We start from the raw sequence: 53,581 nt of genomic DNA, 5'->3' as shown, positions 1-53,581 counted from the left end.
GAACTGTAAGTTCGACAATGCCTAAGCTTTTCACTTAGGAACGTGTCGCACCACCTTGTGGATCAATAATAACTGCTGTATTATATGGCTCTCCACCATCAGGGTTTTTTTCCATTATTGAAAAAACACCATATACTTTAGATTCCTTACATGCCTCAGCAAATAAGTCTGTTTCTGGCCCAGGCACTGTACATAAAAATTCTTCTGTAGTCCATTTTTTTGTATTGAGCCCTTGTGTACTATATTCAGGAAATACTATCAATTCTAATCCTGGGTAACCTGATTTGGTCGAATGAATTGTTTTTATGATTTGTTGAATTTGTTTATCAATGTCTGCACGTGACTCTACTACTGGTACTGGATATTGAATTAGCGCTGTCAAAAAACCACTAATCGGCTTTACCATACTTCCACTACTACCCATTTAAATTCCCCCTTAAAATAGTTCGTATTTATTAAAGATAACAATATATATTTGTAACTCTCTAAAAAACTTGCACTACATATGGAATTATTACGTATGAAAGCTAGTAGTAAATTTTATATCCACTTTTAGTACACGCCTACACTAACTTAACATAAATAATTAGAAAATTCAATCTTTTATAAAAAGCTAAAACTAAAAAAGAAAAAGCGTATGGAATCCCATACACTTTTTTTACTTAGTTTGTAAATACGGCGGCAATTGTTGTAACTGCTCCTTATCCTTTTCACGTTCTCTACGTGCCCATCTAAAGAATACATAGCCTATAATTGTACCGTACACTATTTCCTGGACAATTTTCATTATGATACCACCAGTTTGCTGGTCTTGTACTACTGGCATCCAGTGCAAAAATTCCGGTCCCGTTATATTTAAATCTGATAAAGTGCCCGCTGGTACACATAGTTCCATCGCTTTCATCCAAGCAGCCGGATCCGTATACGTTGCAAATAACGGGGCTGTCGCAAAAATTATTAACGCACAAGCTGGCGTTAATAATATACCATTAGCAAACATGTAACCAAGTTTCTTTATATCACTTAACGTTTGATATTCTGGTAATGGATTTAACATCGGCCACCACATCATGATTGCTGTAAAAAACAATATAGTGAGACAAATAGGATGAGCAATTTGACTTTGTTTTACCGTATCAAAAACAACTGGTAAATGATAAAAAGAAAACAGGCCGTTAAATACAAACAACGCAATAAGTGGTTTAGCAAATACCTTTAATATAATTTGAACGAACTTAAAAGAAGTAATGTAACGATATAACCAAGTTGGTATACCAAGCAACAGTAACGGTGGAACTGCAATATACATGACTGCCATTTCAAACATATGAGCACTAAATATAATATGGCCAATTAAATCAATAGGCCCTCCCTTTACAAAATACAAAAGAACAATACCAGTCGTAAAATAAAAAATTTGCTTCTTACTTACCTTCGTCGCATTTTCAAATCGCATTCTATAAGGTCCAATAATTAAGAAGTACCCAATAAGAATCGAAAGCATAAATAATAAAAAAATTGGACTCCATAAAGCCTGAAAACCAAATATCCACAAGTTACTCATTTTCACACCTACCTTCGTAAGGTTATCCCATAATATGAAGAGGGAGCTGTGACAACACAAGCTCCCTTATATTTCACTTTTCAAATCCACACAATTGTCATAAAAGCTAAAATTGTAATTAACCCTATTAGCAGGCCAGAGTAAAGAAAGAAACTTGCTGCTTCATGTCCTTTATGGCTCATATGCATAAAATAATACAATTGAAAAATTACTTGTACCACTGCTAATAGTAAAATAAATGGCACAGAGAAAGTCGGACTAAAAGTTTTTGGATACGCCACTGCTACAAATGCAACTAATGTTAAAAAAATCATTAATGCAAACGTAATAACTTGATGCTTCATTTCCTCCGCACTTTTTCTCTTCCGATAAACAAGATCAACTTTAGGATTATTCGTTTGCTTTATCGCCATTGTTTATCCCACCATTCCCATTAAATATACTACAGTGAAAATAAACACCCAAACTACGTCAATAAAGTGCCAATAAATCGATGCAACATAAAACTTCGGTGCATTGTATAAATTTAGACCTCTCTTCGCATTTCTAAAGATTAATGTTAAAATCCAACACAACCCAAACAATACGTGGAGTCCATGTGTACCAACAAGAGCATAAAATGCAGAGCCAAACGCACTACTTCTCATAGTATGCTTAAATTCATGTGTATAATGGTAAAACTCATATATCTCAAACCCTAAAAATCCTAAACCTAGCAATACAGTTACTAGTAACCAAAGTTGCATTTTCTTAAAGTTAAAGTTTTTCATGTGATACATCGCATATACACTTGTTAAGCTACTCGTTAATAAAAGCATCGTCATAATGAAAACGAGTGGCATTTGGAACATTTCTTGAGATGTTGGTCCACCATTTGTAGAATTCTTTAATGCTAAATATGTTCCGAATAAGGAAGCGAACAACACTGTTTCGCCTCCAAGAAATAACCAAAAACCGACAAACTTATTTTTCCCTTCAAGGGTTGCTTTTTCAGGCTCTGCTGGAAATGTTTCATTCGTTAATTTTTCATCTACATGCATTATGCCTTGCCCCCCTTATCATCTAAATCTTCCTTATGAATATGGTATCCATGATCATCGATTACTGAACGTAGGAACATTGCGCCAAATGTAATGATTAAACCAATAATTGCTACTAATAACCAGAACTTATCTTTTCCGCCCTGCATATACATTGCACCAAATGCCGCTATAAACAATCCGAAAGAAATGACAAATGGTGAAAACGAAGGATTTGGCATATGAATATCACCAACTGGTTCCGCTGCTGTCATCTCTTTATTACCTTCACGTTTTTCAATCCAAAACGGATCTAATCCGCGAACAAATGGTAGTTGTTTAAAGTTATATTCTGGTGTCGGTGCTGGCATCGTCCATTCTAATGTACGTGCATCCCACGGATCACGACCAGCTTTTTCTTTTGATACTGTCGTTTTAATTACATTGAATAGAAGAACAATCGTCCCAAGAGCCATAAACACCGCTCCGATAGAACTAATCATATTCCCCATTTCCAACCCTTGCCCTTCAAGATATGTGTAGTAACGGCGTGGCATACCAATCAAGCCAAGGAAATGCTGAATAAAGAACGTTAAATGGAAACCGATAAAGAATAGCCAAAACGTTATCTTTCCTAATGTTTCATTTAATACTTTATTAAACATCAGTGGCCAATAATAATGAGCTCCTGCAAGTAAACCAAATACAACACCGCCAACGATTACATAATGAAAATGTGCTACTACGAAATAATTATCATGAAATTGATAATCAGCTGGTGCAGATGCTAGCATAACCCCTGTAACTCCACCCATGACGAATGATGGAATGAAAGCTACTGCCCACATCATCGGTGTCGTAAAACGAATATTTCCGCCCCACATTGTAAAGAGCCAGTTGAATATTTTGATACCAGTCGGAACCGCAATCGCCATTGTTGCAACTGAGAAAATAGCATTAGCAACTGGACCAAGTCCAACAGTAAACATATGATGCGCCCATACCATAAATCCTAAAAATCCAATTAATACAGTCGCAAACACCATCGATGAATAACCAAACAATCGTTTTTTCGAAAATGTTGCGAAGATTTCTGAGAATATTCCGAAAGCTGGGAGTATAAGAATGTATACTTCTGGATGACCGAAAATCCAGAATAAATGCTCCCATATAATTGTATTCCCACCCAATGCTGGATTAAAGAAACTTGTTCCAAATAAACGATCTAACATTAAAAGTCCTAATCCTACAGTTAACGGTGGAAAAGCGAATAATATAAGCGAAGATGTTACAAATGTCGTCCATGTAAACATCGGCATACGCATATACGTCATTCCTGGCGCACGCATATTAATAATGGTGACAAGGAAGTTAATCCCTCCAATTAATGTACCAATACCTGAGATTTGCAAACCGAGTACATAGAAATCAACACCATGACCTTTAGAGGCTAAAGCTAAAGATGCATAAGATGTCCATCCTGCATCAGGTGCTCCACCTAAAAACCAACTTAAATTTAAAAATACTCCACCAAAGAAAAATAACCAAAATCCGAGTGAATTCAAAAACGGGAACGCTACATCACGTGCACCAATTTGAAGTGGTACAGCGGCGTTCATAAATGCAAACACGAGTGGCATAGCTGCGAGGAAAATCATTGTTGTACCGTGCATCGTTAATACTTGATTATAAGCATCCCCAACAAGAAAAGCGTTGTTAGGAATCGCTAATTGAAGGCGAATAAATAGAGCTTCTATTCCGCCTATTACAAAAAACAATCCACCTGCAATTAAATAGAGAATGGCAATCTTTTTATGGTCTACTGTCGTTAAATAATCCCATATGACAGCACCCATCCCCTGTTTTTTTGCTACAGAACTCACGTTTTCAACCTCCCCTTCGCGAATAATCCCTCTTTACTTTTCAACTTTTAACGTTTGTAAGTATGCATTTAATGCATCAATTTGATCATCCGTTAAGTTGCCATATTTGCCAGTCATTTTGTTTCCTGGCTTCATATTTTCAGGATCTTTCAGCCATTTTTTTAAGTTTTCTTCATTGTTTTCGGCAATACCGGCAACCATATCGCGATCCGCAAAGTTTGCTAAGTTTGGTGCGATACGAGCGGAAGGTGGTCTACTATCATTAGATCCAACTGCGTGACAACCAATACAGCTTTTATTAAATATTTCTTGGCCCTCTTGCGCCTTTGTTGAAGCTACTTCTTTCTTCCCATCAATCTTCTTCATATCAGCAAGCCAATTTTTGTACTCGCTTTCATCTAAAGCTTTCACTTTAAATTGCATTAAAGAATGTGATGGGCCGCAAAATTCTGTACAAAAACCATTATAAGTGCCCGATTTATCTGCCTTTAACCACATTTTGTTCACATTGTCTGTATTTGTATCCATTTTCCCAGCTAAAGATGGAACCCAAAATGAGTGTTTAATATCGGCACCCTTCAAATTTAAATACACTTTCTTACCTGTGGGGATGACTAAATCTTGCGAAGTTACTATCTTTTCTGATTTATAAGAAAATTCCCACCAATAAAGATTCGCTGTTACATCAACAACGATAGTATCTTTATCAATATTCTTTTTCTCCATCGCACTTACATCAGCAAGTTTGAATGTATATGTAACCGTTGGAACAGCTAAGATTAGTAAAAGAATAATCGGAATAACTGTCCATATAATTTCTAGCTTGTGATTTCCTTCAACTTGCTCTGGAATATAATCTTCCTGACCTTTCTTTTGTCGGAAACGCACAATTACATACAAGAAAATAATAGTAACTACTAGTACTACTCCTACCATGATTGCACTCGCCAGTAGAAGTAAATCATATTGCATTTTTGCTACTTCTCCTTGCGGAATTAAAGTAGATTGAAAGGCTTTACCGCATCCCCCTAACAGTAAAGCCAGCAGTGAAACGAACGAAAGCAGTCGCCACTGTTTCTTCATACAAACAACCCCCACTTTCCTTGTGAATTAGATTGTACTTTATAGTTAAGTAAAGTAAATCTCAACGTAAAGAAATCCAATTATGTCGTTGTCTTAGAAGAATGTAACTACAATCATTGATACAAATAAGATTGTTAAATAATTTAGGGAATAAACAAACATTTGCACAGACCATTTTATGTCATCTTTCTTACGGAATCCATAAAATCCTAAAGCGATCCATCCGATGTTAAGCAGTGTTGCAATTACCATAAATGTTATCCCTAGTCCACTCATATAAAATGGTAGTGGTAATAAACATACTGTCCAAATCATAATTTGGCGTTTCGTAATTTCAAATCCATGAACTACAGGAAGCATTGGAATTCCTGCATTTCGATATTCATCAACACGTTTCATCGCTAATGCAAGGAAATGTGGGATTTGCCAAATAAACATAATTAAAAATAACATCCAAGCAATTGGATGACCTAAAGATGGATCAATTGCTGCCCATCCAATTAAAGGTGGAACTGCACCAGATATACTACCTACAACAGTATTTAGTGTATACTTTCTCTTTGTCCATAAACTATATAGAACAACATATGTGAAAGCACCAATAAATCCCATTAAGACTGCCATTGGTGTTGTTAATAATAAAAATACAAAACCAAGAAGTAATATGACTAGTCCAAATGTAAGTGCAAATCCTGGTTTATACTTTCCAGTAACCGTTGGACGGGTCTTTGTTCTTTCCATTAATGGATCGATGTCTCGATCAATGTAGTTGTTTAAACAACATACCCCTGCCATAACTAATCCAGAACCAACGATTGTAAAGAATAACTTATCCAGATTGTCCATTACACTTAATCCATTAAAGTGTAATGCCAACCAAAATCCTGTAAATACAGTAAGTGTATTTGAGTTTACAATCCCCATTTTAACGAGTGCTTTTAAATCTTGTATCCGAGTTGTTTCCGGTACACTTGTAACAGCGGACTCATCATGCAGCTCACTTGTTGCATGGTTCATCACTCTAACCCCCTCTTAAAACTTTCATCTTTCTTTTTGCGCCTATTTCAAATGAAATAATTCGCTTCTATATAGCAATATTATTACAGTAGAAACATTGTTAACCCATTCTACTACTAATCTACGCCCATACTCCAATATATTAAATCATATTTCCCGAACATTTTGTGAAGAAAACATGAACTTTTTGTGTCGAATATAAAAAACTTCATTTTGACTTGTCCTTATCATAACATGATGTTACCTTCTATAATAAACTATTTTATCCTATTTAACACGTATTCTCCCCATTTCTTTTCAAAATAGCCTATTTTTCACCTAATTTTTTCCTTAGGAACCCTGTTTTTACACCTATTTTCTCCCCCTTTCCTTTCCCCTCCATTTCTTTGCTATTTTATTATTTTTTATATATCATAGGAACTAGCGCATTTTATTCTATACATAATGGAATGAAAATATTTCGCAATAACTTCATAGCAGAAAGATGGTGAAAGAGATTGCAACGCTTTATTAAATGGTTAGCAGTCATTACAAGCCTTGATTTATTAATAGTTTTATTAGGAGGCGCTTTAGTTACAAAAACAGGTTCTGGTCAAGGTTGTGGTAAATCATGGCCACTTTGTAACGGTGAATTTGTTCCATCTAATTTATCAATGGAAACTATTATTGAACTTAGCCACCGATTAACATCAGGATCAGCTGGAATTCTTGTCACTCTCCTTTGTATTTTGTCCTGGAAATATTATAAACATGTGCGTGAAACAAAAACGTTAGCAATTTTATCCTTCGTATTTTTAGTTGCACAAGCATTAATGGGAGCAGCAGCAGTTGTTTGGGGACAAATGCCAGCTGTACTTGCTATCCATTTCGGTATTTCCTTAATTTCATTTGCTTCTGTCATTTTATTAACGTGTCTTATCTTTGAAATTGACCAAAAATTTGATGCACGTTCTCTTATTATGGACAAAAAAATGAAATTTCATATTTATGGTGTAACAATTTACAGTTATATCGTCGTCTACACAGGTGCTTTAGTACGTCACGAACGAGCTAGCTTAGCCTGTCCAGACTTTCCTTTATGTAGCAAAAACAGACCTATGCCAACTCAACTACATGAATGGGTTCAAATGGGCCATAGAGTTGCAGCAATGTTAATTTTCGCTTGGATACTTTACGCGATGATTCTCGCTATTCGTCATTACAAACAGCAACCTGTAGTATATTGGGGATGGATCATTTCATTTATCCTTGTTACACTTCAAGCTGTAGTAGGAATTTTAGTTGTATTTACAAACGCTAGTTTAGCAATGGCATTGTTACATTCTCTATTCATTTCTTGCTTGTTTGCCGTACTATGCTATTTAGTTATGTTAGGAACAAGAAGTAAAGTGAATGCAAAAGAAGCCGGATCAACTTCTAAACAAACAAAATAATTTAAAACTAAAATCCCTTGCCAATTCGGCAAGGGATTTTTTGCAATAAAGAAAAGAGCTGTATTTACACAGCTCTTTTCTTTATTTTAGTGATCTAATTCAATAAGTAAATCACCCGTTTGAATTGCATCACCATCGTTAACATATACTTTTTTCACTTTACCATTGAACGGCGCTTGAACTGTCGTTTCCATTTTCATCGCTTCTGTAATTGCCATAGAATCGCCTTTTTTCACTTCATCGCCTTCTTTTACAACTACTTTAATTACCGTTCCTGGCATTGTTGCACTAATGTGATTTGGATTTTCACGGTTTCCTTTCACACGTTGTGCAACTGTTGCTTTCACACTCTCGTCTTTCACGACAATTTCACGTGGTTGACCATTAAATTCCAAGTAAAGGACACGATTTCCATCCGGCTGTGGTTCTCCAATTGATACAAGTTTAACCATCAATGTCTTACCTTGTTCAATTTCCACATCAATTTCTTCACCTAGTCTCATACCATAGAAGAATGTCGGTGTATCAAGTACAGATACATTTCCATAAAGCTCAGCAACTTTTTCATAGTCCATAAATACTTTTGGATATAATGCATATGCAACTACATCAAAAATTGTTACTTCGCGTCCAAGTTTATGGAATAATTCTTCTTTTAACGCGTCGAAATCTACTGGCTCTAGTAGTTCACCTGGTCTTACTGTTAACGGCTCTTTCCCTTTTAAAATAATCTTTTGCAATTCTTTCGGGAAACCACCGTACGGTTGACCTAAATCACCAGAGAACATTTCAACAACAGATCCAGGGAAGTCCAAAGCATGTCCACGCTCTAAAACATCTTGTTCTGTCAGGTGGTTTTGAACCATAAATAACGCCATATCGCCAACAACTTTTGATGACGGTGTTACTTTTACAATATCTCCAAACATGTCATTCACACGACGGTACATTACTTTCACTTCATCAAAGCGATCTCCTAAACCAACCGCCTTCGCTTGTTGCTGAAGATTACTATACTGTCCACCTGGCATTTCATGCATATATACCTCTGTGTGAGGTGCATTCATACCACTTTCAAACGGTGCATAGTATTTGCGTACATCTTCCCAATAATGAGATAGCTTTTCTAAAGAATCGATATTAACATCTGGTTGTCTTTCATTTCCACCTAGTGCATAGAATAATGTGTTCGCACTCGGTTGTGACGTTTGACCAGCCATAGAACTCACTGCTACATCGACAATATCAACACCTGCTTCAATTGCCTTCGTATACGTTAATATACCATTTCCACTCGTATCGTGCGTATGCAGGTGAATCGGAATCGATACCGTCTCTTTTAATGCTGAAACTAAATCATATGCTGCGTTTGGTTTTAGTAGGCCAGCCATATCTTTAATACCTAAAATGTGAGCTCCCGATGCTTCCAACTCTTTTGCTAAGTTTTTATAATAATTCAAATCATATTTACTACGTAATGGATCATGAATATCTCCTGTGTAGCACATTGTTGCTTCTGCAATTTTACCAGTATCTCGTACAGCATCAATTGCAACTCTCATACCTTCTACCCAGTTTAAACTATCAAAAATACGGAACACATCAATGCCTGCTTGAGCAGAACACTCCACAAATTTTTGAATTAAATTATCTGGATAGTTTTTGTAGCCAACTGCGTTTGACGAACGTAGTAACATTTGGAATAAAACGTTCGGCATTTTTTCACGAAGATCTAGTAATCGTTCCCATGGATCTTCTTTTAAGAAACGATACGCGACATCAAACGTTGCACCGCCCCACATTTCAGCTGAGAATAGGTTTGGTAACATTCTCGCTGTTGGCTCTGCAATTTGATGTAAATCTTTTGTACGAATACGAGTTGCAAGTAATGACTGATGTGCATCACGGAATGTTGTATCCGTTAAAAGTACACGGTTTTGATCCTGTACCCATTTTACTAATCCATCTGCTCCACGCTCGTCCAAAATTTGTTTCGTTCCATTTTGGATTGGCTCTGAATGTTTTAAACATGGAATACGAGCATCTGGGAATATTGGCTTTTCTTTTTTCCCTACTCCTGGGAAGCCATTTACTGTTACTGAACCAATATAATTTAACATTTTCGTTCCGCGGTCTTTACGTTTCGGGAATAAGAATAGTTCAGGTGACACATCAATAAACGAAGTATCATATTCTCCTGATAAGAAGTTTTTATGTTTTACTACATTCTCTAGGAATGGAATATTTGTTTTAATACCACGAATACGGAATTCTTTTAAGTTACGTTCCATTTTTGCAGCAGCTTGCTCAAAAGTAAGTGCCCAAGTTGTAACTTTTACAAGTAAAGAATCGTAGTATGGTGTAATAACTGCACCTTGGAAGCTATTTCCTGTATCAAGACGCACACCAAAACCACCGCCTGATCGATACGCCATAATTTTTCCTGTATCCGGCATAAAATTATTTAGTGGGTCTTCAGTTGTTACACGAGATTGGATTGCAAATCCGTGTACAACCACTTCCTCTTGCTTCGGAACACCTACTATTTTACTATGTAATGCATGTCCATCAGCTATTAAAATTTGTGATTGAACGATATCGACTCCTGTGATCATCTCTGTAATCGTATGTTCTACTTGAACACGTGGATTTACTTCAATAAAGTAAAACTCATCATCTTTTACAAGGAATTCTACTGTTCCTGCATTTAAATAGTTTACATTTTTCGTTAACTTCACAGCAGCATCACAAATACGCTGACGCAGATCATCTGAAAGTGATACACTCGGTGCTATTTCTACAACTTTTTGATGACGACGTTGTACAGAACAGTCACGCTCGTATAAATGAACAACATTGCCTTCTTCATCTGCTAAAATTTGTACTTCTATATGTTTAGGTTTTTCAACGAATTTTTCGACGTAAACTTCATCATTACCAAAGGCTGCTTTCGCTTCTGATTTTGCTCGATTATATGATTCTCCTAATTCCTCACTAGTACGCACAATACGCATACCACGACCGCCACCACCAAGGGACGCTTTAATAATAATCGGGTAATCATACTTTTCAGCAAATTTTTCGACTTCTTCTAATGAATCTACTGGACCATCACTACCAGGTATAACTGGAATTTGTGCTAGCTGCGCTTGTGTTCTTGCTTTCACTTTATCTCCAAACATATCTAAATGCTTACTTTTCGGACCGATAAAGATAATTCCTTCTTCTTCGCAACGTTTCGCGAATTGAATATTTTCTGACAAGAAACCATATCCAGGGTGGATTGCATCTACATGATTACTTTTTGCAATCTCAATAATGCCTTCAATATCTAGATAAGCATCAATTGGTTTTTTTCCTTCCCCAACTAAATAGGACTCATCGGCTTTATAGCGATGATAAGAACCACTATCCTCTTTCGAATAGATTGCAACTGTTTTTAATCCAAGTTCCGAACAAGCTCGAAACACACGAATTGCAATCTCTCCACGGTTAGCTACCAATACTTTTTGAATACGTTGCAGCTTTGTCATGATTTTCCCCCTCTACTTTCCTACCACTCTAGAGATAAAATATATACACACCTTAAAAAGCGTGAAGTTCTTCACTTTCCACATTATATTATACTTAGAAAGCTTCACTTTATTTTTATCCATCATACCTTATTTTTTAACAAATGATAAGTTTTCTGTGCAATTTGTTTCACAAAAATAGTATAGCATACCTCTTCCTTTTCTAACAACTTAATTGTATATCACATTTAAACAAATGTGATATATCTTTTAACTGAAAGAGAAATTAATACATCATATTTAAAACTACTTGAAAATAAAAAACACATCCTGCTCTAAAGCACGATGTGTTTTTTATTTTACAACTACAAGATGTGGTCCATTTTGTTCTCTTTCTTTTATTACCTCATTCTGCTGTTTTTCTTCTCGTTTTACATGACTAGCAATATTAAGTAGTATTCCCATCGCAAGTAGATTAGCTATTAAGGAACTCCCGCCATAACTAATAAACGGTAAAGGTACTCCCGTAAGCGGTATTAATCCAGACATACCACCAACATTAACAAAAGTTTGTACTCCCATTAAACTTGCAATTCCGATTGCAATTAAACTTCCAAACGGATCTTTACATTTTTGAGCAATCCTGAATGAACGAATAATAATAAGTAGCAAGCAAATTAAAATAATAGCTACACCAATAAAACCTAACTCTTCAGATATAATGGCCATAATAAAATCTGTTTGCGGTTCTGGTAAATATCCATATTTTTGCACACTATTTCCTAATCCTCGACCGTTTAGCCCTCCTGAAGCAATTCCAATAAAAGAATTTACCAATTGGAATCCATCATTCTGAGGATCATTGAATGGATCAAGAAAAACTGAAAAACGGGCCTTTTGGTACCCACTTAATTTATAATTAGCCAGAAAATATAGCGCTGGAATCCATACTATAGAAGTTAAAACAATTCGTTTAATCCATAAATTAATCCGTACTCCTGAACAAAGAAACATAATTCCTACTGTTCCTGCAATTAACAAATCGGTACCTAAATCATTTTGCTTTAAAATTAAAAACATTGCCATTCCAACAAAACCAAGTGTAAGTCCCGACCCTTTAAAAACAGGTGTATTTGTCTCTTGTCTTCTTGCAAAAAAGCGAGCTAATATAATAATAATCGATAGTTTAACAAATTCAGCGGGCTGTATACCTAATATCCAACCTTTTGCACCATTTATTTCCTTACCAAAAATCAAGGCTGCTGCTAGTAAAGCAATACTCCCTAGCCCCATCGCCGATAAAATTATTCGTTTCCTCCAAAACTTATAAGGTAACGAGGCTACAATTACTAACAATACCGTTCCAATAGCTAAAGTTATTAATTGTTTTTTAAAAAAGTAATTTGCCGGCCAGTTATGCCTCGAAATCGCAACAATGGAACTAGAACTATATACCATTATTACTCCCAGCACACATAAGATAACAAGAGGAAGTAATAATGAATAATCCATTGATTTCCATACTTTTTTCATTTCATTTCCTCTTTCTGTTTCAATTTAATTATTGTTGTATTCCATATGTACATTGATTCTTCCTGCTTTATTATACAAATAAAAAGCTCAAACTAATTTAGTTTGAGCCCCCTTATTTGAACCCGTTATTGTTGTTTGTTTGTAAACGCTTCATGAAGTGCAGATAACTCACGTTCGAGCTCACCTAACATTGCTTTCCCTTGTTCTTCTGCAATAAGACCAAGGCGAACTGCAAAATCGACCTCGCGGGATAGTCCAAACATTTGTGTGTCTAACACTTCTTCATATAATGGACATTGCGGCATTGTAAGATGGTCCATTTGCACCTTAATAAGTCTTAAAATCTTCTCTGCATCCGCTTGTAGAAGGGCTAGTGCCTTTTCCTGATGATTTGCTACTGTCTCAGACGCCAAATTGATTCCCTCCGTTTCCGTCCTACTCTCCTCTATCCTATCTATTAATATTAGCGATAGTTTTAATAAATTGCAATAGAAACATTTTTTGTGACAACAGTGTCTAATGCTATTATACTGAAAAGTGGGAGTATAACACAAATGGGGGAACAACAATGAGCGAAATTTTATTTATTAACGGAAAAGTACGTTTTCCAATCACTATTGATCCAACTGTTTGGATCTTTGATGATCGAAAAGTAGATTTGACAACTTACTTTGATGAAACTAGAGAAAACACGTCTGAACTAGAAACTTATTTAAAAAACACTTCAGAACATTGGGATCGTGAAATTCGTGATGGTGCTGCCTTCCCGCCGATACAACAAAGTGTAAAGAAATATAAAAAAGAACAGCTAATTACTGGAACATTTGGTATACCATTTCATCCATTCCTTGCTAACGCTGAAATTTTAGAGGACGCTACGCAAGTTGAAATTGAAACTGTAGATCATACAATGACACTTCCATTAGAAACTGTCAAAAATGCTATACTAGGTTTTTCAAAAGAAGGAAAGCCATTAAAAGAAGACGGACCTGTTCATCTCTATTTCAATGATGGATCTAATCGACAAAATCCAATCCGGAACATCCGTAAATTTACAATTATTTAAAGAAAAGGAGTGAGCTTAAGCTCACTCCTTTTTACAATAAATCTGCTGCTAGTTGAGCTAAATTAGATCGCTCCCCTTTAACAAACTTCACATGACCACTAATGCGCTGTTCTTTAAACTTCTCTACAACATACGTTAAGCCATTATTATATTCATCTAAATATGGGTGATCAATTTGCTGAGGATCTCCCATCAATACAATCTTACTCTTTTCCCCTACCCTAGTTAGTATCGTTTTCACTTCATGCTTTGTTAAATTTTGTGCTTCGTCAATGATAATGAACTGATCTGGAATACTTCTCCCGCGTATATAAGTAAGGGCTTCTACTTCAATCGAACCCATTCCAGCTAAAATAGCATCTAACTCTCCTGGCTTTTTCGTATTAAATAAATACTCTAGGTTATCAAAAATTGGTTGCATCCATGGTCTTAACTTTTCTTCTTTTTCTCCTGGTAAATAACCGATATCTTTTCCGACTGGGACAATTGGTCTTGCAACGAGTAATTTTTTATATAACCCTAAGTCTTCTGTTTGCATAAGTCCCGAAGCTAACGCAAGTAACGTTTTTCCTGTGCCGGCTTTCCCCGTTAATGTTACGAGCGGAATATCTTCACGAAGCAACAATTCTAATCCCATAATTTGCTGCACGTTTCGTGGTCGTATCCCCCACACTTGTTCATTGTGAAAAATAAGTTTCTTTACCTTCTTACCTAAGTGATCCACAATGCCCAGCGCAGAACTAGAGCCCCCTAATGCATCTTTCATTACTACAAATTGATTTGGGTAAAAAGGGTGATTCGCAATTTCAGATAGAGGCAATTCACCTTTCTCATAAAAATAATCCAATTGTTCTTTTGATATATATCCTTCTAAAAAGCCAGAATATATATTTTCTACTTCAATTACGCGATCACTTAAATAATCTTCAGCCTTCAAACCAATTGCATCAGCTTTTACCCTTACGAGTACATCTTTACTTACTAAAATAACAGACTTCCCGTCCTCTTTTTCCTGTTCTTCTAAAGATAGATTTTTTGCTACAGCTAAAATTCGATTATCATTTGTTTTTTCTACAAAAATATCTTGTAGTTGCACAAATGAACGATGGTTTAATTCAATACGAAATGTTCCGCCATTTTCTAGCGGGATACTTTCATGCAGCTTTCCTATTTCACGAAATTTATCTATTAACTTAGATACATAACGAGCATTTCGTCCTACTTCATCCATATAACGTTTTTTCGAATCAACCTCTTCTAATACAACTGCTGGAATCACTACTTCATTGGTTTCAAATGAAAAAATAGATAAAGGATCCTGCAAAAGTACATTCGTATCTAACACATAAATTTTATCCAACCTGTTACCCCCTGACTCCACTTTTAAATTTGTAGAACAAGGGTTTCATCCATAAAATATGGACGAACCATTGTTATAATTATATGTACCGTGTAAACGAGGTAGAATCGAAAATCATAGTCATTAAACCTTTTATTTATTCTTTATTCATTTCTATTCAATATATTACTTTTTATTATAATTATTAACGTTAAATCACAATAACCGATTACAAAAGTGAATAAACGAATTTCTTATTTAGCACATTTATAATTCTCTTATTCCTACTAGTACTTCGTTATCCAGCTTTTTGGCCGCCCGAAGATCGTATGTTTTTTCATATGTTGGTTCAATTGCAAGTTTCGCTCCATAAAACATAACATCACGTACTTCTTGCACATTAACTTCTATTACAGTTAATTTCAAAGAAATACCTTCCATTCTATCTGTCAAAATTTCACCTGCACCACTTATAGAAAATACGGATTCATTCGCCATTATAGTCAATACTACACCTGTATTATGCCTTATATTTTCCACAATACGTGAACGTTGATCTACTGCAAATCGAATACTAGTTTTGCTCACTGCATACACCCAAGAAATAGCACTTACGTTAGGAACTTGTTTTTCGAAATCTGTCGTTGCTATCATCACAATACACTCTTTACGCAACGTTTGTACTAAACCCTCTGTTAAAGTAGGCTCTACTACATTCGCCATATTTTCACCTCCAAACATACTTGGTATATCCTTATCATAACTTATTTTTTGAATTGCGAAAATATTATTTTTTCCCACTATTATTCAAAAACATTATACTTCCATGATATACTTATACTGATAGAATTCGTATTGAGGTGACGAAATGAGAGTCAAATGTATGATTTGTGATAAAAAAGATATGTTAGATGATGAAAATCCTATGGCAAAAAAACTGCGTAATCGCCCTATTCATACATATATGTGCATGGAATGTTCGGAACGAATTGCAGAGCGTACAATGGAACGTCATGCAAGTGGTAATTTCCGATTATATCGTGATAAAAAAGTCGAAGACGATTGGTAAAATGTAAATAAGTCCTTACTCATATAGATAAGGACTTATTTATATTTTTCAGGCTCACGATTCATTTGATCCAAGAAACAATCAATAGCTTCTAATGGAAACCTTGCAGATTTCCTTTCCCCTTTCATTTCATATGTAATTAAATACATTTCCTCGTTCTTTTTAACTTCCACATTTTTTAATTTATGTTCTTCATATATCATATTTTGAAATAACAAATACGTTTCTTTTGCAGCACTATCATCCGGACGTGCTTCCGCAACTGTTTTAATTGTTAACCAATTATATAGTGCATCTTGTACTGAACGCATAAAACTTCGCCCCCTCACCCTGCTTTTTGTTGTTTCGCTTGACGCAAACGCAATCTATAAATTCCAAGTACAATTGCCGCTACAACAAGTCCTTCTCCAACAGGTAAAAATACAGCAAAAAAGGTTAATACTGTACATCCAATTGCTAATGATATGTATATTACTATATTTTTTAGTACAGACAACTTTCTAGCAAATCCTAAATTATAGACGAGAGCACTTAATATAATAATCGTCCCATAAAGTAACCACATTCCTAACTCTGGATTTTCATCAACTTTACATAATTTCGCAAAAAAAGACATTCTTTCTAACACTATTTATCCCCCCTTCTCATAAAAAACAAAATTTCTTTATGTACTTAATACAAGAGTAACCTGCGAAAAAAATACTGTCCACTAAAAAGAGTAAATATTCTAAAAAATAAACATAAAAAAACAGCTACCTTAAAGGTAGCTGTTTTTTTTTATGCTTCTACAGATTTCTTTTTCTTAGCAGCTCTTTCACGTTCGCTCTTATCAAGAATCTTTTTACGTAAACGAATTGATTCTGGAGTTACTTCACAGAACTCGTCATCGTTTAAGTACTCTAATGACTCTTCTAGAGTCATTAAGCGTGGTTTTTTCATTGTTGAAGTTTGATCTTTCGTTGCAGAACGAATGTTAGTTTGTTGTTTCATTTTCACAACGTTAACTGTTAAGTCGTTCTCACGAGTATGTTCTCCTACGATCATACCAGCATATACTTCTGTACCTGGTTCAACGAAGATTACACCACGGTCTTCAACTTGCATAATACCGTATTGTGATGCTTTTCCTGTTTCAAGTGAAACTAGAACACCTTGGCGACGTCCACCCACTTGTCCAGCATGTACTGGTTGGTAGCAATCGAATGTATGGTTTAAAATACCGTAACCACGAGTTAATGTTAGGAATTCTGTTGTGTAACCAATTAAACCACGTGCCGGAACCATGAAAGTAAGGCGAACTTGACCGTTTCCGTTATTCACCATATCTAACATTTCACCTTTACGTGCACCCATTGATTCCATAATAGAACCAGTGTATTCTTCAGGAACATCGATTTGTACGCGCTCTACAGGTTCACATCTTACGCCATCGATATCTTTAATAATTACTTCAGGCTTAGATACTTGTAGTTCATAACCTTCACGACGCATGTTTTCAATTAAGATAGATAAATGCAATTCCCCGCGTCCAGATACGATCCATGCATCAGGAGAATCTGTATTATCTACACGTAAACTTACATCTGTTTCTAATTGTGAACGAAGACGCTCTTCAATTTTACGAGATGTAATAAATTTACCTTCACGACCTGCAAATGGGCTGTTATTTACAAGGAATGTCATTTGTAGCGTTGGCTCATCAATACGTAATAATGGTAAAGCCTCTTCATGCTCAACCGGACATACCGTTTCACCTACGTTGATGTCTTCCATACCTGAAACAGCTACTAAATCTCCAGCTTTTGCTTCTTCAATTTCTTGACGTTTTAATCCAATGTAACCGAATAATTTCGTTACGCGGAATTGTTTTACACTTCCGTCAACTTTCATTAAAGCAACTTGTTGTCCAACCTTCATTGTACCGCGGAATACGCGTCCAACTCCAATACGTCCAACGTAGTCGTTGTAATCAAGAAGTGCTACTTGGAATTGAAGTGGCTCTTCGCTGTTATCAACTGGTGCTGGAATATGTTCGATAATTGTATCGAATAATGATTTCATATTCTCTTCTTGATTTGCCGGATTTGAATCCAAGCTTGCTGTTCCGTTCATTGCTGATGCAAATACAACTGGGAACTCTAATTGATCTTCGTTTGCACCAAGTTCGATGAATAAGTCAACTACTTCATCAACTACTTCATCAGGGCGAGCGAAGTCACGGTCAATTTTGTTTACAACAACGATTGGAGTTAAGTTTTGCTCAAGAGCTTTCTTTAAAACAAATCGTGTTTGTGGCATACAACCTTCATATGCATCAACAACAAGTAGAACACCATCAACCATTTTCATGATACGTTCTACTTCTCCACCGAAGTCAGCGTGACCTGGTGTATCTAAAATGTTAATTCTTTTATCTTCATAGTGAATCGCTGTATTCTTCGCTAAAATTGTAATACCGCGTTCTCTTTCTAGATCATTTGAATCCATTGCGCGTTCTTCAATATGTTCATTCGCACGGAATGTCCCCGCTTGACGTAATAACTGGTCAACAAGTGTTGTTTTACCATGGTCAACGTGGGCAATAATTGCTATATTACGTAAATCTTGTCGTTTTTTCAACATGTCCAACTCCTAATGTCTTTTTAATCCTTCTCTATTATAAGAGCGAAGGGGATACAATAGCAATTAAAATAAAAGCAAGAATGAAAATATAGTTGTATTCTTACTTTTGTGAAAGTAAAATGAGATTGGAGGGTGAAGAAATGGAACACATTCAATATCGCTTTTTATTAACCGCAATTATCGGTGTTATTTTCTTAATCGGTATCGGCATTATGATTGCTGAAAATAGTCCAATCGGTATTATTATTTGCATTATCGGTACATTTGTTGCAGTTGGATACGGTTTTGTAACAAAAAGAAAAATGCGCAAATCACAATAACGCTAAAAAGTAAGAAGCTTATACATAGCCTCTTACTTTTTTTGTGGCTCTGATATAAAAGATAACACTTCTTCATACACTCCTGGTTTTGCAACTAGCACACTGCTCTTCTCTATGATAGAAAGTGGCGCTCCAGAGAATGTCGTTACCTTTCCTCCAACTTCTTCTACAATTATCTGTCCTCCGCCAAAATCCCATGGTGATAATCTCGGCGTTACATATGCATCTATTCTTCCAGTTGCAACGTACACCATCTCTAACGCTGCACAGCCATACGATCTCGTGCCCCTTGCTTTCTTAACAAGTGCCATCATACTTTCCATATTAAGCAATGGATTATCTGTAAGCCATACCGCATTTAAAGCTACAATACCTTGCTCTACAGTTCCTTTTTCCAATGGAGGAATTGATATATCATTACAAAAAGCTCCAGATCCCTTGACTGCATGATATAGTTCATCATGTACTGGATCATAAATAAGTCCAATCTTTCCGATACCGTTCTTATAAATCCCAATTGAAATTGCAAAATTTCTTTTTTGATGAACAAAGTTCATCGTGCCGTCAATTGGATCAATTAACCAAACAACCCCGTCAGAAGACGTTATCTCGTCTCCATAACCTTCTTCTCCTAAAATATTATGATTCGGGAATGTTTCTTTAATTTTCCCAATTAAAAACTGTTCTATCTCTCGGTCCATATTTGTAACTAAGTCAGCTGCATTGGATTTTGTTTCTATAATAAGTGCTTTTTTCATGGATGCCATTAAATGCTCTCCTGCATCCCGAATCCACCGTTTGGCGTGTGCATCGATGTCTTTCCATACTTCTTGCATGTTTAAACACTCCGATCTTTACTGTTCACAGAAAAAACGAACCCTTTATAAGGTTCGCACCAACTAATTTTTTATACATATACTATTATTACGCTTCTAAACGAATCATTTCAAGTCTTAACACTTCTAACTTTTGTACACACTCTTCTTTTTTCTGTTTATCATCTTCCATCATCGCATCATATAAAGTTGCTAATTCATAATCTAGCTCCAAACGTAGCACCGGTATTCTCTTTTCGGCATCTGTTCTCTTTAACGCATTAATCACCTGTCTCATATTATTTGCCTCCTCCCAATATTCGTCTGCCCTCGGACTAGAATTAATTCAATTTTCTGATTTTTTGTTTTATACTATACTATGTTGGATAAATCATCTATGCAACAAAATTATATTTTTTTATTTAAATTTTTTTGTGCTGTTTTTTTTATGAATAGTACAAGCTATGCTAAAATAAAAGCAAAATAGGAGTTGGAGGAACAATCATGACAATACAAACATTCAAGTCAACTGATTTTGATGTCTTTACAGTTGATGGTCTCGAAGAACGAATGAGTGCAATTAAAACGAACATTCATCCTAAGCTAGAAGCTTTAGGGGAACAATTTGCAGAATACTTATCCCAACACACTGATGAGAACTTTTTTTATCATGTTGCAAAACACGCACGTCGCAAAGTCAATCCACCAAACGATACTTGGGTTGCTTTTTCAACAAATAAACGAGGATATAAAATGCTACCGCATTTCCAAATCGGCTTATGGGGTACTCATGCCTTCATATACTTTGGTTTAATCTATGAGTGTCCACAAAAAGTTGAGACGGCTCATGCCTTCTTAGAACATTTAAATGATTTAAAAACAAATATTCCAAATGACTTCGTTTGGTCCATTGACCATACTAAACCAAGTGTGAAATTACATAAAACACTTGAAACCGAAGACTTACAAAAGATGATTGAACGACTAGCTACTGTAAAAAAAGCAGAATTATTAGTTGGTATTCATATATCACCAGAGGAGTTTTCAGCAATGACCAACGAACAATTCCTTGCTAAGATTGAATCTACGATGCAATCACTCCTTCCTTTATATGCACTTTGTAATCGATAGTAGAAAACGGACAATATATATTGTCCGTTTTTAGTTGTTATCACATTATATCACTTCAGTTTTTATTTTTCAAAATATTTTTTACATTTTTACAAGCTTTTGTTCTTCGACTTCCTTTGCTCTTTGAATAGCACGATATATAGAGTATCCACTTACTTCTTGAAACTCTTTATCAATTTTCTTTTCTTCTGCTTTCGATGGAACAATCTCTTTAAAACGACGATATAAACCCATTAATTCTTCTCTTATAATTCCTTTTTCATAAGCTTTCTCAATTGCTTCATAAAACTTCACAATTATAACCATTTCCTCATTTGACCAATCATAATCTAACGGATATTGATATTCCATTTCGCACCTCATTTATCATTTCTTCTTGTTTCATTATGCTATCTTAAAGAGAATGTTTTATTCTTCATTATAGCCACTCTGCATTATACACTATTTATTCATTTTAATGGAATTGTCTTCCTCCATTCATTAGTTGAGGCTAACTATTAAACATACTCACCTTAAAAATATTTTTTTCTATACATCTATAATTATTGGTGATATAATGCTTTTGTTTTATAGAAAATAAAGTGAAGCTACCATCTCAAAACCGATTTTTTGAATGGCAGAAAAACAAGCCTCATTCTAAAAAAAAGGACTTACCTTTTTTAGAGCAGGATTATATAAAACAAATTAAATATTATGAAGAAGAAGGGGTGTATAGATTGTCCCAATACGAAACACCATTGTTTACCGCTTTAGTTGAGCACAGTAAGCGAAATCCAATTCAATTCCATATTCCTGGTCATAAAAAAGGACAAGGCATGGATCCTACATTTCGCGAATTTATTGGGCATAATGCATTAGCAATTGATTTAATTAATATTGCGCCACTCGATGATTTACATCATCCAAAAGGTATGATTAAAGAAGCACAGGATTTAGCAGCCGCTGCATTCGGTGCAGATCATACTTTCTTTTCTATTCAAGGTACAAGTGGCGCTATTATGACAATGGTGATGAGCGTTTGCGGTCCTGGTGACAAAATCCTAGTACCACGAAACGTGCATAAATCAGTAATGTCAGCTATTATTTTCTCAGGTGCAAAACCGATTTTCATGCATCCTGAAATCGATCCGAAACTCGGTATTTCTCATGGAATCACAATTCAATCTGTCAAAAAAGCACTTGAAGAGCACTCAGATGCAAAGGGCTTACTTGTTATTAATCCAACGTACTTTGGATTTGCTGCAGACTTAGAACAGATTGTACAATTAGCACATTCTTATGACATCCCTGTACTAGTCGACGAGGCTCATGGTGTTCATATTCATTTTCACGATGAATTGCCGATGTCAGCGATGCAAGCTGGTGCAGACATGGCAGCAACAAGTGTTCACAAATTAGGAGGCTCTTTAACTCAAAGTTCTATTCTTAATGTGAAAGAAGGCTTGGTGAATGTAAAACATGTCCAATCTATTATTAGCATGCTTACAACTACATCAACTTCTTACATCTTGTTAGCATCACTTGATGTTGCGAGAAAACGTCTTGCTACAGAAGGAACAGCACTCATAGAACAAACAATACAATTAGCTGAACATGTTCGTGATGCTATAAATTCTATTGAGCATCTTTACTGTCCTGGAAAAGAAATGTTAGGTACAGATGCTACCTTTAACTATGATCCTACAAAGATAATTGTATCTGTAAAAGATTTAGGTATTACCGGCCACCAAGCTGAAGTATGGCTTAGAGAGCAATATAACATTGAAGTAGAACTCTCAGATCTATACAACATACTATGTCTTATCACTTTAGGAGACACAGAAAGTGATACAAATACACTTATTGCAGCATTACAAGATTTAGCAGCAACATTTAGAAATAGGGCAGATAAAGGTGTTCAAGTACAAGTAGAGATTCCAGAAATTCCAGTGCTAGCACTTTCTCCTCGAGATGCTTTTTATTCGGAAACAGAAGTCATTCCATTTGAAAATGCAGCGGGTCGTATTATAGCTGATTTTGTTATGGTTTATCCGCCAGGGATTCCAATCTTTACTCCGGGGGAAATTATTACACAAGAAAACTTAGAGTATATTCGTAAAAACTTAGAAGCAGGTTTACCTGTACAAGGTCCTGAAGATATGACATTACAAACATTACGTGTTATTAAAGAGTACAAGCCTATCAGTTGATAGGCTTTTTTTTCACCTTTTTTCCTTTTCTTCATACGATACTAAAGAATGTAACGTATAGGTGGGGATACTATTATGATTGTAATAGGCCGTTCTATTGTACATCCTTATATTACAAATGAATATGAGCCATTTGCAGCAGAGAAACAACAAATTTTATCAATAATGGCAGGAAATCAAGAAGTTTATTCCTTCCGAACAGCTGATGAACTCAGCTTTGATCTCAATTTACGAGTTAATATTATTATCTCTGCACTAGAACTTTTTCAAAGTGGATTTCAGTTTCGCACATTTCAACAATCCTTTTGCAACCCCCAGTATTGGAAAAGAACATCCCTTGGAGGATTCGAGCTTCTTCCAAACATACCACCTTCTATTGCCATACAAGATATTTTCAAAAACGGAAAACTATATGGAACTGAATGCGCAACCGCTATGATCATTATTTTTTATAAAGCTTTATTATCATTGTATGAGGAAGAAACTTTCAATCGTCTATTTGCAAACCTTTTACTTTATACATGGGACTACGATCAAGATCTAAGGCTCATAACAAAAACCGGTGGCGATCTTGTTCCAGGTGACCTCGTTTACTTTAAAAACCCACAAGTGAATCCAGCTACGATTGAGTGGCAAGGAGAAAACACAATCTATTTAGGAAATTTCTTTTTTTACGGACATGGCGTAGGTGTAAAAACAAAAGAAGAAATTATTTATTCATTAAATGAACGACGAGTCCCTTACGCTTTTATTTCAGCTTTCTTGACCGATACTATTACCCGTATAGATAGCCGTATAATGAGCCAATACGCTTCTTCTAGTACACCACAGACATCCATAAGCTTTATTCCAATTAGAGATGATGCAATCGTTGCAACAGTTGGCCATACAACTACAATTTATTAAAAAAGCGCCTACACATGTAGGCGCTTTTTCTTATTATTAAGCTTTTGTATGTTCTTTATGGTCACATTCGCAATGAGATCCACATTTCCCGTATAGTACTGTTGATTTTTCATCTTCAAAATGTCCAATTGTTCCTTCACATACTTGGCATACGATTGTTCCCATTTTCATTTCCCCCTGAGTTTTAATAGTAATCTATTTATCTATCATTAAGCTTTCGCATTATCTTTTCTAGCACAGTCACAATTTGTTCCACATTTTCCGTAAAGTACTGTCGTTTTCTCATCTTCAAAATGTCCAATTGTTCCTTCACATACTTGGCATACGATTGTTCCCATTTTTCATTTCCCCCTAAGTTTATGGTCCTAAAAACTTTTAGCTGTCCATTTCCTATCAATTATTGGGCTTTTGTATGCTCTGTGTGATCACATCCGCAAGATCCACATTTCCCGTAAAGTACCGTTACTTTCTCATCTTCGAAGTGTGCAATTGTACCTTCACAATCTTGACATACGATTGTTCCCATTTTTCATTTCCCCCTAAGTTTATAATCCCAAAAACTTTTTTGTAACCGCTTAACTTTCTGTCTTTATTTTAATATGTTATACTTTTTACGTCAATAGGTTTTTAGTATAACACATTAAATATTTTAAATTTTAATTAGTATGCGATATTCAAATAAAAAACAGCCATATTTATAAGTACGACTGTTTCACATTAATTATTCTTCATATTCCGCATGTAAAGAAGTTGACGGAACTAGAAATTTGAAAAACTGAGCTAACTCCTTCGCTTCCTCTTCTGATCCTAATTTAAAAATCTCCTGTATATATTGAACATTCTCTACATCATCTCTTCCGAGTAAAGTAGACCTTCCTGTTTGCATACAAACAATGAGCGGTTTTCCAAAAAACATATTTGTATAAATAACACCAAAATCATAACGTGTATCATGTGTCATAAACCCTAAAAATCGTACCTTCACACTTTCATGCTCATCATACAATTTTTCAAACATTGGTTTCCACCTTTCTACATCACGTTTCATTAATAGTATATTAAACAAAACATGTAATACTCCTTTTAATTGTCAAAAAATTCAGTAGGATGTAGAATGATAGTATTCTACTAAGTTAGGGGGAACTTATATGCAACACGCCTTTATTACGCTTGTACCTAAATCCAACCAACAATCTGTTTCAATAGATGATATAAAACAACTTTTTCATTATTATAAAACAGTTACTTCTAAAACTGGGGCCCAAATTAATTACACGTATACAAATACCGCTTTTCCTTATGAAATTTTAGATACATCTACAACGACATTAAAACTTCAATCCAATCATGACCGGTATGACTCAATTTATATTGGTGTTGGTATAGAAAATGAACAATCTTTCATCCAAGTTTCTTTACCACCTAATGCAACATATGGTGACAAAGGGAAAGCAAATGAATTTTGCCGTTTTTTAGCGAAGAAATTAGAAGGAGAGTTACAATTATTTAATGGAAGAACAATGTATTTTTATAAACGTTAATTTAAAAAAGAAATAATACGATTAAAAATAGTATACAATTCGAACATGTAAGAAATAACGCTTGCTTTCTTACGTGTAATACAAAATATGCTATTACATAGGCTAAATACAGGAACACGAAAAAAAGAATAACTTTATAATGAAACTTATCACCATTCGATAATGTTAATACAGTGGAAAAGCCACTCCATAGTAGTAAATGATAAAATATAACATGTAATATTTTCATGGAACCTTCTCCTTTGACATGCTCTATTTTATTAATATATGGGGTTAAGTTTGAATCAATTACATATTATAGAATGATATATATTACCTTTGAAGTAAGTTGCGCCTAAATCATTTGTTAAAGTATTATATATTCATTCGACAAGTACGTTTAAAGACCTTGCAAGTCATTTGATGAAAATAAAAATAGCCCCTCTCTTACAATAAGAGAGGGGCTATTTACATTACTTAAATTATTTTACAATGTGAATTGGCATTCCAAGAGCAACTTCAGCTGCTTCCATTGTGATTTCACCTAATGTTGGGTGAGCATGGATTGTTTGAGCGATATCTTCAGCTGTCATTCCAGCTTCGATAGCTAAACCAATCTCAGAGATAATATCAGAAGCACCTGCACCTGCAACTTGAGCACCTACAAGAAGACCATCTTCTTTACGTGTTACAAGTTGTAGGAAACCGTCAGTGCTGTTTAATGATAATGCACGACCGTTAGCAGCGAATGGGAACTTAGATACAGTTACAGTCATTCCAGCTTCTTCAGCTTGTTTTTTAGTGTAACCAACAGATGCTAATTCTGGATCAGTGAAGCACACTGCAGGAATTCCGATGTAATCGATAGCTGATGCATGGCCACTAATTGCTTCTACAGCTACTTTACCTTCGTAAGAAGCTTTGTGAGCTAATGGTGGTCCAGGAACGATATCACCGATTGCATAGATGTTTGGTACATTTGTACGACATTGCTCATCGATTTCGATGATGCCGCGGTCAGTCATTTTAACTCCAACTTGCTCAAGACCGATTTCTTGAGTGTTTGGACGACGACCTACAGTTACTAATACGTAATCTGCTTCTACAGTTTGGATTTCACCTTTAACTTCAAAGCTAACTTTTACGCCAGTTTCTGTTTCTTCAACGCCTTTAGCCATAGCTTTTGTATGGATATTTACGTTACCTTTTTTCTGTAGAGCACGTTTAACAACAGAGCTCATAGCTTTTTCGAAACCAGCTAAGATTTCGTCGCCAGCTTCTACTACAGTAACTTCTGTACCGAAGTTAGCATATGCAGTACCTAATTCCATACCGATGTAACCGCCGCCGATTACAACAAGTTTTTTAGGAATTTCAGGTAAGCTTAAAGCACCTGTAGAGTTGATAACACGTTTAGAGTATTTGAATCCTGGAATTTCGATTGGTGTAGAACCAGTTGCAAGAACAGCATTTTTAAACGTATAAGTTTGAGCTGCATCTTCAGTCATAACGCGTAATGTATTAGCATCTACGAAGTAAGCTTCACCGCGAATGATTTCAACTTTGTTACCTTTAAGAAGGCCTTCAACACCGCCAGTTAATTTCTTAACTACGCCGTTTTTCCATTCTTGAACTTTTGTAAAGTCAACTTTTACGTTCTCTGCAGTGATACCCATGTCATCAGAATGCATTGCATTCTCATAACGATGACCTGCATTGATTAACGCTTTTGAAGGAATACATCCAACGTTTAAGCATACGCCACCAAGGTTAGCTTTTTCAATGATTGCTACCTTTTGACCTAATTGTGCTGCACGAATTGCCGCAACGTATCCACCAGGACCTGCACCAACAACGACTGTATCTAATTCAATTGGGAAATCTCCTACTACCATTGTTATTACGCCTCCATTACTAATAATTGTGGGTCATTCAATAGACGTTTAATTTGGTTTAACGCTTTTTGAGCAGTTGCGCCGTCAATTAAACGATGGTCAAAGCTTAGAGATAATGCTAATACTGGAGCTGCAACGATCTCACCATTTTTCACAACTGGTTTTTCAGCGATACGGCCGATACCAAGGATTGCTACTTCTGGGTGATTGATAACTGGAGTGAACCATTGTCCACCTGCAGAACCAATGTTTGTAATTGTGCAAGAAGCACCTTTCATTTCAGTTGGAGCTAGACGACCTTCACGTGCTTTACCAGCAAGATCATTGATCTCGTTAGAAATAGTGAAGATAGACTTGCGATCTGTATCTTTAACAACTGGTACTAATAGACCTTTGTCTGTATCAGCTGCGATACCGATGTTGAAGTAATGTTTATGAACTACTTCTTGAGATGCATCGTCTAAAGAAGTGTTTAACATTGGGTATTCACGTAATGCAGATGTTAAAGCTTTAACAACGTATGGAAGGTAAGTTAATTTAATACCTTTGTCAGCTGCTACTGCTTTGAACTTCTTACGGTGAGCAACAAGCTCAGTTACATCAACTTCATCCATTAATGTTACGTGAGGAGCTGTATGCTTAGAGTTAACCATTGCTTTCGCAATCGCTTTACGGATACCACTCATTTTCTCACGAGTTTCTGGATATTCACCAGCTGGAATTGGTTGTGCTTTTGGTGCTTCTTCTTTCGCTGCTGCTGGAGTAGCTTCTACTGCTGCTGGAGCCTCAGTTGCTGCTACAGTTTGTCCACCATTTGCAAATGCATCGATGTCAGCTTTTACGATACGGCCGTTCTTACCAGTACCAGCCACTTTATGAATGTCTACACCTTTTTCACGAGCGTATTTACGAACAGATGGCATAGCGATTACGCGCTCATTTACTACTTCTGCAGTTGCTGCTGGAGTAGCTTCCGCTGCTGGAGCTTCTACTGCTGCTTCTTCAGCTTTTGGAGCTTCATCATGATCGTCACCTTTAAATTTAAGGTTTTCGTATCCAGGAGCATCAAATTTAATTAATGTATCTCCTACGATTGCAACTGTTCCTTCTTCTACAAGTACTTCAAGTACTTTACCTTTAACAGGAGAAGGGATTTCTACTACTGCTTTATCATTTTGCACTTCAAGAAGTACATCGTCTTCATTTACTTCATCGCCTGGTTTAATAAACCATTTTACGATTTCACCTTCGTGGATACCTTCACCGATATCTGGTAGTTTAAATTCAAATGCCACGGAATTCAGCCCCCTGATTCATTTCATTATTATGGAATATGTACAAAAGAAACCAGCATGTGCTGATTTCTTTTGCACATGAAAAACTAAAAATTAGAAGTTCATTACTTTGTTTACAGCTTCAACAATATCCTTGTGGTTTGGTAACCATACGCTCTCTGCTTGAGAGAATGGGAATACTGTATCAGCAGCTGCAACACGTACAACTGGAGCTTCTAAGTTTAAGATTGCACGGTCGTTAATTTCCGCTACAACGTTAGCTGCAATACCAGCTTGTTTTTGAGCTTCTTGAACTACAACTACGCGACCTGTTTTTTCAACAGAAGCGATGATTGTTTCGATATCTAATGGTTGAACTGTACGTAAGTCAACAACCTCTAAAGAGATACCTTCTTTTTCAAGTTCTTCAGCAGCTTTTAATGCAGCGTGAACCATAGCACCGTAAGCGATAACAGATACATCTGTACCTTCACGTTTGATATCAGCTTTACCTAAATCAATTGTGTATTCGCCTTCTGGTACATCTTGACGGAATGAACGGTACAATTTCATATGCTCTAAGTAGATAACTGGATCGTTGTCACGAATCGCAGAGATTAAAAGACCTTTAGCATCGTATGGAGTAGATGGAATAACAACTTTTAGACCAGGTTGTTGAGCCACTAATCCTTCTAAGCTATCAGCATGTAGTTCAGGAGTATGAACACCACCACCGAATGGAGAACGAACTGTTACTGGAGCAGTCCAACGTCCACCAGAACGGTAACGCATACGAGCCAATTGACCAGAAATTGAATCCATTACTTCAAAAACGAAACCGAAGAATTGGATTTCTGGAACTGGACGGAATCCTTCAAGTGCAAGACCAACTGCAAGTCCACCAATACCAGACTCTGCAAGTGGAGTATCCATTACACGATCTTCACCAAATTCAGCTTGTAAACCTTCAGTAGCACGGAATACACCACCGTTTACACCAACGTCTTCACCAAATACAAGTACGTTAGGATCATTTTTCATTTCAACGCGTAAAGCATCAGTGATTGCTTGAATCATTGTCATTTGAGCCATGGCTTACTTCGACTCCTTTTCTTTGTAAATTTCATATTGTTCAGCTAAGTTGTAAGGCATTTTTTCGTACATGATTTCCATTAAATCAGTTACTTTTTGTTTTGGAGCTTGGTCAGCCTTAGCAATTGCTTGTTTGATATCTTCTTTTGCTTCTTCGATTACTGTCTCTTCAACTTCTTGAGACCATAGGCCTTTAGCTTCTAAGAACTTACGGAAGCGTACGATTGGGTCTTTTTGTTCCCATTCGTTTTCGATATCTTTTGTACGGTAACGAGTTGGGTCATCACCAGCCATTGTATGTGGACCGTAACGGAATGTTAAAGTCTCGATTAAAGTAGGGCCTTCGCCATTTACTGCGCGCTCACGAGCGAAAGCAGTTGCTGCGTATACAGCTAATGGATCCATACCGTCTACTTGAATTCCGTAAATACCTGCTGCTACTGCTTTTTGTGCTACAGTTTTAGCTGCAGATTGCTTTTCTACTGGAGTAGAAATTGCATAACGGTTGTTTTGAACAACGAAGATTGCTGGAGCTTTGAATGCACCTGCAAAGTTCATACCTTCGTAGAAGTCACCTTGTGAAGCACCACCGTCACCAGTGTAAGTAATTGCAACAGATTTTTTACCACGTAGTTTCATACCTAACGCAACACCAGCAGTTTGGATGATTTGCGCACCGATAATGATTTGTGGAGCTAATGCATTTACATTCTCAGGCATTTGGTTACCCATGAAGTGTCCACGAGAGAATAAGAATGCTTGGTATAATGGTAATCCGTGCCATACTAATTGTGGTACATCACGGTATCCTGGTAAGATGAAGTCTTCTGCTTCAAGTGCGAAATGACTCGCTAATTGAGAAGCTTCTTGTCCAGCTGTAGGTGCGTAGAAACCTAAACGTCCTTGACGGTTTAAAGAAATAGAACGTTGATCTAATACGCGTGTATACACCATACGACGCATTAATTCTTTTAATTGATCATCAGATAATTCAGGCATAGCTGCTTCATTCACAACTTCACCGTTTTCATTTAAAATTTGTAATGTTTCAAATTGAGCTGCGATAGCTTTCATTTGCTCATCAACATTAAATAGGGTCTTTTTTGTTTTAGTACCCATTCCGTTCACCTCTTCCTCTCTTGAACCATATTCTGAAACGCTTTCACTGGCTATTTTCCAGTTTAAAAAGCGCAACGATGTAAACCAACATGTTTGTCTGTCGGTTGAGAATAATTTTGTGTACCTAACAATCTGTACTAATGTTTTTTCAGAAACATATTAATACAATCTTGATCACGTTTTTTAGTTTACAACTATTCTAATTACGATGTCAATTACTTTGAATACGTTTTTTTATAAATAATATGCAGGTTTCTACTACACAAACGTGTTTTTATTTTTTACATCTGTATTAGTAAGCATTGACCTACTGTTATATTATTCCCTTTTTCACTTATTTTTTCTCTTAGAATAATATGTAAACGATTTAATTCTCTTTAGTTTTTCTCTCTTCGTAACAAAAATATACAAACTACTCTTCCTTTTTTAGGTAAATACCTATACATTTCCACCCTCTCTTCCATACATTATAGTAACCGCAGTATTAGCGGGAAATGATAAAGGAGGTCATCTCATGTACGGATACTCATATTGTTATCCAACTTGTTCATATCCTTCCTACGGTTATGGCGGTTCTTGTGGCGGGTCTGGACGCGGCTTCGCCTTAATCGTTGTGTTGTTTATTCTTTTAATTATCGTTGGTGCTGCTTGCATTCGCTAATGTAAAACGAAACAACTATGGAAAGAAAAAGACGGCTTTGCCGTCTTTTTCTGTTTATCACATACATAACTACTCTATAATAGAACGATTTCCAAAATGCCTACCCTTTCTTGCCGATGACTTTTTCCATCTCCTTTGGTAGACTAAAGAGGAAAGGAGAGATTACATATGCTTACAATGAAAGATGTTATTCGCGAAGGAGATCCTATTTTGCGCAACGTTGCAGAAGAGGTGTCATTACCGGCAAGCGAAGAAGATACAACTACCTTAAAAGAAATGATTGAATTCGTAATAAATAGCCAAGATCCTGAAATGGCTGAAAAATATAGTTTACGCCCTGGAATCGGATTAGCGGCTCCGCAAATCGGTGTTTCAAAAAAAATGATTGCAGTTCATGTAACCGATGCGGATGGTACATTATATAGCCATGCATTATTCAATCCAAAAATCATTAGCCATTCTGTTGAACGTACATATTTACAGGGTGGTGAAGGCTGTCTATCTGTAGACCGCGAAGTACCTGGTTATGTTCCTCGTTATACAAGAATTACAGTAAAAGCAACTTCTATTAACGGCGAAGAAGTAAAATTGCGTTTAAAAGGTTTACCAGCAATCGTATTCCAACACGAGATTGACCATTTAAATGGCGTTATGTTCTATGACCATATCAATAAAGAAAATCCTTTTGCCGCTCCTGATGATTCCAAACCTCTAGAGCGATAATAATAAAGAGGCGGAAGTTAATCTTCCGCCTCTTTATTATGAAATGGGTTCCATATTCACTTATAGCAATCCAGCCCACTTTAGTCCATGATATATACCGTCTTCACTAACATCCTTTGTCACATGATTTGCAAGTTTTTTCAAGTCTTCATGGCCATTTCCCATCACAATACCTGTGCCAACGGCTTCGATCATTTCTAAATCATTTAAACCATCTCCAAATGCATACACTTGATCACGATTAAAACCTAACTTTTCAATGTATTTCTCAATTCCTTTTGCCTTAGAACCACCATTCGGAATGATATCCATTGAATATGCATGCCAACGAATAAAATGAAAATCTGGATAATGATTAATAAACTTTTCCTCTTCATTTACTTCACAAAAAAGTAGTGTTTGATAAATATTACGTTCCTCATAAAAATTAGGCTCATATGGTGGATGCTCAAAGTTTAAGCTTCCAAAGCCTTCTTTCACATAATCATGATATTCCACTGATGCTCTCATATCTTGATGGTCAAGATATACAAGTGGATATCCTTCTTGTTTTGCAAACTGAGTAAACTTATGTAAAGCATCTGGATGTAACGGATTATTAAATATTATCTCATCTTCAAAGACAACGTATTGTCCATTAAAACTAACATAATTATGTATATCAAGTTCCTTACGAATATCTTCGAACATAAATGGCGCGCGCCCTGTCGCAATTGCTACATGTACACCTTTTTCTTGTAACTGTTTTACTGCATCTCGTGTAGATTGTGGAATTTTTTTATCATGATCTAATAATGTTCCATCAATATCAAAAAAGACAATTTTATCATTCATTTGTCAAAATCCTTTCTGGCACTCTATATTCCTATTTTGAATATCACTTTTCAAATTCTAAAAAAAAGTATAACATATTAAACATCTGTGAAGAAAGCGTTCCCTTTCTGACCTTATTTGTAAACTTTGCATATATATATTAGTAAAACATGTGGATACTTGTTCGGATGAATTTTCTTTTCCATTCTTCCTCATACTATACCTATAACTAACGGCTACTAATCGTTACTATAGAATAACTTTCACTGTATGGGAAAGGACAAGACTCACCATTCACTTTTGTCCTATCTCTTATATCAGAGATAGAATTTTCACTAGTAATATGCATGTTTAAAATAAGGAAAGGAAGGAGTAATCATGCTGAAGAAGCTGAAGAAAAAGCTCAAGCGTTATTTAAACGGTCTAGTCCGTAAAAAGACAATCGCTTAAATTGTGCCCATTTCGGGCTTTTTCTTCATTCTCATTCGAAAAAACATGAAAATCGTGACTGTTTGCTTTATAATAAGTAACAGATAATGCAAAACATAGACAAGGAGAGGTTTTCCAAATGATTTTTAAAGTATTTTATCAAGAAAAATTAACTGAGGTTCCAGTACGTGAAAATACAAAAGTTTTATATTTAGAGGCTACGTCTGAAAAGGATGTTCGTACAAAATTAAATAAGTTCGCATATAATATCGAGTTTGTTCAGTCTGTTACTGGCGCTCATCTTGAATATGAAAAAGAAAACGCTGATTTAACATTAGCGGAAATCGTATAGCGATATGAAATTTCTAAAAAACGACCAAGTTGCTGTATTTGCTCTCGGTGGGCTTGGTGAAATCGGTAAAAATACATACGCTGTTCAATTTCAAGATGAAATTATTATAATTGATGCTGGAATTAAATTTCCAGAGGACGAACTTCTCGGAATCGATTATGTAATACCAGACTACACTTATTTTGTGCGAAACGAAGATAAAATTAAAGGGTTATTCATTACACATGGTCACGAAGATCATATCGGCGGAATCCCTTACCTATTACGTCAAGTGAACATCCCGATTTACGGCGGAAAATTAGCAATTGCACTCATCAAAAACAAATTAGAAGAACACGGCTTACTTCGTAAAGCAAAACTTTACGAAATTCAAGAAGATGACGTTATTAAATTCAAAAAAACGTCTGTATCCTTCTTCCGTACAACTCACAGTATTCCAGATTCGTACGGCGTTGTTGTGAAAACACCTCAAGGTCAAGTTGTTCATACAGGTGATTTCAAATTTGATTTCACACCAGTTGGTGAACCAGCTGATTTAACAAAAATGGCTGAAATCGGTAAAGATGGCGTGCTATGTCTATTATCTGATAGTACGAACAGTGAAGTTCCAAACTTTACTATGTCTGAGCGTCGCGTTGGTGATAGCATTCAAGACATTTTCCGTAAAGTAGACGGACGGATTATATTCGCAACCTTTGCATCAAATATTCACCGCTTACAACAAGTTATTGAAGCTGCTGTTGAAAACAACCGTAAAGTAGCTGTGTTTGGTCGAAGTATGGAAGCAGCGATTGAAATCGGACAAAACCTTGGTTATATTCGTTGCCCGAAAGATACATTCATAGATGCATCTCAACTAAACCGCTTACCAGCTAATAAAGTTGTTATTTTATGTACAGGTAGTCAAGGTGAACCGATGGCAGCACTTTCACGTATTGCAAACGGTACACACCGCCAAATTCAAATTATTCCTGGAGATACAGTTGTTTTCTCTTCTTCACCAATTCCAGGAAATACAATTAGCGTAAGTCGTACAATTAACATGTTGTACCGCGCTGGCGCTGATGTAATTCACGGGAAACTTTCAAATATCCATACAAGTGGACACGGTGGACAAGAAGAACAAAAGTTAATGTTACGTCTAATTAAACCGAAGTACTTCATGCCAATTCATGGTGAATATCGTATGCAGCGTATGCACATGAACATAGCAAATGATTGTGGTATCCCTGAAGAAAATTGCTTCATTATGGATAATGGCGATGTTCTTGCTTTACGTTCTGATGAAGCTAGCGTAGCTGGAAAAATCCCATCTGGTTCGGTCTACATTGATGGAAACGGTATTGGGGATATCGGCAATATCGTATTACGAGATCGTCGTATCCTTTCTGAAGAAGGACTTGTAATTGTAGTTGTAAGCATTGATATGAAAGAATTTAAAGTTGCAGCAGGACCTGATATCATCTCACGCGGTTTCGTTTACATGCGTGAAAGCAGCGATTTAATCAATGATGCACAAACATTAATTACAAATCATTTAGAAAAAGTAATGGAGCGTAAAACAACACAATGGTCTGAAATTAAAAATGAAATTACAGACACATTAGCTCCATTCCTATATGAGAAAACGAAACGCCGTCCAATGATTTTACCAATCATTATGGAAATATAAGAAAAAGGACAATGCTATGAAGGCATTGTCCTTTTCTTTTCTCTTATCTTAAAAAGTGTTTAAATCGATCCACTTCATCGTCATGACCAATGACAATTAATATATCTCCTGCTTGAATATTCTCCGTAGCCCGAGGAGATACGATAACTTCTTTACCTCGTTTAATTGCTACAATATTCAATCCAAACTTCGCACGAATATCTAATTCAATTAAAGAGTGCCCATCAATTTTTTTATTCGCAATAATCTCTACAATACTATGCTCATCTGAAAGCTCAAGGTAGTCTAAAACATTGCTTGATGCAATATTATTAGCAATCCTTTTCCCCATATCACGTTCTGGATGCACAATATGATCTGCACCTATTTTACTTAACACTTTTTCATGATAATCATTTTGAGCTTTTACAGTAATATTTTTTACACCCAATTCTTTCAAAATCAAAGTAGTTAGAATACTTGAATTTAAATTATCTCCAATAGCAACGACTACGTGATCAAAATTTCGAATACCAAGGCTTTTTAATACCATCTCATCTGTTGAATCTGCAATTACAGCATGCGAAGCTATATTTGCAAATTCATTAATTTTATCCTCATCTGAGTCGATTGCCATTACTTCCATACCTAATTGAGCTAGTTCTCGGCAAATACTTCCACCAAAGCGACCAAGTCCAATGACAGCAAATTCTTTTTCTTTCTCACCCACAGGAATTCCTCCAATAACTTCAAGTACTATTTATTTTCAGTGTAACACACTTTATATGCGTCACAAAAACTGTAATTAGCTCTTATTTTTGTTTTTGTATATAAAAATATTGTTGCAAGTAAAAAGCGATACCAACAAGTAACATAGCAAATACAAATATATTTCCAAACGAACTAAATGTTTCAAAAACGAATAATAATGTTTCTTGACCAAAAAAGGCAAATAGAAGCTGTATGAATGCAAATAACAACGCCCATATGTAATGATGTTGATGGAATAAATAATGCGTTGCACCTAAAAAAGCAATAAACGAAAAGATAAAAATCCACCAATTTTCTAAAAATAGTTGCCAACTAGAAAATTGATATCCATTTACTAATATCGCAATAAGCGCGATAACTGCCATCGTCGGCACACTCCAAAATAATGCCCGTCCTCTAAAGAAACGAGTGCCTTTAACATCACCTTTTTCATGTGCAATATATGTTAGTACTACTGTGCTTATATACAAAACAGAAAGAATTGTTAAAACGATAATAAGCCAAAAATGTAATTGATAATATTCATGTTCTATATTTGTCACGATTGCAGCTAACATGCATGGAATTAACATTCCCGTCCAACCATCTACTTTTCTTTCATTCCAAAAGACCGTATTACCAATCCTTATTCCTAACAACATAAAAATAATGATACCCAATACAAATAACGTAGTTTTATTCCCTACTAAACTCGTTGAGAAAGCAATTAATCCAATAAATAAAAAGAGCACAAACCCATTCATAATTTCTAGTACAGGTGATAAGTATCTCTTCACCCATTTGTATGTTTCGTCATATTCATTATTATCTACTAAACGATAGGCATAAAAACTTATCCCAAAATAAACCGCCGCAATAATAACATACGCATATAAGACGAAACATAAAATCGCACTGCTAATTTGCACGTAATTCCCCACCCTTTTTTCTATGTTTCACATTGATTTTACACACTTTTCATACTAAAAGTAAACATATATAAGTTAGTCAAATAATTAATAATGAGCAGTGGCTAAAAACCCCCTGCTCATTATTAAAACAGTCCAATTAACTTTATTCTTTCATTTGTATGTAAATGTCTAAAATCACTCTATACGAGCGTTACTTACACCTCATAACAAAAAGTTTTTTGGAACCTTCAATAAAGCGGAAGTTTTATTTTCTATTCCCTTTCCACTTTACATATTGGCCTAAAAATGTAATTGCCTTTTCAATCACTTCTTCGTCTGGTTTTAATTTTGCATGATGTAAACCATATTCTGAATTTACTCCAAGCCAAAACATAAATCCAGGGATTTCTCGAAGCATATAACCAAAATCTTCACCTGTCATTGCCTCAGTACATGTAATAACATTCATATCTGTTTGTTTATGTACAAATTGCATAAACTCTCTTGTTAACTCTTCATGGTTATATACTTGATGATACATTGCTCCGTAATCTATAATCGCCTCACACTGGAAAGAAGCTTCGATACCTGCAACAATTGCCTCAATTCTGCTTTTCACACGCTTCATTGATTCCACTGATAATGTTCGAATCGTTCCTTCTAAACGAGATTTTTCTGCAATAATATTTTGAACCGTACCACCTGTAATTTTCCCGATTGTAATTACTGCACTATCAAGAGGATTTACATTGCGACTAACAACGGATTGAAGCTGTGTAACAAGATGACTCGCTGCAACAATCATATCATTTGCAGTATGCGGATAGGCAGCATGGCCACCTTTCCCTTTTAAATCAATATATAATTCTGAAGTATTAGCAAATAACAGTCCTTCTTTCGTTGCAATTGTCCCTACAGCGTATTCTGGTGCAATATGAAGACCAAGAATTATATTTGGTTTCCATTCTTTTAACTCTTCACTTTCTAACATAGGAAGAGCACCGCCTGGTCCTTCTTCTGCTGGCTGGAATAGAAATACAAGGTCATCATCTATTCTTTCGCTCACAGCTTTCGTTAGAAGGCCTAAACCGATTGTTGTATGTACATCGTGGCCACATGCATGCATCATTCCTTCATGAATAGAAGCAAACTCATATCCAGTTTCCTCTGTAATTGGCAGACCATCTATATCTGCACGATAACCTATTATTTTTTCTGGATTTTTTCCATTTACTTTAACGATTACACCCGTTTTCCATGTCTTCACTTCCACAAATTCAAGAGAAAGTGTTCCTATATAATCTAAAATATACTGTTGTGTTTTCCATTCCTTAAATCCAATTTCTGGAATTCTATGTAGATCTCTACGAATTTGGACAAATTTGCTTACTGTCATTTTTGCACCTCTATCTATAAAAAGCGTAAGAGCCCATTTACGCTCTTACGCTTTTTTTACTTTTTATTTCTCTGGGTTTAATTGACGAAGCTCTTGTTTAATTTCTGTTTTTGCTTTTGTCTTCTCATCAATTTCTTTAATTACACGTGCTGGAGTACCTGCAACAACTGTGTATGGAGGCACATCTTCTGTTACAACAGCTCCTGCTGCTACAACTGCACCTTTACCAACTGTAACACCCTCTAAAACAACTACGTTTGCACCGATTACTACATCATCTTCAACGATAACTGGTTTTGCAGAAGGTGGCTCAATAACACCTGCAAGTACAGCACCTGCACCTACGTGACAGTTTTTACCGACTGTTGCACGTCCACCAAGTACTGCGTTCATGTCGATCATAGAACCTTCACCAATTACAGCACCAATGTTAATTGTTGCATTCATCATAATTACAGCGTTGTCACCAATTTCAACATGGTCACGAATAATAGCACCTGGCTCGATGCGAGCTTTAATACCTTTTAAATCAAGCATTGGAATTGCAGAATTACGACGATCGTTTTCTACAACGTAGTCAACGATGTGCTTATTATTCTCATCAAGAATTGTCTTAATTTCAGACCATTCTCCGAATAATACACCTGATTTTTTATTCACAAATGCTTGTACTGTCTCAGGGAATGTTACTTCTTTTAAATCCCCTTTTATGTATACCTTTACAGGAGTTTTCTTTTCACTTTTTTGAATAAACGAAATAATTTCGTTAGCGTCCATCATTTTCATTCTTGTTGCCTCCTAAATCCATTTATAATGTTACTCTACCAAACGAAAGAGCGAGTAGCAAGATAATAATCTTATTTTTCCCTTTGAATTTCTTCTATAATTTCTAAAAATGCTTGTACTTGCTTCAACTGCCTTGCCGAGTCACTTGTTAACAACCATGTTTCTCTCGTCAGTTGAACAGGTGTTTTATACATATTTTCCTGTACTTCCTTTAAAACAGTAGAAGGTAAAAGGGCGTAACCTATACCATTTAAAACAAGTTGTTTGCATGTTTCAATTTGGTCAACTACAATCGTTCGCTTAGGCGGATTAGAAAATAAACCATACCACCAATTTTGTATTTGTCCATAATAAGTTGAGTCACTTTTAAATTGAATGAACGGTCTATTTGTTTCTTTTAGCATCGAAATATCTTTTATTTCTTTATCAACTAAATACAGTTCATCTTCAAATAATTGTTGCTTTTGACCTTTATATTCTTGTGTTCCCCTCAGTATAGCAACATGAACGTCTCCTTCATAAAACTGCTTTTGCACTTCACTACTCCATCCAGTAAACAGCGATATCTTTACAGAAGGATATTTATGCACAAACTTTTTCAAAACAGGAGGGAGCCAATATTGACCAATAACTGATGCAACAGCTATTTTTAAAGTTCCATGAGTTTCCGTTCTAAAAACAGCTAGCTCACTTTTTATATCCTCTTCCTTTTGCAACATTTCTTTGGCATAATTTGCAACTTTTTCCCCTTCAGGTGTAATTGTCAATCCTTTTTGTGAGCGAATAAAAAACTTCATTCCCCATTGTTTCTCCATAGATTGTAATCGTTGACTCAGCGCAGGTTGTGAAACAAATAAACGTTCCGCCGCTTTTCTCATATTTGATTCCTGAGCTAACACAACCATCATTTGAAAATCATCAATTTGCAACTTTCTCCCTCTTTCCTTAGCTTCCATACACCTTATTCCATTAAGCTTTCATTCAGAAAATACAATTTTTCAGCGCAAACTTCCCTTATGTTTTATGTCTTTTTTAATATAATACATACACAAGTGATATGCACGAAAAAAAAGTGACTTCTTCGTTTCTATGAAGTCACTTTTCTCACGTTATCGATTATGTTGCCTTACTTTCTTATTCAACAATTTTAAAATAGCCCGACGTGTTAAAATCCCCTCAAAATAGCCTTCTTCATTAACAGCGCAAATAAAAGGATGATCAATTGTCATTTCTAAAGCTTTTGCAAATGAATCTTCTAATTTAAGAAAAGGTATATCTTCCTTCATCACCTGCTCTACTTTCATATCATCAAGTCTTTCAAACTCAATACGCTCTAATCCTAACATACCATCTAATATCATGGCCGTACTAATCAAACCATGTAATTTATACATTGGATCTAAGACAGGTATCGCCGAATATCCAGATTTCACAAGAACGAGTAAAGCATGTTCTAAACCATTTCCAATTTGGACATGAGCTACTTTTTCCGATGAAATCATTAAATCCTTCACAAGAATTTGTTGAAATTCGTCTTTCGGAATACTAATCATATTACATCCCCCATTTTCCCTTTTTCCTGCTTATGTTCACAACTCTATTCACATTTTATGACAGCGTTTTCATATTATTATTTTGTCCTAAATTTATTTCAATAAAATACAATCACACAGCTATTTTAGCATACAGCACAAAAAAAAGACTACCATTCCGGTAGCGCTTAATACCCTTTATTTTTTAATCTGTAAAATAACCTTGTGATTTTTTTATATTGCATCACATCTGTCTGTTTCAAACCATTCTCAATATCTGTAAGTTCCACAGCTAAAATTTCACTTGCGTAATTTTGCTGAAATAAAATATCTAGTAGTAAACTTTCTTCTTCCTTCGTTAAAACAACTTCCCTTTGCATATACCCCTCTCCTTACACTCGCATCGTTACTCTTATTATATAAAAAATTCAACCTATTTAATAGATGTAATATTCAGTTTTTATTAAAAGATATGTAGCAATCGTACACATACAAAAAAATTATTTCGTATATCGATTTGCATAACTAAACGCCGCATAAGCATCCGGCTTAATTTTTGCAGTTAATCCCATCGCTCGAATTTTTTCTGTCATATCTAAAATAAATTCTTTTGTTAAGCCATCATTCCCAATGTCTAAATGAATTTCCATTATGAATCCAGCCCCATCTTGAGCATAAGGATGCAATAACTCCCATATTGTTTGTATATGCGTAGGCGTAAATAGACATGCGATTTCTTGACTAAACTGCGTTTCTAAATATATTTTCTCACGTAAGGTCGCTGGCTTATCTTTTACTGATCTATGGTGTAAACAACCCCAGGCACCTTTTCCAACACGATGAATATGGATTGCTGTAATAAACCTCGTATCCTTTTGATGCGCTTGCGAGTCTGTCCCAATGGATAATCGATACAAATTTCGCGGATCCTTTTCAATGAAACTACAAATACGGTTAAAGACCATATCAAAATTTAAATGTCTCTCTGAAACATTGTAAAATTTATGTGCACCGTCCACAGAGTCACGTCCTTTCAATTAGACAGACTTTTCGTATTCTCATTGTATGGGACAAAAACTAAAATTATAACTTCCTATCCTTTATTCGTTTCAATATTTCGAATTACAAAGTGACAAACTTGGCACGTATAAATTACATTTTGATTAGATTGAGCCGTTAATACATGAATAATCTCAGCAGAACTTTGACAATTAGGACAAATCACAACTGGTAAACGTTCCATACGATAACCTCCTAGTTATATTTCTCCCGCTATTTGCAAAACCCAGCGATAGTGAGAAGTTTAGCTTCACATATTCACCCGGTTGACGGGACTACTTATCCACATGGATAAGCAAACTTGCACGGATTAAATTTTCATTTTAATACCATTGTAGGAAAAATAAAAAACTTCTATACATTATGCTAGAAAGTAATAGAACTAAAAAAGGTACTGCCATGTGGCAGTACCTTTTTTATATGTATCAAGAAATGATATCGTAAATCTCAATTGCAACCATGTCGATATTATCGAATTGATATACTTGAGGTTTTTCACCTTGTTGATACACTTCTAACTCATACATTTCACTTTTATCGAAAAATTTCACGCTACATTTGCGCTCACCGTTCACTTCAAAATAGCGTTGTGCTACTTCACCGCTTTCAGCTTGTTCTTGTAGACTAACAAGTCGAGTTAAAATTCCTTGGAGTAGAGACATGAAATCTCTCCTTTCTCTGATCTTCCTACCAATAGGTTTTACAGCTATACTCATTCTATCCGTCATAACAGAAAAAATGTTCCACACTCTAGGATAAAGGTTATTGGCCAGAAACTCAACTAAAAATTTGTCGAAATGCGAAGGAAAAAACAGAAAGAACATATTTCTCCTTCATTATTGCGGTTTTTATACTGGAAGAATATAATAAAAAACAGAAAAAAGGAGGAATTACAATGAAAAAAATTGAGGTTTATACACAACCCGATTGTCCGCCATGTGTTATTGTAAAAGAATTTTTGAAGCATAATAACGTTGCATATGAAGAATTTGACGTAAAAAAAGACGCTGCTGCTCGCAATCGTCTTTTATACGACTATGATTCTTATTCAACTCCAACAGTCGTAATTGATGGCGAAGTAGTTGCAGGTTTTCAAATTGAAAAGTTACAACAACTACTCAATATAGAATAGGAATAGGTAAATACCTATTCCTATTCTTATCCCGCTATTTGTAGGTAGTAAAACTCCCACCCACTAATTAAAAGTTTCACTTTATAATTGTTGCAACCTTTTTATTTCAGTTAAAAGTTCCTGACTTTCATGATATCCTGCTAACTTCCATTTATCTTGATCCCTTTTCAATGTTACAATTTGATATTGTCCACTTTTTGTCCGCTCATATACATATAAATTTTTATGCTCTTGATCATACGACATTTTCGTTTCTGAATTAAAAGAAAACGGCGCTTCTTTTGCCGGAAGTAAATATTCACCACTTTGTTTATCACTTCTGCTATTTTCATCTGTAAATACTTGAAGGAAATTATCTGTAAAATACGGTGATAACGTCTCTATCATCTTATTCATCGGCAAATGCTTCCCACGAATTGAAAACTGGGTTTCATAGCCTTTTTGTATCGTTGTAAATACTTCTTTCCGATCCACTTCCACTTCCTCTTTCCCTAAAACAGTCGTAACACTATAACCAACTAGAAAGGCAACACATACAAATAGAACAAGCCATATTCCATATTTCCTCATTTTTTCACCTTCCTTTTAAAAGAACTTGTCTTTGTAGTATTCATTGTAACAATGATTATGCAAAGAAAGGACAGATTTCGTTCGTAAAATCTTTACAACGATAGACAGCATTTTCATCACCATTTTCACTATTACCAATTTATGATAAAAACAAACAAAAAATGCACGAATCTCTTCGTGCATTAAAATAAAACATCTTCTTCATATAAATATTCATATGATAAATCTATAAATAAAAAGTTGTCATCATCTATTGGGAAAGAAAATGTTCGTACCATTTCGCCCGTTTCGATATCTGCATATAAATCTGAAAGCCTTGCCTTATTCTCAAAACGCATTTTCATGATATTCTCAAGAAAATACGGGCGCCAACTCCAGTTCTTCATATAATAATCCGGCATCACAATCCATTCTCCATCTTTTTTCATAACATTTCCTGATTGTTGGAAACCATCTTCATTACAAATAAATATGCGAAAACTATACTGTGATACACTTTGACTAAATTGTAATAACCAATCATTGATATCTTCATTCTTTTTTTGTTTTGATAAAACATCGCCAATGCGATCGCGTAACATCTCTGTTAAATTATAAATTTTTTGTAACTTCTTCTTTTCATGTTGAATAAACTGATGACATTCATTACCAAGTCGCTCTTTCAAAACATTCGTTTCAATAAAATCAGGTAAACATTCTTTCAAATAATTACCTTGATAATATCTTCCGCCGTTCTTCCAAGCATATTGCAGTTGATAAAAAGCATCTATTTCTTCATATAACAAAGTTGCACCAATTCTTCTAGCAAGTAATGATAAAGAATATAAAATATCTTGATAAGATTGTAAAAGTGCTGTTTGCCTTAAGTTCGTTAAATCTACTTTTAAAATATCAGGTGCTAACACGCTAATACGCTCTAAATTACTTGTGCCCGTTCCGACCTTATTAATCGAAATTTGAATACCATATGTACGATAATACATAAGCAAATGATTAAATTGCTCTATATCTTCTTTACATTCATGCTCTGTAATCTCTAAAACAATTTGTTTTAAATTTAAACCTTGTTCTTCATACCTCAATAAAAGTTGAAGCAAGCTTTCATCATCATCATTCATTAATACATTAGCATTTCGATGTATAAATAATAATAATTTTTGATCGCTTTCTAAATAACGATTTAAAGCTTTTTCTACTATAATATTATCCGCTTCCAGTTGAAATTCACTTGGAATCGAATCATCGTGAAAGAAAGAAGCTAAACTTTGTATGCCCTCTTCTGTTTGAATACGTCCTACTACTTCATATCCAATTACAGTATGCTCATCAGCACTAAAAATAGCTTGATAATAAGGAAGGACTTTATCCAAGTTACTCATTACATCTAATGCATCTATCAACGTGCTTCCCTCCCTTTACTTTTCAAAAATTATAACATGATATTTACGGAAAAATAATAAAAAATCCCTTCAGTTTTCCTGAAGGGATTAGAGGGGTAAAATGCTAAGGGGAATTAGCAATTCTACTATGAAGAAAAAAGAGGTCTTAAATATAACGTATATATGACCTCTTGTAAACACTTTTCTTTCATATGTCACAAATCCGTCACATTTAACCATAAAAAATGAATCAAACATTCATTTTTTATCCCTTTTAAAATGGATATTGATGTAAATGTTGTCCTCCATCCATTGTCATGCAAGTTCCATTTATGTACGCCGCTTCATCTGAGCATAAATAATAAGCTAGACCAGCGATTTCTTCTGGCGTACCCAGCCTTCCAAGCGGAACACTTTGTATCGTACGCTTAGCCATTTCTTCTGAAATCCATAATTTATCAGCACCGCCCGTACGTTCAATTGGTCCTGGCGCGATAGCGTTAACTCGTATTCCATATTTACGCCCCCACTCAACAGCGAGCGTCTTCGTCATCGCTAATACCCCTGCCTTCGCTGCAGCCGAATGAATCACTCCTGGACCTGCATCCCATGCATACGTTGCTACCATGTTAATGATATTCCCTTTTATACCTTTTTCAATCCAATATTTTCCGACAGCATGAGTACAGTAAAACGTACCGTTTAACACAATATTAATGACTGAATTCCAGCCATTCACAGATAAATCTTCTGCTGGACAAATAAAGTTTCCAGCTGCATTATTTATTAAAACATCAATTCTACCAAACTTCTCATCAATCTGTTCAATCATTTTCTGAATGTCATCCGTATTTCTTACATCCATTTGTACAGGTAATACTTGCCCTGGAAATTGTTCAATTTCCAACTTTGTTTCCTCTAGTTTTTCTTTTGTACGTCCTGTAATAACAACTCGTGCCCCTTCTTTTGCAAAGCGATTCGCCATTCCTTTTCCCATTCCACTCGATCCACCTGTTATAATAACTACCTTTTCTTTCACATACATCCCCTCCAAAAAATGAATACACATTCATTTTATCACTTTATTTAATAGAAATCTTTATATTTTTAAACTTTTCTGATATTTTAATGTAAAGAACTTTCTTTTTATTCATTTTTTTCGTAATCTATACTAATTTTTTATTATGTAAAGTATATTTTTAAATAAACTGAAAGGAGATTTGAGTAGCCTGTAAATGGAATAAAAACATTGAGGTATACTCATATTTTTATGACGCACATTACAAGAAGAAATTTTTTGAAAATTGGTATGCGTACTTGTCTCTATTCATTTATAACCAGTGGCATCGGATACTACTATGCTAAATATATAGAACCCCATTTCATTTCTTTTACACAGCACACATTAAAATCACAACTCATCCCAAAAAGTTTTCATGGTATGAAAATTCTTCAATTCAGCGATTTACATCTCGGATACTATTTCTCGCTTCAACATTTATCTCAAGTTGTTTCTAAAATTAATGCTGTAAATCCAGATATTGTCCTTTTTACCGGAGATCTCATTGATAATTATCAAACGTATACTGACACTCCTTTTGTCGCATCCATTTTAAAAAATATACAAGCCCCCTTCGGTAAATTCGCTATTTATGGTAACCATGATCACGGTGGATATGGAACTGAATACTATGAGCACATCATGCGTGAATCAGGATTTGAACTATTGCTAAATAGTGAAAAAAGAATTCTTCTAATGGATAATAGTGAAATTTCTATTTTCGGTCTCGATGATATACTACTAGGCAAACCAAAAATAGAGAAAACATTACAACATGCACGGCAAAATACTTATAACATCGTTCTTGTTCACGAGCCAGATATCGCGCCGCAAATTTCCAAATATCCAATCAACTTGCAACTTTCTGGTCATAGCCATGGCGGACAAGTACAAATTCCTTTTTTAGGGGCTATTATTACACCATCACTCGCCAAAGACTATATTGAAGGCTTCTATACGATGCAGGATTTAACTCTCTATGTCAATCGAGGTCTTGGAAGAACACGTGTCCCATTTCGTTTCATGTCAATACCTGAAATCACAATTTTCACACTCCAACATTCGTAATAATTCGCCTATTTTCTTACATATCCTTTCTTGTACGCGCTCATCCATGTTTCGTTTACCATATGATAAAAGTGAGTCCAATAAAGGAGGTATGTTCATGTATCCATATTATCAACCAATTCCAGTCCGTTCAGCACCTATTGGTCCAGTAGGCGACTCACGCTTCTTCCCGTTTTTTGGCGTTCCCTTTCTAGCTGGAATTGCTGGTGGATTGCTCGGCGGAGCATTAGCTTTCGGCCCTCGACCATTTTATCCACCTTATCCACCACCTTTCCCGCCGCCAGCACCTTATCCTTGTTACGGTGGACCATGTCAGCAACCATACTATTACTAGGTTAAAGTAACGATTCTTTCAAATATTATTCTCTCAACGAGCCATCTCATTACACGCTTATAATAAAACTATTGTTTCTACTCATCCTTCCATTTTTGGAGCATATGAGTAGAAAAAAGTAAAAACCTCTTATGTCCATAAGAGGTTTTTACTTTTTTTCATTATTCAGCGTCTGTATTTTGATACGCCATCTTAAACAACTTCACTTGGCTATCAATTTCTTCTGTACTATCATTAATAACATAATAGTAATCACCATCTTTATTTTGTTCACGTGTTTTCACATTATCAGCTAATGTAAGCTGTAAAATCGCCTTAATTCGTGCCTTCATTTCAATATCTAATATCGGGAAAGATATTTCCACTCGCTTCTCCATATTTCGCGTCATCAAATCAGCTGAAGATAAATATATTTTCTCCTCCCCATTATGATGGAAATAATAAATACGGCTATGTTCTAAATATCTTCCAACAACACTAACTACACGAATATTTTCACTTACATTTGGAATACCAGGTCGTAGGCAACATGTTCCTCGAACAATGAGCTCTACCTTTACTCCAGCTTGTGATGCTTCGTACATTTTTTTTATTAACGGTTTATCTGTTAATGAATTCATCTTAGCGATAATATATCCATTTCCATATTGCCTATGATAACGGATTTCTTCATCTATTAAATCCATAAATTGCTCTCTTATATCAAATGGAGCAACCGATAAATGATGAAAATGTGGCTTTGTTGTATAACCACTTAAATAATTAAAGAAATTGGTTGCATCGACCCCAAAATCTTTTCTTGATGTAATATATCCAAAATCAGTATATAACTTCGCTGTTGCATCATTATAGTTCCCAGTTCCGAGATGTACGAACCTTTCGATTTTTCCGTTTTTTCTCCTTACAACTAGCGTAATTTTACTATGTGTTTTCAAGTGACTGACACCGTAAATAACATGACAGCCTGCCTGTTCCAATTCTTTAGCCCAGTGAACATTGTTTTCTTCATCAAACCTTGCCTTTAATTCAACTAATACCGTCACTTGTTTTCCCTTTTCAGCCGCTATCTTTAACGCCTGAATAATCGGTGAATCACCACTTACACGATATAACGTTTGTTTAATCGCAAGTACATTCGGATCGTCTGCCGCATCACGGACAAAATCAACTACCGGCTGAAATGATTCAAAAGGATGATGTAATAAAATATCATGCTCAATTGCTTTTTCAAATACATCTTCTTCATCACCTAAATCTTGAGGCGGTTGCGGAATAAGAGCTGGATATACAAGATGTTCATATAAAGGAGCTAGTTTTTTATATAAAGAAAACAAACATGTTAAATCTAATGGACCATCCATTATATATACATCTTCATCTTTTACTTCCAGAACCTCATATAATAACGCTAATACTCTTTCATCAATGTGTTCTTTCCCAACCTCTAAACGAACAGCAGCCCCCCACTTACGCTTTTTTAATTCTTTTTCAATTACCTTTAATAAATCTCTCGCACCTTCTTCATGAATCGTTAAATCTGCATTGCGTGTAATACGGAAACGAGTAACAGATGATACTGTATATCCCGTAAATAATTTATGAGTAAAGCTACTAATTACGTCTTCTAATAAAATAAATTTATGCTTTTGCCCTTCGCTCGGTAAAATTATGAAGCGCTCAAGTAATGAAGGAACTTGCACAATTCCTAATTTCGTCCTGTTTTCTTCTTCCGCTTGCTTCTCATCATATAAAAGAGTAGCCAAATTCAAACTTTTGTTTAATAACATTGGAAATGGGCGATATGCATCAATAGCTACAGGAGTTAACACCGGAAAAATTTGCTCATCAAAATACTCTTCTATAAATTCTCGCTGCTCTTTCGTCAAATCATTGAATGTTAAACGTTCAATTCCCTCTAACTCAAGCGCTGGTAATACATAATTTTTAAATGTATCATATTGTACTGTCATTAGTGCATGGGCTTTTATCGCAATTTTATTTAATTGCTTTTTTGGTGTTAAGCCAGCTTTATTTTCTGGTTGATTAAATCCAGCACTCACTTGATCCTTTAATCCCGCTACACGTACCATAAAAAATTCATCTAAATTCGAACTAAAAATACTAATAAATTTCAATCTTTCCAAAAGTGGATTATTTGCATCTTGCGCTTCTTGTAAGACACGTTCATTAAATGCTAACCAACTTAACTCTCGATTATTGTAATAAGCTGTATCATTTAAATTTACTGCATTCCCCTTCAATAATTCCATTCTCTTCACACTTCCCCTTGAAACTTTTTTACTATAATTTAGTTGCTTTTATTTTAGCAAATTACAATATTATAAAGTGTAAATTTTTTGTAAAGACATCCGTACAACCTAATGTTTTAGTTCAAATAACAAGTTAATATTCGTTTTTAATACTCTTTCTAACTGTTTTTTTTGTTTTTCAGCTTGCACTTTTTCCGCTAATGCTGATTGTTCGCATAAAACTTTAAACGTTAACCCTTCTTCGTTTTCTGTTATAGATATGGTATCAACAAGCGATCGTTGCCTTACATTTAAAGTAGCTGAAAATTGTAAAACAGCTCCTAACAGGCGGATTTTTTTTTGTTCGCTTTTATCAAACCAACCTTCAAATGGTGATAAATGTTGTTTAAATAACATTTTTGATTTATACGATGCAATAAGTGCTAGCCTTACTCGATCTTTATGCATCATGCCATCAATTGTCTTATTCGCTAATAAATAAAACGTATGTAAACGGCTCGCTTCTTCGTCTATATATTTGCCTATATTAAATACTTTCGCTGCTTGATGGAACACTTCCCAGTCTTTTATTGACATAGAAATAAGCCCTATTTCCTCAAGTTGTTTGCAAATTAGTCTTCCATGTTTAATAAGTTGAATTACAAATTCCATATCCATTTCGTATTCATGTGATAGTAAATGCAAACTTTCTTCAACTACGTTCGGATAATATGAAATCCCCAAATCTTTTGTCAACTCTTCATAGAAAACACCTTCTCTTAACCCTTTTCTACTTAATACAAATGCCGGTGCCTCTATAACATGAACAAGTGTATGAAATACTTCAACCGCTGGAATAATCGTATCCGCTCGATCTTTTGCCAATCCTTCCAATTTCTGAAGTTCTATGAACGACAATTTTTCTAATTCATCTTTTACATTTTCAATATCTTCTTCTTTCATCTTGTATAAATGTAATCCTGCTATAGGATAACATATTAAATTTTGATGGATTTTTACTAAGTTCCTCGCACTACCACCAATTGCAATAAGAGGCAATTTCTTATTGCTTAACCATGGTAACGTTCGAAATTGAAACTCTAAATACCGTTGCATTCCTTCTAACTCATCTTTAGTAGGAATATCACCTTTAATAAATTGTTGCTTTAAAGAAAGTGCCCCAAAAGGAAAACTATGGTACTCTAAAATCTCTCTATTTATAAAGTATGTAACTTCCGTACTTCCCCCACCAATATCTACCGTTATTCCTTCTGAAAACGATGTAGAATTCATAACCGCCAAGTATCCGTAACGCGCTTCCTCATACTCTGATAATACTCTAAGAGTAAAGTCCGTTTGTCCTTCAATAAGCTTTTTAATTTCCTCTTGATTCTCAGACTGTCTAATTGTTGCTGTTGCAACACAAAGTACATGATGCAACTGATGGAACCTTGTACTTTCTTGAAATTGAAATAATGTCTGTAATAATACTTCTAGTCCCTCTTCATTCAACACACCATCAATTAAGTAATTCCTTAACCTAGCAACCACTTTCGTATTTTCAATCTCTTTATAAAAACCTCCATTTTGCTTTTCATAAATAACTAAACGCATTGTATTAGATCCAATATCTATAATGGCATACTGTTGTTTTAATATTTCTTTCAAACTTCTCACTCTTTCATTATCAAATTTCAAAAACATATTCTATTACTATTATACAAAATAGTTGTTTTTTGTAACAATATTGCTTTAATATTGAAAATATATACAATCACTTTTTGCATATAATAAAAACCTCTTTTATTTATGGTATAATAATGAAAAATTGAAAGGAGATTCAATATGAAACCTTCACAACCACAATCTCAATTACAAAACCAACATTCTATTAATCGACTAGCTCAATCTATTTTCGTTGTGAATCGTCATGCTAAAGCAGCTACTAATCCTAAATATTTATACTGGTTAAAAAAGACAGCTTTAGAACGTTTGATTGCTGAAAAAAAAGCAATTAAAGAAGGATTACATTTTTCTAGAAACCCACGTTTTAGCCAACAACAATCTGATGTCCTTATACGTTTAGGCGATTATTTTTTCCACATCCCTCCTACGAAAGAAGATTTTCGAATTCTACCGCATCTTGGTCATCTTGAATCCTCCTATCGAAATCCGAAAACAACCTTATCTTTAACAGTAGCAAAAAAAACACTTCAAGATTATATTGGTCCTGAAGCATTGAAACAAGAAAAAAAATTAAGTGAACCTGTTCCATGGTATAGTCGTACTTATACAAAAAAATAAAACAGTTTGGCCAAGTCTAGGCCAAACTGTTTTATTTTTTCTCTTCTTTAATTTTAATATTTGCTTGTTTATAAAAAGCTACTTTTTCTGTATTATAAGACTTTGTGAATTCATTAAATTTATCTTTTTCTGACTCAATATCCTTATAAGATTGATTTACTACTTTTACTTTTTCACTAATATCTTTTAATTTAGTACCTTTATCTTGTAACATTGTGTATAACTCTTTTTCTTGTTTTAAAGATTTATTATAGCTGTCATACATTTTATTAAATGAATCGTGTCGTTTCTCATAGGTGCTTTTCACTTTATCAGCTTGATTTTTCAACTTATTATCTTCAATTTTCTTCACATACTTATCAGCTGACTTCACTTCTTCTTGCGCTTTATTTAAAGCCTCTTTTTCTTTTGTAAGTACTTTTTCTCGTTCAGTTGTATTCTTTGCTGCTTGATTCAATTTTTCTTTAACAGTTTGATTATTATCTTTTCCTTCTTGCACAATCTGGTTATATAATTCTTGTCCTTCTTTCTCTAAAGCCTCAAGTTTTTTTGCATCTTCAAACATTGTTTTTTCTTGTTTAGCAGCGTTTTCAAACGCTACATATAATTCTTCTTCTGGTTTCGGTCCAAAACAACCGGCTAATAAAGTCATTGATAATGCAGTTATAATTGCTAATTTACTATATTTCAACATCTCTTCCTCCTATTTATAAACGACCATCGTGTAATATAAAAAAGTTATAAAATATGTAATTGTTCTATACACTCGCATCTTTTTTACGAAGATCATTAATATTGTTTGTACGAATTATTACTTAATATTACATTATTCTTTTTGAAGTATTTAGCAGTTCCATATCCATCTTTAAGTATAGTTCTTCGTGTTTTTTAAAACCTGTTCACACTATGTATTACCTTAATGGCCACAGAATTTCACCTCAGTCTTAATAAGACTATAATAGTTCACCTGATAAAAGGTGATCGTTCCGCTCTCACGTCTATCATTCCCTTTCCAGCTTTC

59 protein-coding genes and 1 pseudogene are annotated in these 53,581 nt (G+C 35.1%); 16 read left to right on the top strand and 44 right to left on the bottom strand.

Going from position 1 to position 53,581, the window contains the following annotated elements:
- Window positions 1–52 precede the first annotated feature (52 nt).
- The 7 genes and pseudogenes from CQ064_RS15585 to ctaB form a co-directional block, all read right to left on the bottom strand.
- Window positions 53–424, bottom strand: a pseudogene (locus tag CQ064_RS15585) (nitrilase-related carbon-nitrogen hydrolase); the annotation flags it as partial.
- 234 nt (window positions 425–658) lie between these two features.
- A complete protein-coding gene (gene ctaG, locus CQ064_RS15580; protein WP_000069032.1) occupies window positions 659–1,564 on the bottom strand; it encodes a cytochrome c oxidase assembly factor CtaG in 906 nt (301 codons plus the stop codon).
- A gap of 80 nt (window positions 1,565–1,644) precedes the next feature.
- Window positions 1,645–1,977, bottom strand: a complete 333-nt coding sequence (gene ctaF, locus CQ064_RS15575; RefSeq protein WP_000985703.1) for a cytochrome c oxidase subunit IVB — start codon at window positions 1,975–1,977, stop codon at window positions 1,645–1,647.
- Between the two features lie 3 nt (window positions 1,978–1,980).
- Window positions 1,981–2,604 carry a cytochrome c oxidase subunit III gene (gene ctaE, locus CQ064_RS15570; protein ID WP_000557861.1) on the bottom strand — a complete coding sequence of 208 codons (624 nt, stop codon included), beginning with the start codon at window positions 2,602–2,604 and terminating at the stop codon, window positions 1,981–1,983.
- On the bottom strand, window positions 2,604–4,439 hold the full coding sequence (gene ctaD / locus CQ064_RS15565) for a cytochrome c oxidase subunit I (RefSeq protein ID WP_153596374.1): 1,836 nt from the start codon (window positions 4,437–4,439) through the stop codon (window positions 2,604–2,606). Before ctaD ends, ctaE begins: the two co-directional genes overlap by 1 nt.
- A 60-nt stretch (window positions 4,440–4,499) precedes the next feature.
- Window positions 4,500–5,549 (bottom strand): cytochrome c oxidase subunit II, encoded by a 1,050-nt coding sequence (gene coxB / locus CQ064_RS15560; RefSeq protein WP_000745273.1) that lies wholly within the window; start codon window positions 5,547–5,549, stop codon window positions 4,500–4,502.
- Window positions 5,550–5,642: 93 nt separating this feature from the next.
- Window positions 5,643–6,566, bottom strand: a complete 924-nt coding sequence (ctaB, locus tag CQ064_RS15555; protein ID WP_001015053.1) for a protoheme IX farnesyltransferase — start codon at window positions 6,564–6,566, stop codon at window positions 5,643–5,645.
- A 497-nt stretch (window positions 6,567–7,063) separates the two neighbouring features.
- Between ctaB and ctaA the strand changes: the two genes are divergently transcribed.
- Window positions 7,064–7,999, top strand: coding sequence for a heme A synthase (gene ctaA, locus CQ064_RS15550; protein ID WP_001188740.1), 936 nt, complete (start codon window positions 7,064–7,066; stop codon window positions 7,997–7,999).
- 86 nt (window positions 8,000–8,085) lie between these two features.
- Here ctaA and pyc read toward each other — a convergent pair whose 3' ends face one another.
- The 3 genes from pyc to CQ064_RS15530 all read right to left on the bottom strand — a co-directional run bounded on the left by pyc (window position 8,086) and on the right by CQ064_RS15530 (window position 13,457).
- A complete protein-coding gene (pyc, locus tag CQ064_RS15545) occupies window positions 8,086–11,532 on the bottom strand; it encodes a pyruvate carboxylase (protein ID WP_000164055.1) in 3,447 nt (1,148 codons plus the stop codon).
- Window positions 11,533–11,865: 333 nt separating this feature from the next.
- Entirely contained in the window at window positions 11,866–13,044 is a 1,179-nt protein-coding gene (locus CQ064_RS15535) for an FtsW/RodA/SpoVE family cell cycle protein (protein ID WP_000758410.1), read from the bottom strand.
- A 125-nt stretch (window positions 13,045–13,169) separates the two neighbouring features.
- A complete protein-coding gene (locus CQ064_RS15530) occupies window positions 13,170–13,457 on the bottom strand; it encodes an Fpa/YlaN family protein (protein WP_000135694.1) in 288 nt (95 codons plus the stop codon).
- A 155-nt stretch (window positions 13,458–13,612) separates the two neighbouring features.
- Here CQ064_RS15530 and CQ064_RS15525 point away from each other — a divergent pair, with 155 nt between their 5' ends.
- Entirely contained in the window at window positions 13,613–14,110 is a 498-nt protein-coding gene (locus CQ064_RS15525; protein WP_001289810.1) for a molybdopterin-binding protein, read from the top strand.
- Window positions 14,111–14,141: 31 nt separating this feature from the next.
- Here CQ064_RS15525 and CQ064_RS15520 read toward each other — a convergent pair whose 3' ends face one another.
- Window positions 14,142–15,470: a PhoH family protein gene (locus tag CQ064_RS15520; protein ID WP_000358083.1), complete on the bottom strand. Its 1,329-nt coding sequence runs from the start codon at window positions 15,468–15,470 to the stop codon at window positions 14,142–14,144.
- 246 nt (window positions 15,471–15,716) lie between these two features.
- Window positions 15,717–16,172: a pyridoxamine 5'-phosphate oxidase family protein gene (locus CQ064_RS15515; protein ID WP_000024600.1), complete on the bottom strand. Its 456-nt coding sequence runs from the start codon at window positions 16,170–16,172 to the stop codon at window positions 15,717–15,719.
- A 145-nt stretch (window positions 16,173–16,317) separates the two neighbouring features.
- On the opposite strand from CQ064_RS15515, the gene CQ064_RS15510 reads away from it, so the two are divergent.
- Window positions 16,318–16,518: a YlaI family protein gene (locus CQ064_RS15510; protein ID WP_001995040.1), complete on the top strand. Its 201-nt coding sequence runs from the start codon at window positions 16,318–16,320 to the stop codon at window positions 16,516–16,518.
- 35 nt (window positions 16,519–16,553) lie between these two features.
- Here the strand turns inward: CQ064_RS15510 and CQ064_RS15505 are convergent, their stop codons facing one another.
- From CQ064_RS15505 to typA, 3 genes are all read right to left on the bottom strand, one after another.
- Window positions 16,554–16,829, bottom strand: a complete 276-nt coding sequence (locus CQ064_RS15505) for a hypothetical protein (protein ID WP_001258141.1) — start codon at window positions 16,827–16,829, stop codon at window positions 16,554–16,556.
- 14 nt (window positions 16,830–16,843) lie between these two features.
- Window positions 16,844–17,146 carry a YlaH-like family protein gene (locus CQ064_RS15500; RefSeq protein ID WP_000893662.1) on the bottom strand — a complete coding sequence of 101 codons (303 nt, stop codon included), beginning with the start codon at window positions 17,144–17,146 and terminating at the stop codon, window positions 16,844–16,846.
- Between the two features lie 149 nt (window positions 17,147–17,295).
- Entirely contained in the window at window positions 17,296–19,140 is a 1,845-nt protein-coding gene (gene typA, locus CQ064_RS15495; RefSeq protein WP_000914752.1) for a translational GTPase TypA, read from the bottom strand.
- 140 nt (window positions 19,141–19,280) lie between these two features.
- Between typA and CQ064_RS15490 the strand changes: the two genes are divergently transcribed.
- Window positions 19,281–19,460, top strand: a complete 180-nt coding sequence (locus CQ064_RS15490) for a DUF5325 family protein (RefSeq protein WP_000400123.1) — start codon at window positions 19,281–19,283, stop codon at window positions 19,458–19,460.
- A 32-nt stretch (window positions 19,461–19,492) separates the two neighbouring features.
- On the opposite strand, the gene CQ064_RS15485 is transcribed toward CQ064_RS15490, so the two are convergent.
- Both CQ064_RS15485 and CQ064_RS15480 read right to left on the bottom strand, forming a co-directional pair.
- Window positions 19,493–20,296 carry an inositol monophosphatase family protein gene (locus CQ064_RS15485; RefSeq protein WP_001158706.1) on the bottom strand — a complete coding sequence of 268 codons (804 nt, stop codon included), beginning with the start codon at window positions 20,294–20,296 and terminating at the stop codon, window positions 19,493–19,495.
- An 88-nt stretch (window positions 20,297–20,384) separates the two neighbouring features.
- Window positions 20,385–20,573, bottom strand: coding sequence for a hypothetical protein (locus CQ064_RS15480; RefSeq protein ID WP_001250164.1), 189 nt, complete (start codon window positions 20,571–20,573; stop codon window positions 20,385–20,387).
- A 206-nt stretch (window positions 20,574–20,779) separates the two neighbouring features.
- On the opposite strand from CQ064_RS15480, the gene CQ064_RS15475 reads away from it, so the two are divergent.
- Window positions 20,780–21,406 carry a YktB family protein gene (locus CQ064_RS15475; protein WP_000155318.1) on the top strand — a complete coding sequence of 209 codons (627 nt, stop codon included), beginning with the start codon at window positions 20,780–20,782 and terminating at the stop codon, window positions 21,404–21,406.
- 81 nt (window positions 21,407–21,487) lie between these two features.
- On the opposite strand, the gene CQ064_RS15470 is transcribed toward CQ064_RS15475, so the two are convergent.
- Window positions 21,488–21,757 (bottom strand): UPF0223 family protein, encoded by a 270-nt coding sequence (locus CQ064_RS15470; protein WP_000456546.1) that lies wholly within the window; start codon window positions 21,755–21,757, stop codon window positions 21,488–21,490.
- A gap of 365 nt (window positions 21,758–22,122) precedes the next feature.
- Here CQ064_RS15470 and speA point away from each other — a divergent pair, with 365 nt between their 5' ends.
- Both speA and CQ064_RS15460 read left to right on the top strand, forming a co-directional pair.
- A complete protein-coding gene (gene speA, locus CQ064_RS15465) occupies window positions 22,123–23,595 on the top strand; it encodes an arginine decarboxylase (protein ID WP_000084899.1) in 1,473 nt (490 codons plus the stop codon).
- Window positions 23,596–23,670: 75 nt separating this feature from the next.
- Window positions 23,671–24,501, top strand: a complete 831-nt coding sequence (locus CQ064_RS15460) for a protein-glutamine gamma-glutamyltransferase (RefSeq protein ID WP_000635339.1) — start codon at window positions 23,671–23,673, stop codon at window positions 24,499–24,501.
- Window positions 24,502–24,537: 36 nt separating this feature from the next.
- On the opposite strand, the gene CQ064_RS15455 is transcribed toward CQ064_RS15460, so the two are convergent.
- The 4 genes from CQ064_RS15455 to CQ064_RS15440 form a co-directional block, all read right to left on the bottom strand.
- Window positions 24,538–24,666: a GapA-binding peptide SR1P gene (locus tag CQ064_RS15455; protein WP_000536796.1), complete on the bottom strand. Its 129-nt coding sequence runs from the start codon at window positions 24,664–24,666 to the stop codon at window positions 24,538–24,540.
- A gap of 44 nt (window positions 24,667–24,710) precedes the next feature.
- On the bottom strand, window positions 24,711–24,839 hold the full coding sequence (locus CQ064_RS15450) for a GapA-binding peptide SR1P (protein WP_000536803.1): 129 nt from the start codon (window positions 24,837–24,839) through the stop codon (window positions 24,711–24,713).
- 59 nt (window positions 24,840–24,898) lie between these two features.
- The gene (locus CQ064_RS15445) at window positions 24,899–25,027 is read right to left on the bottom strand and encodes a GapA-binding peptide SR1P (RefSeq protein ID WP_000536778.1); all 129 of its coding nucleotides are present in this window, start codon (window positions 25,025–25,027) and stop codon (window positions 24,899–24,901) included.
- Between the two features lie 195 nt (window positions 25,028–25,222).
- Complete coding sequence (locus tag CQ064_RS15440) at window positions 25,223–25,519, bottom strand: DUF3055 domain-containing protein (protein WP_000462038.1); 297 nt, start codon at window positions 25,517–25,519, stop codon at window positions 25,223–25,225.
- Window positions 25,520–25,649: 130 nt separating this feature from the next.
- On the opposite strand from CQ064_RS15440, the gene CQ064_RS15435 reads away from it, so the two are divergent.
- Complete coding sequence (locus tag CQ064_RS15435; protein ID WP_001163300.1) at window positions 25,650–26,042, top strand: DUF1885 family protein; 393 nt, start codon at window positions 25,650–25,652, stop codon at window positions 26,040–26,042.
- Window position 26,043: 1 nt separating this feature from the next.
- Here CQ064_RS15435 and CQ064_RS15430 read toward each other — a convergent pair whose 3' ends face one another.
- The 5 genes from CQ064_RS15430 to pdhA all read right to left on the bottom strand — a co-directional run bounded on the left by CQ064_RS15430 (window position 26,044) and on the right by pdhA (window position 31,401).
- Complete coding sequence (locus CQ064_RS15430) at window positions 26,044–26,271, bottom strand: hypothetical protein (protein ID WP_000697471.1); 228 nt, start codon at window positions 26,269–26,271, stop codon at window positions 26,044–26,046.
- 232 nt (window positions 26,272–26,503) lie between these two features.
- Window positions 26,504–27,916, bottom strand: a complete 1,413-nt coding sequence (lpdA, locus tag CQ064_RS15425) for a dihydrolipoyl dehydrogenase (RefSeq protein ID WP_000260104.1) — start codon at window positions 27,914–27,916, stop codon at window positions 26,504–26,506.
- Between the two features lie 5 nt (window positions 27,917–27,921).
- Window positions 27,922–29,211: a pyruvate dehydrogenase complex dihydrolipoyllysine-residue acetyltransferase gene (gene pdhC, locus CQ064_RS15420; RefSeq protein ID WP_000863420.1), complete on the bottom strand. Its 1,290-nt coding sequence runs from the start codon at window positions 29,209–29,211 to the stop codon at window positions 27,922–27,924.
- A 93-nt stretch (window positions 29,212–29,304) separates the two neighbouring features.
- Window positions 29,305–30,282, bottom strand: coding sequence for a pyruvate dehydrogenase complex E1 component subunit beta (gene pdhB / locus CQ064_RS15415; protein WP_000068163.1), 978 nt, complete (start codon window positions 30,280–30,282; stop codon window positions 29,305–29,307).
- A gap of 3 nt (window positions 30,283–30,285) precedes the next feature.
- A complete protein-coding gene (gene pdhA / locus CQ064_RS15410; protein WP_000536895.1) occupies window positions 30,286–31,401 on the bottom strand; it encodes a pyruvate dehydrogenase E1 component subunit alpha in 1,116 nt (371 codons plus the stop codon).
- A 514-nt stretch (window positions 31,402–31,915) separates the two neighbouring features.
- On the opposite strand from pdhA, the gene CQ064_RS15405 reads away from it, so the two are divergent.
- Together CQ064_RS15405 and def are read left to right on the top strand one after the other, a co-directional pair.
- Window positions 31,916–32,062, top strand: a complete 147-nt coding sequence (locus tag CQ064_RS15405) for a YjcZ family sporulation protein (protein ID WP_000274562.1) — start codon at window positions 31,916–31,918, stop codon at window positions 32,060–32,062.
- Window positions 32,063–32,230: 168 nt separating this feature from the next.
- A complete protein-coding gene (def, locus tag CQ064_RS15400; RefSeq protein ID WP_000957048.1) occupies window positions 32,231–32,785 on the top strand; it encodes a peptide deformylase in 555 nt (184 codons plus the stop codon).
- Between the two features lie 60 nt (window positions 32,786–32,845).
- Here the strand turns inward: def and CQ064_RS15395 are convergent, their stop codons facing one another.
- Window positions 32,846–33,619 (bottom strand): Cof-type HAD-IIB family hydrolase, encoded by a 774-nt coding sequence (locus tag CQ064_RS15395; RefSeq protein WP_000998265.1) that lies wholly within the window; start codon window positions 33,617–33,619, stop codon window positions 32,846–32,848.
- Window positions 33,620–34,166: 547 nt separating this feature from the next.
- Between CQ064_RS15395 and CQ064_RS15385 the strand changes: the two genes are divergently transcribed.
- Complete coding sequence (locus tag CQ064_RS15385) at window positions 34,167–34,379, top strand: DNA-dependent RNA polymerase subunit epsilon (RefSeq protein ID WP_000576435.1); 213 nt, start codon at window positions 34,167–34,169, stop codon at window positions 34,377–34,379.
- A 4-nt stretch (window positions 34,380–34,383) separates the two neighbouring features.
- The gene (rnjA, locus tag CQ064_RS15380; RefSeq protein ID WP_000670374.1) at window positions 34,384–36,051 is read left to right on the top strand and encodes a ribonuclease J1; all 1,668 of its coding nucleotides are present in this window, start codon (window positions 34,384–34,386) and stop codon (window positions 36,049–36,051) included.
- Between the two features lie 43 nt (window positions 36,052–36,094).
- Here the strand turns inward: rnjA and CQ064_RS15375 are convergent, their stop codons facing one another.
- The 10 genes from CQ064_RS15375 to CQ064_RS15330 form a co-directional block, all read right to left on the bottom strand.
- On the bottom strand, window positions 36,095–36,760 hold the full coding sequence (locus CQ064_RS15375; RefSeq protein WP_000504032.1) for a potassium channel family protein: 666 nt from the start codon (window positions 36,758–36,760) through the stop codon (window positions 36,095–36,097).
- Window positions 36,761–36,842: 82 nt separating this feature from the next.
- Window positions 36,843–37,709 carry a hypothetical protein gene (locus CQ064_RS15370; RefSeq protein ID WP_001167322.1) on the bottom strand — a complete coding sequence of 289 codons (867 nt, stop codon included), beginning with the start codon at window positions 37,707–37,709 and terminating at the stop codon, window positions 36,843–36,845.
- Between the two features lie 247 nt (window positions 37,710–37,956).
- Window positions 37,957–39,087, bottom strand: a complete 1,131-nt coding sequence (locus CQ064_RS15365; RefSeq protein ID WP_000218678.1) for an N-acetyldiaminopimelate deacetylase — start codon at window positions 39,085–39,087, stop codon at window positions 37,957–37,959.
- Between the two features lie 63 nt (window positions 39,088–39,150).
- On the bottom strand, window positions 39,151–39,873 hold the full coding sequence (dapD, locus tag CQ064_RS15360; protein ID WP_000783241.1) for a 2,3,4,5-tetrahydropyridine-2,6-dicarboxylate N-acetyltransferase: 723 nt from the start codon (window positions 39,871–39,873) through the stop codon (window positions 39,151–39,153).
- A 71-nt stretch (window positions 39,874–39,944) separates the two neighbouring features.
- Window positions 39,945–40,829, bottom strand: a complete 885-nt coding sequence (locus CQ064_RS15355) for a transcriptional regulator CcpC (protein ID WP_002094125.1) — start codon at window positions 40,827–40,829, stop codon at window positions 39,945–39,947.
- A 153-nt stretch (window positions 40,830–40,982) separates the two neighbouring features.
- On the bottom strand, window positions 40,983–41,426 hold the full coding sequence (cbpB, locus tag CQ064_RS15350) for a cyclic-di-AMP-binding protein CbpB (RefSeq protein ID WP_000623573.1): 444 nt from the start codon (window positions 41,424–41,426) through the stop codon (window positions 40,983–40,985).
- Window positions 41,427–41,593: 167 nt separating this feature from the next.
- Window positions 41,594–41,785: an antirepressor AbbA gene (gene abbA, locus CQ064_RS15345; protein ID WP_001188692.1), complete on the bottom strand. Its 192-nt coding sequence runs from the start codon at window positions 41,783–41,785 to the stop codon at window positions 41,594–41,596.
- A gap of 120 nt (window positions 41,786–41,905) precedes the next feature.
- On the bottom strand, window positions 41,906–42,424 hold the full coding sequence (locus CQ064_RS15340) for a ribonuclease H-like YkuK family protein (protein ID WP_000348489.1): 519 nt from the start codon (window positions 42,422–42,424) through the stop codon (window positions 41,906–41,908).
- Between the two features lie 74 nt (window positions 42,425–42,498).
- Window positions 42,499–42,648, bottom strand: coding sequence for a hypothetical protein (locus CQ064_RS33630; protein WP_000440540.1), 150 nt, complete (start codon window positions 42,646–42,648; stop codon window positions 42,499–42,501).
- A 241-nt stretch (window positions 42,649–42,889) separates the two neighbouring features.
- Window positions 42,890–43,126 (bottom strand): YkuJ family protein, encoded by a 237-nt coding sequence (locus CQ064_RS15330; protein WP_000055151.1) that lies wholly within the window; start codon window positions 43,124–43,126, stop codon window positions 42,890–42,892.
- Window positions 43,127–43,359: 233 nt separating this feature from the next.
- Between CQ064_RS15330 and CQ064_RS15325 the strand changes: the two genes are divergently transcribed.
- Window positions 43,360–43,596 carry a glutaredoxin family protein gene (locus CQ064_RS15325; protein ID WP_000717875.1) on the top strand — a complete coding sequence of 79 codons (237 nt, stop codon included), beginning with the start codon at window positions 43,360–43,362 and terminating at the stop codon, window positions 43,594–43,596.
- 81 nt (window positions 43,597–43,677) lie between these two features.
- Here the strand turns inward: CQ064_RS15325 and CQ064_RS15320 are convergent, their stop codons facing one another.
- The 3 genes from CQ064_RS15320 to fadH form a co-directional block, all read right to left on the bottom strand.
- Window positions 43,678–44,166 (bottom strand): DUF3993 domain-containing protein, encoded by a 489-nt coding sequence (locus CQ064_RS15320; protein ID WP_001233805.1) that lies wholly within the window; start codon window positions 44,164–44,166, stop codon window positions 43,678–43,680.
- Window positions 44,167–44,348: 182 nt separating this feature from the next.
- Window positions 44,349–45,566, bottom strand: coding sequence for an EAL domain-containing protein (locus CQ064_RS15315; RefSeq protein WP_000564307.1), 1,218 nt, complete (start codon window positions 45,564–45,566; stop codon window positions 44,349–44,351).
- Between the two features lie 253 nt (window positions 45,567–45,819).
- Entirely contained in the window at window positions 45,820–46,584 is a 765-nt protein-coding gene (fadH, locus tag CQ064_RS15310) for a 2,4-dienoyl-CoA reductase (RefSeq protein WP_000660898.1), read from the bottom strand.
- Between the two features lie 231 nt (window positions 46,585–46,815).
- Here fadH and CQ064_RS15305 point away from each other — a divergent pair, with 231 nt between their 5' ends.
- Both CQ064_RS15305 and CQ064_RS15300 read left to right on the top strand, forming a co-directional pair.
- Window positions 46,816–47,673: a metallophosphoesterase gene (locus CQ064_RS15305; RefSeq protein WP_003271475.1), complete on the top strand. Its 858-nt coding sequence runs from the start codon at window positions 46,816–46,818 to the stop codon at window positions 47,671–47,673.
- Window positions 47,674–47,770: 97 nt separating this feature from the next.
- Complete coding sequence (locus tag CQ064_RS15300; RefSeq protein WP_000283738.1) at window positions 47,771–48,007, top strand: hypothetical protein; 237 nt, start codon at window positions 47,771–47,773, stop codon at window positions 48,005–48,007.
- 161 nt (window positions 48,008–48,168) lie between these two features.
- On the opposite strand, the gene CQ064_RS15295 is transcribed toward CQ064_RS15300, so the two are convergent.
- Entirely contained in the window at window positions 48,169–50,277 is a 2,109-nt protein-coding gene (locus tag CQ064_RS15295) for a polyphosphate kinase (protein ID WP_000421679.1), read from the bottom strand.
- 108 nt (window positions 50,278–50,385) lie between these two features.
- The gene (locus tag CQ064_RS15290; protein WP_003271474.1) at window positions 50,386–51,960 is read right to left on the bottom strand and encodes a Ppx/GppA family phosphatase; all 1,575 of its coding nucleotides are present in this window, start codon (window positions 51,958–51,960) and stop codon (window positions 50,386–50,388) included.
- A gap of 141 nt (window positions 51,961–52,101) precedes the next feature.
- Between CQ064_RS15290 and CQ064_RS15285 the strand changes: the two genes are divergently transcribed.
- Complete coding sequence (locus CQ064_RS15285; protein ID WP_000804864.1) at window positions 52,102–52,560, top strand: YkyB family protein; 459 nt, start codon at window positions 52,102–52,104, stop codon at window positions 52,558–52,560.
- 31 nt (window positions 52,561–52,591) lie between these two features.
- On the opposite strand, the gene CQ064_RS15280 is transcribed toward CQ064_RS15285, so the two are convergent.
- A complete protein-coding gene (locus tag CQ064_RS15280; RefSeq protein WP_000922469.1) occupies window positions 52,592–53,254 on the bottom strand; it encodes a YkyA family protein in 663 nt (220 codons plus the stop codon).
- Window positions 53,255–53,581: the final 327 nt, after the last annotated feature.

The organism is Bacillus sp. MYb78 (assembly GCF_002975115.1).
Taxonomy (GTDB): Bacteria; Bacillota; Bacilli; order Bacillales; family Bacillaceae_G; genus Bacillus_A; species Bacillus_A cereus.
This window is presented reverse-complemented; position numbering and strand designations above follow the sequence as displayed.

Bases quoted from the DNA above. Each gene is read 5' to 3' on its own strand.
- cbpB (WP_000623573.1), bottom strand. From the start codon at position 41,426: ATGATTAGTATTCCGAAAGACGAATTTCAACAAATTCTTGTGAAGGAT.
- def (WP_000957048.1), top strand. From the start codon at position 32,231: ATGCTTACAATGAAAGATGTTATTCGCGAAGGAGATCCTATTTTGCGC.
- CQ064_RS15445 (WP_000536778.1), bottom strand. From the start codon at position 25,027: ATGGGAACAATCGTATGTCAAGATTGTGAAGGTACAATTGCACACTTC.
- CQ064_RS15510 (WP_001995040.1), top strand. From the start codon at position 16,318: ATGAGAGTCAAATGTATGATTTGTGATAAAAAAGATATGTTAGATGAT.
- ctaG (WP_000069032.1), bottom strand. From the start codon at position 1,564: ATGAGTAACTTGTGGATATTTGGTTTTCAGGCTTTATGGAGTCCAATT.
- CQ064_RS15280 (WP_000922469.1), bottom strand. From the start codon at position 53,254: ATGTTGAAATATAGTAAATTAGCAATTATAACTGCATTATCAATGACT.
- CQ064_RS15480 (WP_001250164.1), bottom strand. From the start codon at position 20,573: ATGAGACAGGTGATTAATGCGTTAAAGAGAACAGATGCCGAAAAGAGA.
- CQ064_RS15535 (WP_000758410.1), bottom strand. From the start codon at position 13,044: ATGAAAAAAGTATGGAAATCAATGGATTATTCATTATTACTTCCTCTT.
- CQ064_RS15435 (WP_001163300.1), top strand. From the start codon at position 25,650: ATGCAACACGCCTTTATTACGCTTGTACCTAAATCCAACCAACAATCT.
- pdhB (WP_000068163.1), bottom strand. From the start codon at position 30,282: ATGGCTCAAATGACAATGATTCAAGCAATCACTGATGCTTTACGCGTT.
- CQ064_RS15460 (WP_000635339.1), top strand. From the start codon at position 23,671: ATGATTGTAATAGGCCGTTCTATTGTACATCCTTATATTACAAATGAA.
- CQ064_RS15470 (WP_000456546.1), bottom strand. From the start codon at position 21,757: ATGGAATATCAATATCCGTTAGATTATGATTGGTCAAATGAGGAAATG.
- CQ064_RS15320 (WP_001233805.1), bottom strand. From the start codon at position 44,166: ATGAGGAAATATGGAATATGGCTTGTTCTATTTGTATGTGTTGCCTTT.
- CQ064_RS15440 (WP_000462038.1), bottom strand. From the start codon at position 25,519: ATGTTTGAAAAATTGTATGATGAGCATGAAAGTGTGAAGGTACGATTT.
- CQ064_RS15485 (WP_001158706.1), bottom strand. From the start codon at position 20,296: ATGCAAGAAGTATGGAAAGACATCGATGCACACGCCAAACGGTGGATT.
- CQ064_RS15505 (WP_001258141.1), bottom strand. From the start codon at position 16,829: ATGCGTTCAGTACAAGATGCACTATATAATTGGTTAACAATTAAAACA.
- CQ064_RS15355 (WP_002094125.1), bottom strand. From the start codon at position 40,829: ATGGAAGCTAAGGAAAGAGGGAGAAAGTTGCAAATTGATGATTTTCAA.
- lpdA (WP_000260104.1), bottom strand. From the start codon at position 27,916: ATGGTAGTAGGAGATTTCCCAATTGAATTAGATACAGTCGTTGTTGGT.
- CQ064_RS15490 (WP_000400123.1), top strand. From the start codon at position 19,281: ATGGAACACATTCAATATCGCTTTTTATTAACCGCAATTATCGGTGTT.
- coxB (WP_000745273.1), bottom strand. From the start codon at position 5,549: ATGAAGAAACAGTGGCGACTGCTTTCGTTCGTTTCACTGCTGGCTTTA.
- pyc (WP_000164055.1), bottom strand. From the start codon at position 11,532: ATGACAAAGCTGCAACGTATTCAAAAAGTATTGGTAGCTAACCGTGGA.
- ctaE (WP_000557861.1), bottom strand. From the start codon at position 2,604: ATGCATGTAGATGAAAAATTAACGAATGAAACATTTCCAGCAGAGCCT.
- CQ064_RS15300 (WP_000283738.1), top strand. From the start codon at position 47,771: ATGTATCCATATTATCAACCAATTCCAGTCCGTTCAGCACCTATTGGT.
- typA (WP_000914752.1), bottom strand. From the start codon at position 19,140: ATGTTGAAAAAACGACAAGATTTACGTAATATAGCAATTATTGCCCAC.
- ctaF (WP_000985703.1), bottom strand. From the start codon at position 1,977: ATGGCGATAAAGCAAACGAATAATCCTAAAGTTGATCTTGTTTATCGG.
- CQ064_RS15405 (WP_000274562.1), top strand. From the start codon at position 31,916: ATGTACGGATACTCATATTGTTATCCAACTTGTTCATATCCTTCCTAC.
- CQ064_RS15395 (WP_000998265.1), bottom strand. From the start codon at position 33,619: ATGAATGATAAAATTGTCTTTTTTGATATTGATGGAACATTATTAGAT.
- CQ064_RS15365 (WP_000218678.1), bottom strand. From the start codon at position 39,087: ATGACAGTAAGCAAATTTGTCCAAATTCGTAGAGATCTACATAGAATT.
- CQ064_RS15455 (WP_000536796.1), bottom strand. From the start codon at position 24,666: ATGGGAACAATCGTATGCCAAGTATGTGAAGGAACAATTGGACATTTT.
- CQ064_RS15450 (WP_000536803.1), bottom strand. From the start codon at position 24,839: ATGGGAACAATCGTATGCCAAGTATGTGAAGGAACAATTGGACATTTT.
- CQ064_RS15330 (WP_000055151.1), bottom strand. From the start codon at position 43,126: ATGTCTCTACTCCAAGGAATTTTAACTCGACTTGTTAGTCTACAAGAA.
- CQ064_RS15295 (WP_000421679.1), bottom strand. From the start codon at position 50,277: ATGGAATTATTGAAGGGGAATGCAGTAAATTTAAATGATACAGCTTAT.
- CQ064_RS15525 (WP_001289810.1), top strand. From the start codon at position 13,613: ATGAGCGAAATTTTATTTATTAACGGAAAAGTACGTTTTCCAATCACT.
- CQ064_RS15305 (WP_003271475.1), top strand. From the start codon at position 46,816: ATGACGCACATTACAAGAAGAAATTTTTTGAAAATTGGTATGCGTACT.
- rnjA (WP_000670374.1), top strand. From the start codon at position 34,384: ATGAAATTTCTAAAAAACGACCAAGTTGCTGTATTTGCTCTCGGTGGG.
- pdhA (WP_000536895.1), bottom strand. From the start codon at position 31,401: ATGGGTACTAAAACAAAAAAGACCCTATTTAATGTTGATGAGCAAATG.
- CQ064_RS15285 (WP_000804864.1), top strand. From the start codon at position 52,102: ATGAAACCTTCACAACCACAATCTCAATTACAAAACCAACATTCTATT.
- CQ064_RS15515 (WP_000024600.1), bottom strand. From the start codon at position 16,172: ATGGCGAATGTAGTAGAGCCTACTTTAACAGAGGGTTTAGTACAAACG.
- ctaD (WP_153596374.1), bottom strand. From the start codon at position 4,439: ATGGGTGCTGTCATATGGGATTATTTAACGACAGTAGACCATAAAAAG.
- CQ064_RS15475 (WP_000155318.1), top strand. From the start codon at position 20,780: ATGACAATACAAACATTCAAGTCAACTGATTTTGATGTCTTTACAGTT.
- ctaB (WP_001015053.1), bottom strand. From the start codon at position 6,566: ATGAACCATGCAACAAGTGAGCTGCATGATGAGTCCGCTGTTACAAGT.
- CQ064_RS15430 (WP_000697471.1), bottom strand. From the start codon at position 26,271: ATGAAAATATTACATGTTATATTTTATCATTTACTACTATGGAGTGGC.
- CQ064_RS15385 (WP_000576435.1), top strand. From the start codon at position 34,167: ATGATTTTTAAAGTATTTTATCAAGAAAAATTAACTGAGGTTCCAGTA.
- CQ064_RS15325 (WP_000717875.1), top strand. From the start codon at position 43,360: ATGAAAAAAATTGAGGTTTATACACAACCCGATTGTCCGCCATGTGTT.
- abbA (WP_001188692.1), bottom strand. From the start codon at position 41,785: ATGCAAAGGGAAGTTGTTTTAACGAAGGAAGAAGAAAGTTTACTACTA.
- dapD (WP_000783241.1), bottom strand. From the start codon at position 39,873: ATGAAAATGATGGACGCTAACGAAATTATTTCGTTTATTCAAAAAAGT.
- CQ064_RS33630 (WP_000440540.1), bottom strand. From the start codon at position 42,648: ATGGAACGTTTACCAGTTGTGATTTGTCCTAATTGTCAAAGTTCTGCT.
- CQ064_RS15290 (WP_003271474.1), bottom strand. From the start codon at position 51,960: ATGTTTTTGAAATTTGATAATGAAAGAGTGAGAAGTTTGAAAGAAATA.